The following is a 57,671-nucleotide window of genomic DNA, read 5'->3' on the forward strand; positions in this document are numbered from 1 at the left end:
CAGCAGTAGGGAATCTTCGGCAATGGACGGAAGTCTGACCGAGCAACGCCGCGTGAGTGAAGAAGGTTTTCGGATCGTAAAGCTCTGTTGTTAGAGAAGAACGGTAATGGGAGTGGAAAATCCATTACGTGACGGTAACTAACCAGAAAGGGACGGCTAACTACGTGCCAGCAGCCGCGGTAATACGTAGGTCCCGAGCGTTGTCCGGATTTATTGGGCGTAAAGCGAGCGCAGGCGGTTCTTTAAGTCTGAAGTTAAAGGCATTGGCTCAACCAATGTACGCTTTGGAAACTGGAGAACTTGAGTGCAGAAGGGGAGAGTGGAATTCCATGTGTAGCGGTGAAATGCGTAGATATATGGAGGAACACCGGTGGCGAAAGCGGCTCTCTGGTCTGTAACTGACGCTGAGGCTCGAAAGCGTGGGGAGCAAACAGGATTAGATACCCTGGTAGTCCACGCCGTAAACGATGAGTGCTAGGTGTTAGGCCCTTTCCGGGGCTTAGTGCCGCAGCTAACGCATTAAGCACTCCGCCTGGGGAGTACGACCGCAAGGTTGAAACTCAAAGGAATTGACGGGGGCCCGCACAAGCGGTGGAGCATGTGGTTTAATTCGAAGCAACGCGAAGAACCTTACCAGGTCTTGACATCCCGATGCCCGCTCTAGAGATAGAGTTTTACTTCGGTACATCGGTGACAGGTGGTGCATGGTTGTCGTCAGCTCGTGTCGTGAGATGTTGGGTTAAGTCCCGCAACGAGCGCAACCCCTATTGTTAGTTGCCATCATTCAGTTGGGCACTCTAGCGAGACTGCCGGTAATAAACCGGAGGAAGGTGGGGATGACGTCAAATCATCATGCCCCTTATGACCTGGGCTACACACGTGCTACAATGGTTGGTACAACGAGTCGCAAGCCGGTGACGGCAAGCTAATCTCTTAAAGCCAATCTCAGTTCGGATTGTAGGCTGCAACTCGCCTACATGAAGTCGGAATCGCTAGTAATCGCGGATCAGCACGCCGCGGTGAATACGTTCCCGGGCCTTGTACACACCGCCCGTCACACCACGAGAGTTTGTAACACCCGAAGTCGGTGAGGTAACCTTTTAGGAGCCAGCCGCCTAAGGTGGGATAGATGATTGGGGTGAAGTCGTAACAAGGTAGCCGTATCGGAAGGTGCGGCTGGATCACCTCCTTTCTAAGGAAATGGAATACGTTTATCGTCTTATTTAGTTTTGAGAGGTCTTGTGGGGCCTTAGCTCAGCTGGGAGAGCGCCTGCTTTGCACGCAGGAGGTCAGCGGTTCGATCCCGCTAGGCTCCATTAAAACAGGATACTAACAGACGGTTCGCTTGCGAAAACTTCTGTAGAAAATTAGGAAACTGACAAAGTGTGTTTACACACAAGGAAGTTTATCTATTTTCCTAAGAAGTTAGTCTGGAGTTCAACTCAAGTTTCTGTTTTATCTATAGTCCATTGAAAATTGAATATCTATATCAAATTCCACGATCAGAAATGATTGTAGAAAAGTAACAAGAAATAAACCGAAAACGCTGTAAGTATTTAATGAGTTTAGGTCGCAAGACCAAAAATAAGGTTAAGTTAATAAGGGCGCACGGTGGATGCCTTGGCACTAGAAGCCGAAGAAGGACGTGACAAACGACGAAATGCTTTGGGGAGCTGTAAGTAAGCGCTGATCCAGAGATGTCCGAATGGGGGAACCCGGCATGTAATGCATGTCATCCATGACTGTTAAGGTCATGAGAAGGAAGACGCAGTGAACTGAAACATCTAAGTAGCTGCAGGAAGAGAAAGCAAACGCGATTGCCTTAGTAGCGGCGAGCGAAACGGCAGGAGGGCAAACCGAGGAGTTTACTCCTCGGGGTTGTAGGACTGCGACGTGGGACTTTAAAATGATAGAAGAATTACCTGGGAAGGTAAGCCAAAGAGAGTAACAGCCTCGTATTTAAAATCGTTTTGAGCCCTAGCAGTATCCTGAGTACGGCGAGACACGCGAAATCTCGTCGGAATCTGGGAGGACCATCTCCAACCCTAAATACTCTCTAGTGACCGATAGTGAACCAGTACCGTGAGGGAAAGGTGAAAAGCACCCCGGGAGGGGAGTGAAATAGAACCTGAAACCGTGTGCCTACAACAAGTTCGAGCCCGTTAATGGGTGAGAGCGTGCCTTTTGTAGAATGAACCGGCGAGTTACGTTATGATGCGAGGTTAAGTTGAAGAGACGGAGCCGTAGGGAAACCGAGTCTTAATAGGGCGCTTTAGTATCATGATGTAGACCCGAAACCATGTGACCTACCCATGAGCAGGTTGAAGGTGCGGTAAGACGCACTGGAGGACCGAACCAGGGCACGTTGAAAAGTGCTTGGATGACTTGTGGGTAGCGGAGAAATTCCAAACGAACTTGGAGATAGCTGGTTCTCTCCGAAATAGCTTTAGGGCTAGCGTCGATGTTAAGTCTCTTGGAGGTAGAGCACTGTTTGGGTGAGGGGTCCATCTCGGATTACCAATCTCAGATAAACTCCGAATGCCAACGAGATATAATCGGCAGTCAGACTGCGAGTGCTAAGATCCGTAGTCGAAAGGGAAACAGCCCAGACCACCAGCTAAGGTCCCAAAATATATGTTAAGTGGAAAAGGATGTGGGGTTGCACAGACAACTAGGATGTTAGCTTAGAAGCAGCTATTCATTCAAAGAGTGCGTAATAGCTCACTAGTCGAGTGACCCTGCGCCGAAAATGTACCGGGGCTAAAACATATTACCGAAGCTGTGGATTACCTTTAGAGGTAATGGTAGGAGAGCGTTCTATGTGTGAAGAAGGTGTACCGTGAGGAGCGCTGGAACGCATAGAAGTGAGAATGCCGGTATGAGTAGCGAAAGACAGGTGAGAATCCTGTCCACCGTAAGACTAAGGTTTCCAGGGGAAGGCTCGTCCGCCCTGGGTTAGTCGGGACCTAAGGAGAGACCGAAAGGTGTATCCGATGGCCAACAGGTTGATATTCCTGTACTAGTGTATATAGTGATGGAGGGACGCAGAAGGCTAACTAAAGCGTGCGAATGGAAGAGCACGTCTAAGCAGTGAGGTGTGATATGAGTCAAATGCTTATATCTAATACATTGAGCTGTGATGGGGAGCGAAGTTAAGTAGCGAAGTTAGTGATGTCACACTGCCAAGAAAAGCTTCTAGCGTTTAACTATACACTACCCGTACCGCAAACCGACACAGGTAGTCGAGGCGAGTAGCCTCAGGTGATCGAGAGAACTCTCGTTAAGGAACTCGGCAAAATGACCCCGTAACTTCGGGAGAAGGGGTGCTGACTTAGGTCAGCCGCAGTGAATAGGCCCAAGCAACTGTTTATCAAAAACACAGCTCTCTGCTAAATCGTAAGATGATGTATAGGGGGTGACGCCTGCCCGGTGCTGGAAGGTTAAGAGGAGTGCTTAGCGTAAGCGAAGGTATGAATTGAAGCCCCAGTAAACGGCGGCCGTAACTATAACGGTCCTAAGGTAGCGAAATTCCTTGTCGGGTAAGTTCCGACCCGCACGAAAGGCGTAATGATTTGGGCACTGTCTCAACGAGAGACTCGGTGAAATTTTAGTACCTGTGAAGATGCAGGTTACCCGCGACAGGACGGAAAGACCCCATGGAGCTTTACTGCAGTTTGATATTGAGTATCTGTACCACATGTACAGGATAGGTAGGAGCCATTGAAGACGGGACGCCAGTTTCGTTTGAGGCGATGTTGGGATACTACCCTTGTGTTATGGCTACTCTAACCCAGATAGGTGATCCCTATCGGAGACAGTGTCTGACGGGCAGTTTGACTGGGGCGGTCGCCTCCTAAAGAGTAACGGAGGCGCCCAAAGGTTCCCTCAGACTGGTTGGAAATCAGTCGCAGAGTGTAAAGGTATAAGGGAGCTTGACTGCGAGAGCTACAACTCGAGCAGGGACGAAAGTCGGGCTTAGTGATCCGGTGGTACCGTATGGAAGGGCCATCGCTCAACGGATAAAAGCTACCCTGGGGATAACAGGCTTATCTCCCCCAAGAGTTCACATCGACGGGGAGGTTTGGCACCTCGATGTCGGCTCGTCGCATCCTGGGGCTGTAGTCGGTCCCAAGGGTTGGGCTGTTCGCCCATTAAAGCGGCACGCGAGCTGGGTTCAGAACGTCGTGAGACAGTTCGGTCCCTATCCGTCGCGGGCGTAGGAAATTTGAGAGGATCTGCTCCTAGTACGAGAGGACCAGAGTGGACTTACCGCTGGTGTACCAGTTGTCTTGCCAAAGGCATCGCTGGATAGCTATGTAGGGAAGGGATAAGCGCTGAAAGCATCTAAGTGCGAAGCCCCCCTCAAGATGAGATTTCCCATGATTTTATATCAGTAAGAGCCCTGAGAGATGATCAGGTAGATAGGTTAGAAGTGGAAGTGTGGTGACACATGTAGCGGACTAATACTAATAGCTCGAGGACTTATCCAAACCGAAGTCAATATTGACAGCGAGGCGGTTTCTTGATAGAATATAGATATTCAATTTTGAGTGGACTACACAAGTAGTGCCCAAAAGAGTTAAGTGACGATAGCCTAGGAGATACACCTGTACCCATGCCGAACACAGCAGTTAAGCCCTAGAACGCCTGAAGTAGTTGGGGGTTGCCCCCTGTTAGATATGGTAGTCGCTTAGCTTATACCACTCAATGGGAGTTTAGCTCAGCTGGGAGAGCATCTGCCTTACAAGCAGAGGGTCAGCGGTTCGATCCCGTTAACTCCCATAGTATTAAAAGATACAGGTCCCGTAGTGTAGCGGTTATCACGTCGCCCTGTCACGGCGAAGATCGCGGGTTCGATTCCCGTCGGGACCGTCAAAATAGTCCAATGGACTATTTTAAGTTGGAGATGAAGCAAGTAAAGTTGTAGCAGTTTCAACAAAAAGACTCGTTAGCTCAGTTGGTAGAGCAATTGACTTTTAATCAATGGGTCACTGGTTCGAGCCCAGTACGGGTCATATAGGCGGGTTTGGCGGAATTGGCAGACGCACCAGATTTAGGATCTGGCGCTTAACGGCGTGGGGGTTCAAGTCCCTTAACCCGCATAAAAGATTAGCCGGCTTAGCTCAGTTGGTAGAGCATCTGATTTGTAATCAGAGGGTCGCGTGTTCAAGTCATGTAGCCGGCATTGAAAAAAGTTGCGAACGTAGTTCAGTGGTAGAACACCACCTTGCCAAGGTGGGGGTCGCGGGTTCGAATCCCGTCGTTCGCTTTTGAGGAGCCGGGGTGGCGGAACTGGCAGACGCACAGGACTTAAAATCCTGCGATGGTTCACATCGTACCGGTTCGATTCCGGTCCTCGGCATTAATTTAATATAGAGCACCCTTAGCTCAACTGGATAGAGTACCTGACTACGAATCAGGCGGTTAGAGGTTCGACTCCTCTAGGGTGCATCAGTTCGGGAAGTAGCTCAGCTTGGTAGAGTACTTGGTTTGGGACCAAGGTGTCGCAGGTTCGAATCCTGTCTTCCCGATTGATGGCGGTGTAGCTCAGCTGGCTAGAGCGTCCGGTTCATACCCGGGAGGTCGGGGGTTCGATCCCCTTCGCCGCTATTTGTTTTTATGGATGACTTTGGACCTTTAGCTCAACTGGTTAGAGCACTCGGCTCATAACCGAGCGGTCGTAGGTTCGAGTCCTACAAGGTCCATATCATTTGGAGGATTACCCAAGTCCGGCTGAAGGGAACGGTCTTGAAAACCGTCAGGCGTGTAAAAGCGTGCGTGGGTTCGAATCCCACATCCTCCTTTAAAAATAACGCGGGATGGAGCAGTTAGGTAGCTCGTCGGGCTCATAACCCGAAGGTCGTAGGTTCAAATCCTGCTCCCGCAATACATAAGATTTATGTAGTTGGCTCGGTAGCTCAGTTGGTAGAGCAATGGATTGAAGCTCCATGTGTCGGCGGTTCGATTCCGTCTCGCGCCATATTATATTGCGGGTGTAGTTTAGTGGTAAAACTACAGCCTTCCAAGCTGTTGTCGCGAGTTCGATTCTCGTCACCCGCTTTATAGTTTTCCCAAGCTATATATTTAAGCTTGGGCGCGTAGCTCAGGTGGTTAGAGCGCACGCCTGATAAGCGTGAGGTCGGTGGTTCGAGTCCACTCGTGCCCATTTTGGAGAATTACTCAAGAGGTTGAAGAGGACGGTTTGCTAAATCGTTAGGTCGGGTAACTGGCGCAAGGGTTCGAATCCCTTATTCTCCGTATAATATGAAAAAAGATGATCTTGAATGGTCTTTTTTTAATGTTCTATTCTGATCATGTCTCATATAATATTATGCATATATTTCGGGGTTAGGTATTTTTATAACTAACTGATGTGTTTTAATTTAGTTTGATCTAAGCTGTCAAAAGACAATGACGTTTAAAAACTTCTGATATCATACGATAGGAATCTGTTTAATGTTTTTAAGTAATTAACCGCCAAGGGGATTTTACAATTTATCCACATGTTAATAAGTACTTTTTATTGAACTTGGGAAAGTTTAGCTTAATTCCCTTTTTTTATTATTTATTACACATAACTGTAACAATTGCGTAACATTACTTGCTTCTTTTTTTGGTAAAATATAAGATGTCTTATCGAAAAGGAGTAGTTTTTTTATTATGAAAAAAAGAATTTTATCAGCAGTTCTTGTAAGTGGTGTAACCCTTGGAGCAGCAACAACAGTAGGAGCTAATGAAATAGATTCTAAAATTGCAGCAGCAGAATCAACTATTTCATCTCTTAATGCCGAACAACAAGCGACTCGTAACCAAGTTGTGGCATTGCAAGCACAAGTTAGTTCACTACAATCAGAACAAGATAAATTGGCAGCAAGAAACACAGAACTTGAAGAACTTTCAAGACAATTTGAACAAGAAATTCAAGCTCTTACAAGCCAAATTATTGCTCGTAATGAAAAATTAAAGAATCAAGCGCGTAGTGCTTATAAAAACAATGAAACTTCAGGTTACATTAATGCACTTTTGAATTCTAAATCAATTTCTGATGTTGTCTCTCGTTTAGTAGCTATTAACAGAGCCGTTTCTGCTAATACCAAAATGTTAGAAAAACAAAAAGCTGATAAAGTTTCCCTTGAAGAAAAACAAGCAGCTAACCAAGATGCTATCAATACAATTGCAGCTAATGTTGCAATGATTGAAGAAAATCAAAATACTTTACGTACTCAACAAGCTAATTTAGAAGCAGCAACTGCTACTTTAGCTCTTCAATTAGCATCCGCTACTGAAGATAAGGCTAATTTGGTAGCTCAAAAAGAAGCGGCTGAAAAAGCAGCTGCTGAAGCTTTGGCACAAGAACAAGCAGCAAAAGCTAAGGCAAAAGAGCAAGCTGCTCAACAAGCGTCATCCGTTGAGGCAGCAAAAGCTACAGTGGTAGCTCCAGTTGCTACACCAGTTTCTGAAGCTGTAACAGCAGCACCAGTAGCTCAACAATCAGATCCATCTACACCTGCTCCAATTACTGCACCAGCGGCGAAAGTAGCACCAGCTCCTGTTATGGCGACACCAGTGGCTCGTCCACAAGTGACCTATAGTGCTAATAATACTTATCCTGTAGGACAATGTACTTGGGGTGCTAAATCATTAGCTCCTTGGGCAGGAAATAACTGGGGTAATGGTGGACAATGGGCTTATAGCGCTCAAGCAGCGGGCTTCTCAGTTGCTTCAACACCTATGGCGGGAGCAATTGCAGTTTGGAACGATGGAGGCTATGGTCACGTAGCTGTAGTTGTTGAAGTACAAAGTGCATCAAACATCCGCGTTATGGAATCAAACTTCAACGGATGTCAGTATGTTGCTGACCACCGTGGTTGGTTTAACCCATCTGGTGTTGTATTTATCTATCCACGCTAATAATATCTTAAACTAGAACATTTTTGTTCTAGTTTTTTTATTTATTTTTTTAAAAGAAGAAGAGTGTAATTGAGGTTCTTTCTAGTGTCATTTTTAATTTCATTTGATAATTTGTTTAAAAAACGTTAAAATGGTATAGGATTAAAACTTTGGAGGAAAAAATGTCTTATTCTGATTTAAAATTGTTTGCACTTTCGTCGAACAAAGAGTTAGCAGAAAAAGTTGCTTCTGCTATGGGTATTCAACTTGGTAAGTCTACTGTGCGCCAATTTTCAGATGGTGAAATTCAAGTCAATATCGAGGAATCGATTCGTGGGCATCATGTTTTTATTTTACAATCTACAAGCTCTCCAGTTAATGATAACTTGATGGAAATCTTGATTATGGTTGATGCTTTAAAACGTGCTAGCGCTGAAAAAATATCTGTCGTGATGCCTTATTACGGCTATGCTCGTCAAGACCGTAAGGCGCGTTCTCGTGAGCCAATTACATCTAAGCTAGTCGCTAATATGTTAGAAGTTGCTGGAGTTGATCGTCTCTTAACCGTTGATTTGCATGCTGCACAAATTCAAGGTTTCTTTGACATTCCAGTAGATCATTTAATGGGTGCTCCATTAATTGCTGATTACTTTGATCGTCATGGGCTTGTTGGTGAAGATGTTGTTGTGGTGAGTCCAGACCATGGTGGTGTCACTCGTGCTCGTAAGTTAGCGCAATGCCTCCAAACACCAATCGCAATTATTGATAAACGTCGTAGTGTTGATAAAATGAACACTAGCGAAGTGATGAACATTATTGGTAATGTAGAAGGTAAAAAATGTATCTTGATTGATGATATGATTGATACTGCTGGTACTATTTGCCATGCGGCAGATGCTTTGGCTGAAGCAGGTGCAACAGCTGTATATGCTTCATGTACACACCCAGTGCTTTCTGGTCCAGCTCTGGATAATATCCAAAATTCTGCTATTGAAAAATTAATTGTTTTAGATACAATTTATTTACCAGAAGAACGTTTAATTGATAAAATTGAACAAATTTCGATTGCTGATTTAATTGCTGAAGCTATTATTCGTATTCATGAAAAACGTCCACTATCTCCTTTATTTGAAATGGGAAAATAAGGAATTGACCTAAGGTCTAGGTAACTGTTGATAAGTGTTATTAACAGAGCCTAGATCCTAGGTTTTTCTTTTTTGTTTATCAACTATCTGCAAATTATGAGTAGTTTGTGTATAATAATAGTTGACTTGCTAAACTGTGGATAAGTTGTGGAAACTCATTTTTTCAGTGTGGAAATCTTAGTTAAAGAATGATGGAGAAATATGCAAACGAAAGAATCATTTGGTATTGTACTATATAATAAAAATTACCGTGAAGATGATAAATTAGTTAAACTATTTACAGAAGTTGCTGGTAAACGGATGTTTTTTGTCAAGCAGATTAGTCGTTCTAAATTAGCATCTGTTGTTCAACCCTTGAGGGCGGCAGAATTCATTCTTAAGCTGAGCGATACAGGTCTTTCCTATATTGAAGATTATAGTCAGGCAGAGACTTATCGTCATATCAATGAAGACATTTTTCGATTGGCTTATGCAACTTATCTTTTAGCACTTGTGGATGTCGCTATTGCTGATAACGAACCAGATCCTCATTTATTTGCTTTTTTAAAAAAGACACTTGATTTAATGGAAGAAGGCTTAGATTATGAAATCTTAACTAATATTTTTGAAATTCAACTTTTAGAGCGTTTTGGAGTCCAGTTAAACTTTCATAATTGTGTTTTTTGTCATCGGGCAGGTCTTCCTTTTGATTTTTCTCATCGCTATTCAGGTGTTCTTTGTCCACAACATTATCATGAAGATGAGCGTCGCTATCATTTAGATCCCAATGTTCTTTATCTTTTGGATCGTTTTCAAAATTTAGATTTTGATGACTTGAAACGCATTTCCTTAAAACCAGAAATGAAACAAAAACTTCGTCAGTTTATTGATGCTATTTATGATGATTATGTTGGTATAAGACTGAAAAGTAAAAAATTTATTGATGAACTAGAATCTTGGGGAAATATTATGAAAAAATCAGATAAATCAAAGGAGACTAGTCGAGATGGGAAATGATGTTAGAATATGCTATAATAGAGTCACTATTTTCAGTAGAGAAGAGTAGACGTAAAGGAGCAAAAATGAAGAAAATTGCAATAGATGCTATGGGTGGAGACAATGCCCCTCAGGCTATTATTGAAGGTGTCAATCAGGCGATCAAAGCTTTCTCAGATATCGAAATTCAACTTTATGGTGATCAAGAAAAGATCAAACCTTATCTGATTGCTTCTGATCGTGTTTCTATTAGTCATACGGATGAAAAAATCAATTCAGATGATGAACCTGCAAAAGCTATTCGTCGTAAAAAGAATGCTTCGATGGTCTTGGCAGCCAAAGCTGTTAAAGATGGACAAGCTCAAGCTGTTTTATCTGCCGGAAATACGGGTGCCCTTTTAGCAGCAGGACTTTTTGTAGTTGGTCGTATTAAAGAGATAGATCGGCCTGGTTTAATGTCAACTTTACCGACAATAGATGGTAAGGGTTTTGATATGTTGGATTTAGGTGCAAATGCTGAAAATACGGCTTCTCACCTTCATCAATATGCTATTTTAGGGTCTTTTTATGCTAAAAATGTAAGAGGTATCGAACGTCCTCGTGTGGGATTACTTAATAATGGTACCGAGTCTACTAAAGGAGACTCTCTTCGTAAGGAAACTTACGACTTGTTAGCAGCTGATGACAGTATTGACTTTGTAGGAAATGTGGAAGCGCGTGATTTGATGTCTGGAGTGGTGGATGTTTTGGTTGCGGATGGTTTCACAGGAAACGCGGTATTAAAAGCTATCGAAGGAACTGCTATTAGTATAATGGGACAATTAAAAGAGGCAGTGACTTCTGGTGGTATTAAAGCCAAAATTGGAGCTCTTTTCTTAAAAGATAGTTTATATCATTTGAAAGATTCTTTGGACTACTCAAGTGCAGGAGGAGCTGTTTTGTTTGGACTTAAAGCTCCTGTTGTGAAATCACATGGTTCGAGTGATGCTAAAGCTATTTTTCATACGATTAAACAAATACGTACTATGTTGGATACCAATGTTGTTGGACAATTAGTTGACGTATTTTCTAAGGAGGAAAAGGAAGATGACACGAAATGATATTTTAGAAAGAATCATTACCCTCATCAGTAAGCAAAAAGACACAATTGATTTTACGATTACTGAGGATACTAATTTAAAGGATGATCTAGGGGTTGATTCTATTGAATTGGTTGAGTTCGTGATTAATATCGAAGATGAATTTAATATCGAAATTCCAGATGAAGCGGTAGATCACATGGTTTCTATGGGTGATATGCTAGATTATTTGACTAATCGTTTAGAAAAACAATAAATCAATAAAGAGAGAGCGAAAGCTCTTTTTTTGTTACAAAAAACGAACTATAATATTTTTTTTAATAACAATGTAAACAAAAAGTTGAATAAAGAGCATTTATATGTTATTCTTTAATAAAAAAAGTCGAGAAAGGCGAACCTTAAAATGTCAAACAACCTTATTTATTCAGGGAAAGCAAAAGATATTTATCAGACAGAAGATGAAGGGGTTATTTTATCCGTTTATAAAGACCAAGCTACTATGTTAAATGGTGCTCGCAAGGAGTCTATTAGTGGAAAAGGAGCGTTAAATAATCAGATTTCATCACTTATTTTTGAAAAATTAAATAAGGTTGGTATTGCAACTCATTTTATTAAACAGGTATCAGATACCGAGCAATTAAATAAAAAAGTAAGCATCATTCCTTTAGAAGTCGTTTTACGTAACGTTGCGGCAGGTTCTTTCGCTAAAAGATTTGGAATAGCAGAAGGTGCTCTATTAGAAAAGCCAATTATTGAATTTTATTATAAAAATGATGACTTAGATGACCCTTTCATTAACGATGAACACGTGATTTATCTAAAAATCGCAACTGATGAACAAATTGCTGATATCAAAGAAGAAACACTAACGATTAATAAGCATTTAAAATCTTGGTTTGAACAGATTGGACTTCAATTAATTGATTTTAAGCTGGAGTTTGGTTTGGACGCAGAAGGCCATCTCATTTTAGCTGATGAATTTTCACCTGATAACTGTCGACTTTGGGATGAAAAAGGAAATCATATGGACAAAGATGTTTTTCGTCGTGACCTTGGTAGCTTGACGGATGTCTATAAGGTGGTACTTGAAAAACTGCAGGGATTAAAATAAGACAAGGAAGGAAATGAACCCGACTGGGAAGCTTGGGAAGCTCAAAGAATCTGATGAGACATTTTTTGAGATTTCCAATTGAAAACAAAAAATGGGAGTTGCTTCTACTGAAATCAAGATTTTAGTGGGTTATCTATTTTTTTGTTGCTTCCTTGTCGGATTTGGTATCTTAGAAATGGATAAACGTATTTTTGTTGAGAAAAAAGCTGATTTTCAGGTAAAAGCTCAATCATTACTTAAAGAATTAAGCCAAAATTTGCAACTAAAAACATTGAGTCATTTGCGTATGATTCAAGTTTATGATGTTTTCAATTTAGAAGAAGCTTTATTTGAGGCTGCTCAAGAACATATTTTTTCGGAACAAGTAACGGACGAGCTTTTAAGTGAAGAACGACTCTTTTCAGAACTAGAGGAGGCAGTGTTTTTTGCTATTGAAGCCTTACCTGGCCAGTTTGATCAGCGTGCAGCTAGCTCTCAAGAAGCCCTACTACTTCTTGGCAGTTCATCGGACGTATCTGTTTTGACGGCACAACTTTATTTGGTCAATAAAGACATCAATCAAAGTGAGCTAGAAGCCATTAAGGGCTATCTATTGAATCCTGTTGATTCACGTTTTAAAGATGTAACAGTCGGAATTGCTAGACATACTTTGTCAGAATCAGAGCGTAGAATTCCAACACTTGATATTTTCAATACTTATGTAGCAGAAGATTTTGCACGCTATAAGACCGAGCAAGGATTAGCTATGGAAGTCGAAAACTTATTGTTTATTCAAGGTTATTTCAAGTCAATTGGTCGCGTACCTACCGAGACGGAATTGAAGGTGCTAGATACTTACTGGTCTGATCACTGTCGTCACACGACTTTTGAAACGGAATTAAAGGCTATCGATTTTTCAGAATCTAAATTCCAAAAACAATTACAAGCGACTTATGATAAGTACATCGCTATGCGTAACGAATTAGGACGCTCTGACAAACCACAGACCCTTATGGATATGGCTACAATCTTTGGCCGTTATGAGCGTGCTAATGGGCGCCTAGATGATATGGAAGTATCAGATGAAATCAATGCTTGCTCTGTTGAAATTGAAGTGGATGTCAATGGTGTCAAAGAACCGTGGTTACTCATGTTCAAAAACGAAACTCATAACCACCCAACAGAGATTGAACCATTTGGTGGTGCAGCAACCTGTATTGGTGGTGCCATTCGTGACCCATTATCTGGTCGCTCATATGTTTATCAAGCTATGCGTATTTCAGGCGCAGGCGACATTACGATGCCAATTGCGGAAACTCGTAAAGGTAAATTACCGCAGCAAGTCATCTCAAAAACAGCGGCGCACGGCTATTCTTCATATGGAAACCAAATTGGTTTAGCAACAACTTATGTTAAAGAATACTTCCATCCAGGTTTTGTGGCTAAACGCATGGAGCTTGGTGCTGTTGTTGGGGCTGCTCCTAAGGAAAATGTTGTCCGTGAAAAACCAGTAGCTGGCGATGTGGTTATCCTACTAGGTGGGAAGACAGGTCGAGACGGAGTTGGTGGAGCAACTGGTTCTTCCAAAGTGCAAACTGTTGAATCAGTTGAAACAGCTGGTGCAGAAGTGCAAAAAGGGAATGCTATTGAAGAACGTAAAATTCAACGCCTCTTCCGCAATAGTCATGTTACGCGTTTAATCAAGAAATCCAACGACTTTGGTGCTGGTGGTGTTTGTGTTGCCATCGGTGAATTAGCTGACGGACTGGAAATTGATTTAGATGAAATTCCATTGAAGTACCAAGGATTAAATGGAACAGAAATTGCTATTTCAGAATCACAAGAACGGATGGCAGTAGTGGTACGTCCTGAAGATGCAGATCTCTTTATTGCAGAATGTGCTAAAGAAAATATAGAAGCAGTAACGGTTGCTCAAGTAACTGAGAAACCAAACTTGGTAATGACTTGGAATGGTCAAACCATTGTTGATATTGAACGTTTTTTCTTAGATACCAACGGTGTGCGCGTGGTAGTTGATGCTAAGGTTGTTGATAGTGCATTAGAAGCTTTTGAGCAAAAAACAACATCCATTGAGACTTTAGAAAAAGACACGATAGCTCTCTTATCAGATCTTAATCATACAAGTCAAAAAGGCTTGCAAACGATTTTTGATAGTTCTGTTGGTCGATCAACTGTTAATCATCCTATTGGAGGCCGTTATCAATTAACACCAACAGAAAGCTCTGTTCAAAAACTGCCTGTTCAAGATGGTGTAACAAATACAGCCTCTGTTATGGCACAAGGTTATCACCCTTATTTGGCAGAATGGTCTCCTTATCATGGGGCTGCTTATGCGGTCATTGAAGCAACAGCTCGTCTAGCGGCAACAGGATCGAAGTGGTCACAAGCTCGCTTTTCCTATCAGGAATATTTCCAACGTATGGATAAAATGGCAGAGCGTTTTGGACAACCAGTAGCAGCATTACTTGGTTCTATTGAGGCACAAGTGCAGCTTGGTTTACCATCTATTGGGGGTAAAGACTCCATGTCTGGTACCTTTGAAGAATTGACTGTACCACCGACTCTGGTAGCTTTTGGTGTGACGACAGCTGACGTGAACAAGGTTTTATCTCCAGAATTTAAAGAAGCTTGTGACTTTATTTATTACTTGCCAGGACAGTTGATTTCAGAAACGATTGATTTTGACTTAATAACATCAAATCTAAAAACACTTTCTCTGATTCAAGATAACTATCAAATTTCTTCTGCTTCTGCTTTGAAGTATGGTGGACTATTAGAAGGTCTTTCTTTAGCCACTTTTGGTAATCATATCGGAGCAGTCGTAGATATTCCAGAATTGTCGACGAGTTTGTCAGCTCAGTTAGGTGGCTTTTTAATCACTTCTAAAGAAGAGATTCCAGAAGCTATTAAGATTGGTCAAACTAGCTCTGATTTTAATTTAGTTGTAAATGGGATTAGTCTATCTGGTGATACATTATTGAAGGCGTTTGAGGGCACTTTAGAAGATATCTATCCTACTGTTTTTGAACAAACACAAACACTTGAAGAAGTTCCTTCTGTGATGTCAAACGACCTTATTAAATCGAATGAGACCATTGACAAACCTGTGGTTTACATTCCTGTTTTTCCGGGCACTAATTCTGAATACGATTCTGCTAAGGCCTTTGAGCAAGCTGGTGCCTTAGTTAATATGATTCCTTTTGTGACCTTAGATGAAAAAGCTATTGAAGAATCTGTTAGCACAATGGTTGCTAATATAGCCAAAGCAAATATTATTTTCTTTGCAGGTGGCTTCTCAGCAGCTGACGAACCAGATGGCTCGGCTAAATTTATCGTCAATATCTTACTCAATAATAAGGTTCGTGCAGCTATTGATGCCTTTATTGAAAAAGGTGGTTTGATCATTGGTATCTGTAATGGCTTCCAAGCTTTGGTTAAGTCCGGTCTGCTTCCTTATGGTAATTTTGCAGAAGCGGCTGCTACTAGCCCAACACTTTTCTACAACGATGCCAACCAACACGTGGCTAAAATGGTTGAAACACGTATTGCAAACACCAATTCACCATGGTTGGCAGGTGTTCAGGTAGGTGATATTCATGCCATTCCAGTATCACATGGTGAAGGGAAATTTGTAGTCACTGAAGCGGAATTTTGTCAATTACGTGATAATGGCCAAATTTTCAGTCAATATGTTGATTTCGATGGGAAACCTAGCATGGATTCTCGATTTAACCCCAATGGATCTCTTCATGCTATTGAAGGAATTATCAGTTCTAATGGTCAAATTATTGGTAAGATGGGACATTCTGAACGATTTGAAGCAGGTCTTTTCCAAAATATTCCTGGTCAAAAGGATCAAGGATTGTTTGCCTCAGCTGTGGCCTATTTTACAGGTAAGTAAGAAAGACTTTTAAAAAAGAATAAATTGAAAAAATGAGGTCAAATTAGCAGGTATGAAACTGTCTAAGTTTTCCCTTTTTAGATAAAGTAAAGGGTTTAACCCTTTTGTATAGAGGTAAAAATGACATATGAAGTAAAATCTCTTAATGAAGAGTGTGGTGTCTTTGGTATTTGGGGACATCCTCATGCCGCTCAAGTCACTTATTTTGGTTTACATAGTCTTCAGCATCGCGGTCAAGAAGGTGCGGGGATTATTTCAAATGATAATGGATTGCTTCATCAGCATCGTGATACAGGCTTATTATCTGAGGTTTTTAAGGATCAGAATAATCTGGATAAGTTGACAGGTCAAGCTGCTATTGGACATGTTCGATATGCAACAGCTGGAACAGCATCTATCAATAATATTCAACCTTTCTTATATCAGTTTACAGAGGCTCAATTTGGCCTTTGTCATAATGGTAATTTAACCAACGCCATTTCTTTAAAAAAAGAATTGGAACGTGATGGTGCTATCTTTAATGCGTCTTCGGATACGGAAATTTTGATGCATTTGATTCGTTGTAGTCATCATCCTGAATTCTTAGGTAAGGTAAAAGAGGCTTTGAACACAGTCAAAGGTGGTTTTGCTTATTTACTGATGACCGAAGATAAATTGATTGCTGCTTTAGATCCTAATGGTTTTAGACCCTTATCTTTGGGGCAGATGAAGAATGGTGCATGGGTAGTATCTAGTGAGACTTGTGCCTTTGAAGTGATTGGTGCGAAATGGGTTCGTGATGTGTTGCCAGGTGAGATGATTATTATTGATGATCAAGGAATTACTTATGATCACTATACACAGGACACACAACTGGCTATTTGTTCAATGGAATACGTTTATTTTGCGCGTCCTGATTCGACGATTTATGGTGTGAATGTTCACACAGCACGTAAACAAATGGGTAAACGCTTGGCACAAGAATTCAAGCATGAAGCTGATATTGTAGTTGGTGTTCCTAACTCCTCTCTTTCAGCAGCTATGGGCTTTGCAGAAGAATCGGGTTTACCTAATGAAATGGGACTTGTTAAAAACCAATACACCCAAAGAACCTTTATTCAACCAACACAAGAACTGCGAGAACAAGGTGTCCGCATGAAGTTATCTGCTGTATCAGGGGTGGTTAAAGACAAACGGGTGGTCATGGTTGATGATTCCATTGTTCGTGGGACAACTTCTAGACGTATTGTCAAATTACTTCGAGAAGCAGGAGCTAAAGAGGTCCATGTGGCTATAGGAAGTCCTGAACTCAAATACCCATGCTTCTATGGAATTGATATTCAGACCCGACGCGAGTTAATCTCGGCAAATCATAATGTAGATGAGGTCTGTGACATTATTGGAGCAGACAGCTTAACCTATTTGTCACTAGAAGGCATGATTGATGCTATTGGTTTACAAACAGATGTTCCAAATGGTGGTTTATGTGTGGCTTATTTTGATGGTAATTACCCAACACCTCTTTATGATTACGAAGAAGAGTACCTTCGTAGTCTCGAAGAAGAGACCAGTTTTTACATTGAAAAAGTCAAATAGGTGCTAGTTATTACGCAACCACAGGTTACAGGCTTTTGAGGGCGTGAAAATTAGCCCTTTGTGGAGAAGAAAGAGGAAAGATATGTCAAAAAATGCTTACGCACAGTCAGGTGTGGATGTGGAAGCAGGTTATGAAGTAGTTGAACGCATCAAAAAACATGTAGCACGTACAGAGCGTGCGGGTGTGATGGGTGCTATAGGTGGTTTTGGAGGAATGTTTGACCTTTCAGCAACTGGTGTCAAAGAACCAGTCCTTATCTCTGGAACAGATGGTGTTGGAACCAAACTTATGTTAGCCATCAAATATGATAAGCACGATACAATTGGTCAAGACTGTGTAGCCATGTGTGTCAATGATATCATTGCTGCAGGTGCAGAACCACTTTACTTCTTAGATTATATTGCGACTGGTAAAAATGAACCTGCTAAACTGGAAAAGGTTGTTGCAGGTGTCGCTGAAGGATGTGTTCAAGCAGGTACTGCCCTTATTGGTGGTGAAACGGCTGAAATGCCAGGTATGTATGGCGAAGATGACTATGACTTGGCAGGCTTTGCAGTCGGAGCTGCTGAGAAATCTCAAATTATAGATGGTTCAAAAGTTTCTGAAGGCGATGTACTTTTAGGCTTAGCATCAAGTGGGATTCATTCTAATGGTTATTCACTTGTACGTCGTGTTTTTGCGGAGTATAGTGGTGATGAAGTTCTTCCTGAGTTGGAAGGCAAAAAATTGAAAGACATTCTCTTAGAACCAACTCGCATTTACGTGAAAGCAGTACTGCCATTAGTTAAGGAAAACTTGGTTAACGGGATTGCACACATCACCGGTGGTGGCTTCATAGAAAACGTTCCACGTATGTTTGCAGATAACTTGGCTGCTGAAATTGAAGAAGACAAAGTGCCAGTTCTACCTATTTTCAAAGCCCTTGAAAAATATGGAGAAATCAAGCATGAAGAAATGTTTGAAATCTTTAATATGGGAATTGGTCTCATGATGACTGTCAAACCTGAAAATGTTGACCGCATTAAAGAACTTTTGGATGAACCTGTTTATGAAATTGGACGTATCGTTGCAAAAGAAGATAAGGGTGTTATCATCAAATGAGCAAAAAAATAGCGGTATTTGCCTCTGGAAATGGGTCAAATTTTCAGATCATTGCAGAGCAGTTTCCCGTAACTTTACTGTTTACGGATAAGAGACAGGCTTATGCTTTAGAACGAGCGGATAAGCTAGGCGTGGCAAATTATAGCTTTGAACTCAAAGAATTTACAAGCAAGGTCGCCTATGAAGAAGCTATTGTGGCCCTGCTAGATGAGCATGAGATTGATTTGGTTTGTCTAGCTGGCTATATGAAAATTGTTGGTCCAACTCTACTGGAAGCTTACGAGGGCAGGATAATCAATATTCATCCAGCTTATTTATCTGAGTTTCCAGGTGCTCATGGTATTGACGATGCCTGGCAAGCAGGCGTGACGCAATCTGGAGTGACTGTTCACTGGGTGGATAGTGGTGTTGATACCGGGCAAATCATCAAACAAGTGCGAGTGCCTCGTTTACCAGAGGATACCATTGAGACATTTGAAACCCGTATCCACGAAACTGAATACCAACTTTATCCAGAAGTTCTTCGTGAGCTTGGAGTAGAAGAAAAATAGTATCTAGAGTAAAGATTAGCTTATTAATCTTTAATGATAAAATCGAAGTGATTGTCATTTAGAGAAGTATCACAAAACATTTTCAAGAAAGAGAAAAGAGAGTATAATGACTAAACGTGCACTGATTAGTGTTTCTGATAAAAATGGTATTGTTGAGTTTGCCAAAGCATTAAAAGATTTAGGTTGGGACATCATCTCAACAGGTGGAACCAAGACAGCTCTTGATGCAGCTGGACTTGACACTATTGCTATTGATGATGTGACTGGTTTTCCTGAAATGATGGATGGGCGCGTGAAGACCCTTCATCCTAATATCCATGGTGGCTTATTAGCTCGTCGTGATCTTGACAGCCATCAAGATGCAGCTAAGGAAAATGCTATCGAGATGATAGACCTTGTTGTGGTTAACCTTTATCCTTTCAAAGAAACCATTTTACGTCCAGATGTGACTTATGATTTGGCAGTTGAAAACATTGATATTGGTGGCCCCTCTATGCTCCGTTCAGCAGCGAAAAATCACGCTAGTGTAACGGTTCTTGTTGACCCAGCTGATTATCAAGGCGTATTAGATGAATTGGCTAGTCAAGGAGAAACGACCTATGAGACACGTCAACGGTTAGCAGCTAAAGTCTTTCGTCACACAGCAGCTTATGATGCCTTGATTGCGGAGTACTTTACAGCACAAGTTGGTGAAGAAAAGCCAGAGAAGCTGACCTTAACTTATGATTTAAAACAAGCTATGCGTTATGGTGAAAATCCGCAACAAGATGCGGATTTCTACCAAAAAGCCATTCCAACAGACTACTCAATTGCATCTGCTAAACAATTGAACGGCAAAGAATTGTCTTTTAATAATATCCGTGACGCAGACGCAGCTATCCGTATCATCCGTGACTTTAAAGACCGTCCAACAGTGGTAGCTCTTAAGCATATGAATCCATGTGGTATTGGACAAGCAGATACTATTGAGACAGCATGGGATTATGCTTACGCAGCTGACCCAATTTCTATTTTTGGTGGTATTGTAGTGCTTAACAGTGAGGTTGATGCCGCTACTGCTGAAAAAATGCATGAGATTTTCTTAGAAATTATCATTGCTCCAAGTTATTCTGACGAAGCGCTAGCTATTCTAACAAATAAAAAGAAAAATCTTCGTCTCTTGGAATTGCCATTTGATGCTCAAGAAGCAAGCCAGGTGGAACCTGAATTCACTGGTGTTGTGGGTGGTATGTTAGTTCAAAACCAAGATGTTGTGGAAGAAAATCCCGATACTTGGGAAGTAGTGACTGAACGTCAACCAAACGATCAAGAAAAAGAAGCTTTGACGTTTGCTTGGAAGGCCATTAAGTATGTTAAATCTAATGGTATTATTGTGACAAATGATCACATGACCTTGGGTGTGGGATCAGGCCAAACTAATCGTGTAGCTTCGGTTCGTATCGCTATCGAACAAGCTAAAGACCAACTTGAGGGAGCAGTCCTTGCTTCTGATGCCTTTTTCCCATTTGCAGACAATATTGAAGAAATTGCCGCAGCTGGTATCCGGGCTATTATCCAGCCAGGTGGCTCGGTGCGTGATCAAGAGTCTATCGAGGCTGCAGACAAGCATGGTATTACCATGCTATTCACAGGACAAAGACATTTTAGACATTAAGAAAAAAAGACTGAATTCTTTCAAGAAATCAGTCTTTTTTAATAGGGGGATAGAATACTTTCTAACTTATACTTTTTTAGCTTTGTCCATGATGAACCATGTTCCACGTGAACCCATCTGAACATAAATGCCGTTGGATGGCTTATCTACTTTTAAGACTTTATAAGTACCTGGGACGGTAAAGTATTCTCCACTGTGGAGAATTTGATCGCCAATTGTGTTTCCTTTGGCATCTGTTTCTGTTAGAGGACCTGGATCAATCCAGTTGTAATGAGTAGGGTCACCTCCAGCTAGTTGGCTACTAGTGATGAGACCGTTAATAACTTGCGTGACTTTAAATACTCCAGGGAAAGTCACTTGATCTCCGACAACGATAGGGTTTTGAATGGCAGTGGTTGTGGTAGTTTTTGCATGTGTTACCTCAACAGTGTTAGACTTTTCAGTTATTTTTTTCAAAGGGATATAGCGACGGTTTCCAGAGAAACTTAAGTAACTAAGCCAGTCATAGCCATCCGAACTTAGTAATTGATCATAATTGACAGATTGTCCAGCATCATAATAACCTAAATCTGGACTGTCAATTTTAGCTTCTCCTTTGATAAGGTGTTTTTGAGTAAACTGATAAAGACCACTTTTGGGGAGTGTTTTATCCTTGTTGGAAAGCGGCTGGTTGATTTCTACAGAAGAAGATGAGGTGGTCGATGGTAGATCCTTAAAATGGATGAAGCCACTGACTTTACTTTTATGTATTTGACGTTTATGATACTTTTCAGGTCCTTGTCCAGCATTATAATTATATTCTTCAAGTGTGACATAATCATTTGATACCTCAGCAACCCAAGACACATGGCCATAGATAGCACTTGAGTTGTTTGCTCCCTTATCAAACCAAGCTACAGATCCAACTTTTGGCGTTTTATTCACAGCGTATCCTTGTGTTTTAGCAATATGTCCCCACGTATGGGCATTACCATACCCTCTTGGTAATTGAAAACCATTGGCTGAGCTAAGGCGAAAAGCTACAAATGATGTACATTGACGAACATACATATTCCAAGAATCAATACCACTCTCTTTTTTCCATTTACTTGGGTAGTTATCACCGAGAACTTCTGCCTGAACCTGTGACACACTATTTGGATTAAAGAGTGGTGCAGCAGTGCTGATTGCTCCGTTAACACTTAAAAGGATTGCTCCTGAAACTAACAATTGATGAAATTTTTTCATTAATAACCTCCTATAACCTATTATTCGCAAGTTAAGAGATAAAAATGGCAATAGCTACTAAAAAAAGTGAAGCTAAATAGCTCATCATATTTGACTTCCTATAAATGGTCACGAAACTTTTTTTAAAAAAGAACGGAGTTTTAGAGAAAAGACGAGATATGATATGATTCTTAAAATACGAACAAATATGTTATAATAACTTTATATTATTCGTTATTAAGAAAGGAAATCCCTACTGTTACTGGTTACAAAATAGGTTTCTTATGTGAAATTATTTCTTTTCAAAAGTTAAAACTTTGTAATTGGTTCTAGGGAGTGTAAGTTATGAAATTATTGGTTGTTGGTTCGGGTGGTCGTGAGCATGCTATTGCTAAGAAATTGTTAGCATCTAAGGATGTTGAGGCAGTCTTTGTTGCTCCAGGGAATGCTGGGATGACGCTTGATGGTCTGATTTGTGTGGATATAGCTATTTACGAACATTCAAAATTAATTGACTTTGCTCAGGAAAATACTATTAGTTGGAGCTTTATTGGCCCAGATGATGCATTAGCTGCGGGGATTGTTGATGATTTTAACAAGGTTGGTCTCAAAGCTTTTGGTCCGACGCGTTTGGCCGCAGAGCTGGAGTGGTCAAAAGACTTTGCCAAGGAAATGATGGTTAAGTACCAAGTTCCGACTGCTGCCTATGGCACATTCTCTGACTTCGAAGAAGCCAAGGCGTACATTGAAAAAGAAGGGGCGCCGATCGTTGTTAAGGCCGACGGTTTAGCTTTGGGCAAGGGCGTTGTGGTTGCGGAAACTGTTGAAGAAGCTGTTGAAGCGGTGCACGAGATGCTTTTGGATAACAAATTTGGTGATTCTGGGGCGCGCGTGGTTATTGAGGAATTCCTGGCTGGTGAGGAGTTCTCACTCTTTGCCTTTGTTAATGGGGACAAATTCTACATCATGCCAACAGCTCAAGACCATAAACGTGCCTACGATGGAGATAAGGGACCCAACACAGGTGGGATGGGGGCTTATGCATCAGTTCCCCATTTATCACAGGCTGTCATTGACCAGTCCGTTGAAACCATTATTAAGCCTGTTCTTGAAGGGATGATTAAAGAAGGTCGTCCTTATCTGGGTGTCCTTTATGCTGGCTTGATTTTGACGGAAGCTGGTCCGAAAGTGATTGAGTTCAACGCTCGCTTTGGTGATCCAGAGACACAAATTATCTTGCCTCGTCTAACATCTGACTTTGCTCAAAACATCAGTGATATTCTTGATGGTAAAGAACCTGAGATTACATGGATAGAGGGTGGTGTAACTCTTGGCGTTGTTGTTGCCTCAAATGGCTACCCACTGGCTTACGACAAAGGGGTGACACTCCCAACCAAAACAGAAGGCGACATTATCACCTATTATGCGGGGGCTAAATTTTCGGAAGATGGCCAAGCACTGCTCTCAAATGGCGGCCGTGTTTACATGCTAGTCACCACAGAGAACAACGTCCAAGCTGCGCAGAGTATCATCTACAAAGAACTGGCAAGCCAAAACACGGAAGGTCTCTTCTACCGAAATGACATTGGCAATAAAGCAATAAAATAGGAAGACAAGAAAAAAGACTCAAAAAGGAGACAAGTATGACACCTGACATTTCAATTATTATGGGCTCTAAATCAGATTGGGCGACCATGAAAAAAGCAGCTGATATCTTGGACCAATTTGGTGTGGCCTATGAGAAGAAAGTTGTTTCTGCTCACCGCACACCAGACCTCATGTTCAAACATGCCCAAGAAGCGCGTGGACGTGGTATCAAAATCATCATTGCTGGTGCAGGTGGGGCGGCTCACTTGCCAGGGATGGTAGCTGCTAAGACAAACTTGCCAGTTATTGGTGTGCCTGTCAAATCACGTACCCTTTCTGGAGTTGATTCTCTCTATTCCATCGTTCAAATGCCAGGTGGCGTGCCGGTGGCAACCATGGCTATTGGGGAGGCGGGAGCTACCAATGCTGCACTCTTTGCTCTTCGCATCTTGTCCATTGAAGATAGTAAGATTGCGGATGCGCTAGCTGATTACACAGAAAAACAAGGAAAAATGGCAGAGGAGTCGACTGATGAACTCATCTAAAACTATTGGAATTATTGGTGGTGGCCAGTTGGGTCAAATGATGGCTATTTCGGCTATTTATATGGGGCACAAGGTGGTGACTTTGGATCCGTCGGCAGATTGTCCGGCTTCGCGGGTTAGTGAGATGATTGTGGCAGCTTACGATGATGTGGCAGCACTGAAAGAACTGGCTGACCGTTGTGACGTCCTCACTTATGAATTTGAAAATGTCGATGCGGACGGTTTGGATGCCGTTATCAAGGAAGGGCAATTGCCACAAGGAACTGACCTGCTTCGCATTTCCCAAAACCGTATTACTGAGAAAGACTTTTTGGCTAACAAAGCTGGGGTCAAAGTGGCGCCTTACAAAGTGGTTAAATCGGCTGCTGATTTGGACGATATTGACTTGTCCAAAAATTATGTCCTCAAGACGGCGACCGGTGGTTATGATGGCCATGGGCAAATTGTCATTAAGTCTGAGGCTGACCTTGCTGCTGCAAGGGAATTGGCTGACGCTGCTAATTGTGTTCTGGAAGAATTTGTTGCTTTTGATTTGGAAGTGTCTGTCATCGTTTCAGGAAACCAGAAAGAATTCACGGTCTTCCCAGTCCAAGAAAATATCCACAGAAACAATATTTTGTCTAAGACAATTGTGCCAGCTCGTATTTCTGAAGAACTTGCTGAAAAAGCTAAAGCAATGGCTTTGGAAATTGCTAAGCATTTGGATTTGGCTGGAACGCTTTGCGTCGAAATGTTTGCCACACCAGATGATATCTTGGTCAATGAAATTGCACCACGCCCGCATAATTCTGGGCACTACTCCATTGAAGCCTGTGATTTCTCACAGTTCGACACACACATTCTGGGTGTGCTTGGTCAGCCGCTACCAGCTATCCACTTGCACGCTCCAGCAGTTATGCTCAATGTCTTAGGCCAACATACGGATGCTGCGCAGCAATTTGTTGCCAACAACCCTAGCGCCCACCTACACCTTTATGGTAAACTAGAAGCTAAGCAGAACCGCAAGATGGGACATGTGACTTTGTTTAGTGATGTGCCAGACGAGGTTGAGGAGTTTGGTAAAGGGATAGATTTTTAATCCTATTATTGCTTAAATTAAATGTAAAATTATTTAGAGAAATGAAGAGGGTGTTTCCGAGTAATTGAACTCGGGCTCTCTACTCTTTGGAAATAAAGAAAAGAAAGGAACAAGGGCATCGTATTTATTGAGCTGAATACGGGCTACGGACTTCCATTCAAAAATTAAGATAAAGAAATGAGAGAGGGTGTTTCCGAGTATTTAAACTCGGGCTACTCTACTCTTTGAAAATAAAGAAAAGAAAGGAACAAGGGCACTGTATTCTTTAAACTGAATACGGGCTACGGACTTTGCAAAAAAAGATAGTTTCTCCTAGAACTTAATGTTCTTCGTCAAAACTACTATTTTTGCGGTGTCCGCTTAACGCCCTTAATATCTTAAATTATGCTAGAACGTTATTCACGCCCTGAGATGGCGGAAATTTGGAGTGAAGAAAATAAGTACCGTGCTTGGTTAGAGGTTGAGATTTTGGCCGATGAAGCTTGGGCTAAGTTGGGTGAGATTCCTAAGGAGGATGTGGCTAAGATTCGTGCTAATGCCGATTTTGATGTGGACCGCATTCTTGAGATTGAAAAAGAAACACGTCATGATGTGGTGGCTTTCACGCGTGCGGTTTCAGAAACGCTTGGTGAAGAGCGTAAGTGGGTTCACTATGGTTTGACATCAACTGACGTTGTGGATACGGCCTACGGTTACCTTTACAAGCAAGCCAACGACATTATCCGTCGTGACCTTGAAAACTTCACTAACATTGTGGCTGAAAAAGCTAAAGAGCACAAAATGACCATCATGATGGGCCGTACCCACGGTGTGCATGCAGAACCGACAACTTTTGGGATTAAGCTGGCAACTTGGTATAGCGAAATGAAACGTAACCAAGAGCGTTTTGAACATGCGGCGGTTGGTGTTGAGGCTGGGAAAATCTCTGGCGCGGTAGGCAATTTTGCTAATATTCCTCCATTTGTGGAAGAGTATGTTTGTGGCAAACTTGGCATTCGCCCTCAAGAAATTTCAACACAGGTCCTACCTCGTGACCTACATGCAGAATACTTTGCGGTACTAGCCAGCATAGCAACATCTATTGAACGCATGGCAACTGAGATCCGTGGGCTACAAAAATCAGAACAACGTGAAGTAGAAGAGTTCTTTGCCAAAGGGCAAAAAGGTAGCTCTGCTATGCCTCATAAACGTAACCCAATTGGTTCAGAAAATATGACTGGTCTTGCGCGCGTAGTTCGTGGTCACATGGTTACAGCCTATGAAAATGTGCCACTATGGCATGAACGTGATATCTCACATTCATCTGCAGAACGGATCATCACACCTGATACAACTATCCTTATCAACTACATGCTTAACCGTTTTGGTAACATTGTTAAGAACTTGACGGTCTTCCCAGAAAACATGATCCGCAACATGGGCTCAACCTTTGGTTTAATCTTTAGCCAACGTGTTATGCTTAAATTGATTGAAAAAGGCATGACACGTGAGCAAGCTTACGACTTAGTGCAACCTAAGACAGCTTACTCATGGGATAACCAAGTGGACTTTAAGCCATTACTGGAAGCTGATGAAGAAGTAACATCTCGTCTTAACCAAGATGAAATTGATGAACTCTTCAACCCTGTCTACTACACACAACGTGTTGATGACATCTTTAACCGTTTAGGATTATAAGCATTTCAAAAAGACCTTAGGGTCTTTTTCTTTTTATAAGAAAAACCGAATATTTATCACAAAATTCTTATATTTCTTAATTTTCTATTAATCCTTATGCTATAATAAAGAAAGGGAGGGTGGAGATAAGGTATGTTAGCTAATTTTGGGGAAAAGGTAAGAACACTTCGGTTTGAAAAGAAACTGACACGAGAAGAACTTTGTGGAGATGAATCAGAACTTTCGGTTCGTCAGCTTGCAAGAATTGAGTTAGGACAGTCGATTCCCAGTTTATCCAAAGTAGCTTTTATTGCAAAAAAACTTGACGTTAGTGTAGGTTTTTTAACGGATGGTGAAGATTTGGAATTGCCTAAGCGTTTCAAAGAGTTGAAGTACTTGATATTACGAACGCCAACTTATATGGATGGAGATAAACTCAAGACACGTGAGGCCCAATTTGATGAAATATTTGAAGATTACTATGACCAATTGCCAGAAGTAGAACAATTGGTTATTGATTGTTTGCAGTCAAAATTTGATGTTTATCAGAGCGGGGATATCAATTTTGGTTCACCGCTGATTCAAGAATATATTAATCAAATTAGTAAAAATACAAAATATCAGTTAAATGATTTATTGATTATAGATTTATACTTAACTTGTGCTGTAGTATCAAATTTTAGTAAATATCATTTTGATCTAAGTTTATATCAGGAATTTGTAAATACTATTTTAAAAAGTGAAGAAGAATTACTGCTAGAAGATTTGTTCATGCTAAACAATATTTTGCATACTTGTTTGGATGTTTCCATAAGATTAAAAGATTACTTGAAGGTAGAACAAATGCTTCTGTTAAGTCAAAAAATCATGTCTAGAATTCAAGACTTTCAAAAAATACCTATGTATTGCATGTATTATTGGAAATATGCTTTATATCATTTAAATGATTTTGCAAAAGCAAAACATTTTTATGAGCAATCAGTGATGTTTACGAGTTTGACAAATGATAATTATTTAGTGAAAAAGTTAGAGAAAGAATGGTTAAAAGATAATTTTTAAACAGGACATTGGTGTCATGTTACTATAGCAATATAAGGGTTATAATATTTTTTGTAAAAAATTAATAAGAGATAGAGGTACAAAAAATGTTTAAATCTTATAAGTATTATTTCATTCTTGCAGCTATTTTTATGATGAAATCTGCAGCGTTTTTATCAGATAAAGACTGGTGGAATTTAGGCTAAGAATCATCAGTCTTGTGCTATAATAGTCCTATGACTAGAATTTTAGATAATGAGGTAATGGGTGATGAGGAGTTTGTTGAGCGAACTCTTAGGCCACAGTATTTACGAGAATACATTGGACAAGATAAGGTCAAAGATCAATTAAAGATTTTCATCGAGGCAGCTAAAATGCGAGATGAGTCGCTTGATCATGTCTTGTTATTTGGTCCTCCTGGTTTGGGGAAAACCACGATGGCTTTTGTCATTGCTAATGAGTTGGGAGTTAATTTAAAGCAAACGTCAGGTCCAGCTATTGAAAAGGCAGGGGATTTGGTAGCCATTTTAAATGATTTAGAACCTGGCGACGTTTTATTTATTGATGAAATCCATCGCATGCCTATGGCGGTTGAAGAAGTTCTCTATAGTGCTATGGAAGATTTCTATATTGATATCATGATTGGGTCAGGAGACTCCAGTCGTAGTGTTCATTTGGATTTACCGCCTTTCACACTGATTGGGGCGACGACGCGTGCGGGTATGCTTTCGAATCCCTTGCGGGCTCGTTTTGGGATTACAGGCCACATGGAATATTACCAAGTAGACGATTTAACAGAAATTGTTGAGCGGACAGCTACTATTTTTGACATGGCTATTGTGCATGAAGCCGCCTTTGAGTTGGCTCGCAGAAGTCGAGGGACACCTCGTATTGCCAATCGCTTGCTCAAGCGTGTTCGTGATTATGCTCAAATTATGGGTGACGGAACGGTAACGGCTCAAATCACTGATAAGGCATTAGAAATGCTTGATGTAGACCGAGAAGGCTTGGACTATGTCGATCAAAAGATTCTGCGTACCATGATTGACATGTATAGCGGTGGGCCGGTTGGACTGGGAACTTTATCGGTTAACATTGCCGAAGAAAGAGAAACAGTTGAGGACATGTATGAGCCTTACTTAATTCAAAAAGGCTTTATTATGCGGACTCGAACCGGGCGCGTGGCTACTGATAAAGCCTATCAGCATCTGGGTTACCCTCTACCAAGTGATACCCCTTAGGAAAGTTTCATATGATAACAAAAACATGCCATCTGATGACGGTGTGTTTTTGAGTATTTCTTTTTGTGACCAATCTTAACCTTACTTAATTGTGATCGGATAAACCTTAGCGTCAGGTTGGTAGGCTAAGTTAAAAATATTAAATTCATTTCAGCTTTCTAACCTGGAAATTTGCTATAATAGGTGAAAGGAGTTTTTCATGAAAAAAGTATGTTTTGTTTGTCTTGGAAATATCTGTCGCAGTCCGATGGCTGAATTTGTGATGAAAGCATTGGCTAAGCAGGACCAGTTGGTTATTGAAAGTCGTGCAACTTCAACTTGGGAACAGGGAAATCCGATTCATCAAGGCACGCAGAAAATCCTAAAGAAATACGATATTGATTATGATGGGCAAAAAAGCTCCCAACAGATAAGTCCTCATGATTTTGAAGCTTTTGATTACATCATCGGTATGGATTGTGATAATGTTAAGGATTTAAAAAAGATGTCAGCTAAGAATCAGGCGTCAAAAATTCATCTCTTTATTGAGGGTGGCGTTCCAGATCCGTGGTATACTGGTGATTTTGAAGAAACCTACCGTTTGGTGACCAAAGGGTGTCATAGCTGGCTTGACCAACTGAAAGATGACTTCTAAAGCTAGTATTAGGAAAAATGATAGATGAGTATAAGCGATGAACTATTTAGATAAAGTGAAAAAACAATTGCATATTACTAGAGCAAAGATGGAAATCTTGTCAGTAATCATTATTTTGGTTTGTGGGTTGTCTGTTTTGTCGGTAACCGTGACCTCCAAAACGAGCCTGACTTATGATAAGGGGCAAATCAAGTACACTGGTTATGTGCTTAATCATAAAATGAATGGACAGGGGAAATTGGTCTATTCTAATGGAGATACCTATGATGGACAGTTTAAAAATGGGGTCTTTGAGGGGAAAGGAACCTTTACGGCTAGTAATGGTTGGTCTTATAGTGGTCAATTTAAAGCAGGACAAGCAGATGGTAAAGGTGTTTTAAAGGCAAAAAATGCAAAGGTCTATAAAGGGACCTTTAAACAGGGGATATTTCAAAAATGAGAATAAAATGGTTTTCGTTTGTTAGGGTAACAGGGTTATTGCTTGTTTTACTCTACCACTTTTTTCAACATCATTTTTCAGGAGGATTTATAGGTGTCGATGTTTTCTTCACCTTTTCAGGTTATCTGATTACAGCCTTACTTATTGATGAGTACACAAGTAGAGAAACGATAGATATTATTAGCTTTTTAAGACGACGTTTCTATCGTGTTGTGCCACCGCTTGTTCTCATGATTTTGGTAACGATTCCCTTTACCTTTTTGGTTAAAAGTGATTTTATTGCAGGTTTAGGCAATCAAATCGCAGCAGTCTTGGGATTTACTACCAATTTTTATGAAATCTTAACCGGTAGTAGCTATGAAAGTCAATTTATCCCTCATCTTTTTGTGCACACGTGGAGTTTAGCCATTGAGGTTCACTTCTATTTAATCTGGGGACTTTTGATTTGGTTATTAGCTAAGAAAAATTACACTCATAAGCAATTCAGAGGTATTATTTTTCTCATTTCTTCTGGTATTTTTGCGGTTAGTTTTTTAAGTATGTTCATTAGAGCATTCTTTGTTTCAAACTTTTCTTTGATTTACTTTTCGACTTTCTCACATAGTTTTCCATTTTTCTTAGGAGCTATGTTTGCCACTATGACAGGCATAAAAGATACCACTATCCGCTTTCAAAAGAATGTTCGCCTATGGCCAAGAAAACATGTTATTGCTGTTTTAGTAGGCTCATTTGCACTACTTTTCTTGTTGACGCTAAGTTTAGATTTCAATAATATTGTTACTTATTTGTTTGGTTTTGTATTGTCAAGTTTGTTTACTTCAATTATGATTTATTCAGCTAGAGTTTTAAATGATCAAACACCAGAGTGGCAAGAACCTCTTGTGGTAACTTATCTTGCTGATATTAGTTATGGTATTTATCTCTTCCATTGGCCTTTTTACATCATCTTTACTCAATTGATGCCAAACTGGTTAGCTGTGTTGTTAACGACCTTCTTTTCAGTTCTGTTTGCGACGCTTTCTTATTATGTGATTGAGCCAATGATACAAGCTAAACAACCTAAGTTACTTGGGTTAGAGATTGACTTGTCGCCCTATATGAAGTGGTTTGCGGCTCTTGCATTGGCCTTGTCTGTCTTGACAATTACGACTTGCTTTGTGGCACCTACCGTTGGAAAATTTGAGAAAGAGCTTTTAGTAGGATCGCTACAACAAGCTCAGTCTAATATCAATCGTACCCATACTTTAGCGGCAGGGGATGCTAATGCTTTAAGTGATGTTAGTGTTATTGGTGACTCGGTGGCACTTCGCTCTAGTGCTTCCTTTTCAGCTTTGATGCCAGCAACGCAAGTTGATGCTGCGGTAAGTCGTAACTTTAGTGATGCTTATGAACTATTTAACAACCATATTCAATCACAGACTCTTTCTAAGACCGTAGTACTAGCAGTTGGGGTAAACTCTTTAGATAATTATGGGCAACGTGTACAAGATTTTATTGATGCCTTGCCAAAAGGCCATCGCTTAGTTCTTGTGACACCTTATAATGCTAAAAATGCTGCTCAAGTAGCAGAGGCACGTGATTATGCAGTGACTTTACCGAAAAAATACTCTTATGTGACTATCGCTGACTGGTATAAGGTTGCTATTGAGAATCCAGATATCTGGTATGGTACGGACGGTGTCCATTATAGTGACACGGATACTAAGGGAGCTGATTTATATGTCTCAACTATTCAAGCAGCTGTAGAAAGAGCAGCTAAAAAATCTGCTAAATAAGACCGAGAGGTCTTATTTTTTTGCAATGTTCTAATCTGAGTAAGGACTAAAAAAGTTTGAAAAAAAGTTCACAATTTTATTGTGAAACTATTTACAAACTCCAAAAAATGATATAATAATCTTGTAAATAATTTTGCGAAACATTTAACAAACAGTTTCTAGAGGAGAATCATATGGCTGAACAAAACCTAACACCAGAACAAAGGATGCAAGCAGCACAAGTACATGTTGATGGACTTGTTCAAAAAGGCTTGGTGGCTTTAGACGAATTCCGTCAATTAAACCAAGAACAAGTGGACTACATTGTGGCAAAAGCTTCTGTTGCAGCACTTGATGCCCACGGTATCTTGGCTATGCATGCTTTTGAAGAAACTGGTCGTGGTGTGTTTGAAGATAAAGCTACTAAAAATCTTTTTGCTTGTGAGCACGTAGTTAATAACATGCGCGGTGTAAAAACTGTTGGTGTTATCGAAGATGATCCTATCACAGGACTTACTAAAATTGCTGAACCAGTCGGTGTTATCTGTGGAGTTACACCAACAACTAACCCAACTTCTACAGCAATCTTTAAATCATTGATTGCCCTTAAAACACGTAATCCAATCGTATTTGGTTTCCATCCATCAGCTCAAGAATCATCAGCTCATGCGGCACAAATTGTTCGTGATGCGGCTATTGCTGCCGGTGCTCCTGAAAACTGTATCCAATGGATTTCAGAGCCATCTATGGAAGCAACTGGTGCTTTGATGAATCATGATGGTATTGCAACAATCCTTGCTACAGGTGGTAATGCCATGGTTCGTGCGGCTTACTCATGTGGTAAACCTGCTCTTGGTGTGGGTGCTGGTAACGTCCCTGCCTACATTGAAAAATCAGCTGATATCCGTCAAGCTGCTCATGATATTGTTATGTCTAAATCATTTGACAATGGTATGGTTTGTGCGTCAGAACAAGCAGTTATCGTTGACAAAGAAATCTACAACGACTTTATCGAAGAATTCAAATCTTACAAAACTTACTTTGTTAATAAAAAAGAAAAAGCTCTTCTTGAAGAATTCTGTTTTGGTTCAAAAGCAAACAGTGAAAACTGTGCTGGTGCTAAACTAAACGCAGATATCGTTGGTAAACCAGCAACTTGGATTGCAGAACAAGCAGGCTTTAAAGTTCCAGAAGGAACTAATATTCTTGCAGCAGAATGTGCTGAAGTTGGTGTTAATGAACCATTAACACGTGAAAAATTATCTCCAGTTATTGCAGTTCTTAAAGCTGATGATGTTGAAGATGGTCTTAAAAAAGCTCGCCAAATGGTTGAATTTAACGGACTTGGGCACTCAGCTGCTATCCATACTAAAGATGAAGAGCTTGCTAAACGTTTCGGTACTGAAATGAAAGCAATGCGTATCATCTGGAATTCTCCATCTACGTTTGGTGGTATCGGTGACGTTTACAATGCCTTCATTCCATCATTAACACTTGGTTGTGGTTCATATGGACGTAACTCAGTTGGTGATAACGTTAGTGCTATCAACCTTCTTAACATCAAGAAAGTAGGGAAACGTAGAAATAATATGCAATGGTTTAAAGTTCCTTCAAAAATTTACTTCGAGCGCAATTCAATTCAATACCTTCAAACATGTGAAGGTATGGAACGTGTTATGATCGTTACTGACAAATCCATCGAAAAACTTGGTTTTGTTCAACGTGTTATCGACCAATTGAACCTTCGTAACAATAAAGTTGCGATTCAAATCTTCTCAGATGTTGAGCCAGATCCAGATATCACAACTGTTCAACGTGGTGCACAAGTGATGCGTGCTTTTGAACCAGATACAATTATTGCTCTTGGTGGTGGTTCTCCAATGGATGCGGCTAAAATCATGTGGCTCTTCTACGAACAACCAGAAGTTGACTTCCGTGACCTTGTCCAAAAATTCATGGATATCCGTAAACGTGCCTTCAAATTCCCTGCACTTGGTAAAAAAGCGAAATACATCGGTATTCCAACAACTTCAGGTACTGGTTCAGAAGTAACACCATTTGCCGTTGTTTCTGATAAAGCAAACAACCGTAAATACCCACTTGCTGACTACTCATTGACACCAACACTTGCAATTGTTGACCCTGCATTGGTTGAATCTGTTCCAGGTTTCATTGCAGCAGATACAGGTATGGACGTCCTTACTCATGCTACTGAAGCTTATACGTCTAACTTTGCTAATGACTATACTGATGGACTTGCGCTTCAAGCAATCAAACTTGTCTTTGATTACCTTAAAAAATCAGTGCTTGACAATGATGTGGAAGCTCGTGAAAAAATGCATAACGCTTCTACAATGGCAGGTATGGCCTTTGCCAACGCCTTCCTTGGTATGAGCCACTCTATGGCTCACAAAATTGGTGGGGCTCACCACACTGTTCACGGTCGTACAAATGCTATCTTGCTTCCATATGTTATCCGTTACAATGGTACTCGTCCAAGCAAAACAACTACTTGGCCAAAATACAACTACTGGAAAGCTGATGAAAAATTCCAAGACATCGCTCGTATGTTAGGATTACCAGCATCTACTCCAGAAGAAGCTGTACAATCATATGCTAAAGCCGTTTATGATCTTGGTGTTGCTGTTGGAATCAAGATGAACTTCAAAGATCAAGGGATCGATGAAAAAGTTTGGATGGATAGCTTACATGAAGTTGCTCTTCTTGCTTACGAAGACCAATGCTCACCAGCTAACCCACGCTTACCAATGGTAGCTGACATGGAAGAAATCATGGCTGATGCTTACTATGGTTATGCAGAACGTCCAGGACGCTTAAAATAAGATGTGATGTAAAGGAGTAGGATTTCCTACTCCTTTTTTGTGGATTTCAAAAAGTTAACTGATTAATTAAATTGCAAATTTTTTTTGAGAAAAGTAAGAAATTTGTTTGACAAACATGATAGTGAATTGTACAATATTGCGTAGAAAACGGTTACAATTCTAATATTTGATCCTTTTGGAGGTATATATGAAAGCTGTTGTTGTCAATGAGACCAGTTCTGGTGTTGAGGTGATTGATTGTCAAAAACCAAAACCAGCTTATGGTCAAGCTCTTGTAAAAGTAGAGTATTGTGGTGTTTGTCATACGGATTTGCACGTTGCTCATGGCGATTTTGGGGAGGTTCCTGGTCGTATTCTTGGGCATGAGGGTATTGGAATCGTCGAGGAATTAGGTGAGGGAGTCACTTCTCTTAAGATTGGAGATCGGGTTTCTATCGCTTGGTTTTTTGAAGGATGTGGTTACTGTGAGTATTGCACAACTGGTCGCGAGACCCTCTGCCGTTCGGTGAAAAATGCAGGCTATTCTGTTGATGGCGGAATGAGTGAGTATGCTCTTGTTACTGCTGACTATGCTGTCAAAGTTCTTGATAGTTTAGATTCGGCTCAAGCTTCTTCCATAACATGTGCGGGAGTGACTACCTATAAAGCGATTAAAGAATCAGATGCTGCACCTGGTCAATGGATTGTTGTCTTCGGAGCAGGAGGGTTAGGAAACCTAGCTGTACAATATGCTAAAAAAGTCTTCAATGCTCATGTAGTAGCGGTTGATATTAATAATGATAAATTAGAGTTAGCTAAAAAACTTGGCGCTGATATTGTTGTTAATGGGAAAGAAGTTGAAGATGTCGCTGCCTTTATTCAAGAAAAAACGGGTGGTTGTCATGGGGCAGTGGTCACAGCCGTTTCTAAGGTAGCTTTTAATCAAGCTATCGACAGTGTTAGGGCTGGTGGTACTGTTGTAGCTGTTGGACTTCCATCTGAGTATATGGAATTATCTATTGTTAAAACAGTTTTAGATGGTATTCGAGTAGTCGGATCTCTAGTGGGAACGCGTAAAGATCTGGCGGAGGCTTTTGCTTTTGGGGCAGAAGGCTTAGTGGTGCCAGTAGTTGAAAAAGTTCCAGTTGATACGGCGCCTCAAGTCTTTGACGAAATGGAAAAAGGATTGATTCAAGGGCGTAAGGTCTTATATTTCACCTTAGCCTAAAAAAGCAAAGGAGCTAGGTTATAACTTAGCTCTTTTTGATTTGTCTTTTTGTGATACAATAATTTGAAGACTAGAAATGTGAGAGAGGCAGTTTTCTAGTGATTTCTAAAAGATTGGCAGTGTAAATGATAAGAAAAAAGAAAGATATCCTGAGATTAGCCTTACCAGCAATGGTAGAAAACATGTTACAAATGCTTATGGGAATGGTAGATAATTACTTAGTGGCCCAGATTAGTCTTGTAGCGGTCTCGGGAGTTTCTATTGCAAATAATATTATTACTATTTATCAAGCTATTTTCATTGCTTTAGGCGTAGCAGTCTCTAGCTTAATTGCTAGGAGTTTGGGAGAAAATAATCAGCTTAAGCCAGTCAAGTATATGGCTGATGCTATTATGGTTACTCTGGGATTTTCAGTGGTGTTAGGACTAATCTCACTTTTTGGTCAAGAAGCCATGCTTAGCTTTCTAGGTGCTGATGCAGCAGTTACGGCTATGGGTGGGAGCTATTTAGCTGTTGTAGGTGGTATGATTGTCAGTCTTGGATTATTGACTAGTTTAGGAGCTATTATTCGAGCACAAGGCTTAGCTCGGATTCCTATGCGAGTTAGTTTCTTCATTAATCTGCTCAATGCTCTATTATCAGCTCTATCAATTTATGTGTTCAATCTGGGAATTCTAGGAGTAGCTTGGTCAACAGTTATCTCACGATTTGTTGGGGTTTTACTGTTAGCTTCGTTTCTGCCCTTAAAAGCTATTTGGCAAGAAATGGGTAAGGGACCAATCGATAAAGCGGTCTTTAGCTTGTCACTTCCCGCAGCTGGTGAACGATTGATGATGCGAGCTGGTGATGTGCTGATTATTGCAATCATTGTCCAATTTGGAACAAAGGTGTTAGCAGGAAATGCTATTGGAGAAACCTTGACTCAATTTAACTACATGCCTGGGATTGCTATGTCGACAGCAACAGTGATTTTAGTCGCGGGACAATTAGGGAGTCGGCAACTGCAAGATATGCGAGAAACGATTAGAGAAACCTTCTTTTTGGCGACACTTATGATGTTTGTTATGGCAATAGCAAGCTACCTCGTGGGCCCAACCTTGATTCCTTTGTTTACAAGAGATTTTCAAGCTCATAGGGCTAGTATGATTGTTCTCCTTTTTTCATTAATTGGAGTTCCTGCAACGGCAGGAACCTTGATTTATACGGCTGTCTGGCAGGGCATGGGGAAGGCTCAGTTTCCTTTTTATGCCACTACTGTTGGCATGTGGTTCATTCGTATCATTTTTGGTTATATTATTGGTATTGTTTTAGGTTATGGATTAGCAGGAGTTTGGCTAGCTACAGTTTTAGATAATTCGATTCGTTGGTTTTACTTGGCTTATCGTTTTAAAAAGGAGTATAACTCTCCTTTGAAGAGCATAAGTGACAAGTGATTAAGGTCTTATTTTTAGGAGAGAAGAAAAAACGCAAGTTGTCAAGTCAAGTGCAACCAGTTCATAGATAACTAGAGTTCCAGATGTTAAGCTGTTCGGGATAGCTCAAACAGGAATTTTGAGGATTGATATTGAAGAAGTCGTCTTGGGCGCTCATTGATGGCAGTAATATAATTGTCAAGTTCTTCAGAGGTTAGTGGATTAAGTGAGACTCCTTTAGGGACATATTCTCTGAGGAGGCCATTGAAGTTCTCGTTTTTTCCTCTCTCATGTGAAGAATAGGGATGTGCAAAGTAAACTTCAACAGCTTCTAAGTTTGAGAGTAAACTAAACTCAGAACCATTATCCGCTGTGATGGATGCAATAGGATACTGACTGATGAGATGCGTGACAGCACGGTTAATGGTTTGGGACTGCTTGTCTTCTAGCTTAACTCCTAGTGCATAGCGTGTCTGGCGCTCTACCAAAGTCAACATAACAGCTTCACCTTTGGTTTCTTGCCGAGAACCAAATCAATCTCCCAATGCCCAAATTCAGAACGATCATTAATATATTCTGGACGTTCTTCGATAGATTTACCTAAAGTCTTCTTATTCGTCTTCATGACTTTCTTAGAACGTTTTCTGATACTAACCATCTTAGGCAAATCGATTGGTTTAATAGCTAATACCCCCTCTTTGATATAACGATAAATCGTTTTGGTAGAGGGGACGACTTCTTCAGGATGGTTCACTTTGTAAGTCTGAACAAAACTATCCACACTATGGAGACGAATGTTAGCCGTCAAGGCAGATTCTAATTGTTCAATGAACCTAGCGGAGCAGTCATTCAACTTGAGATAAGAACTCTTTTGACGATTGGTTTCATAGACACGTTGCCCACTATCAGCGAAATAGGCGTTGAAGAAGGTTTGTTTTCCATTCTTATCCTTTACCTGTTCTACTGAACCACGTTTTATTTCTCGGCAGATTGTAGAACGGTGACGACCCAAGAGTCGAGCAATCTCAGCGGGTTTCTTTCCCATTTTAAGATAAGCAGCAATTTCACCCCGTTCTGTGGCTGAAAGATGAGAATAGGATGATTTTCTGGTAGAATTAATGTTGGACATGTTCATCTGCTTTCCATACTGAATTGGGGAATTCTAGTATATCAGACGAACATGTCTTTTTTGTTGCACTTCATTTTACAACGCGGGGAGAAGAAAAAAATAAATTTTTTTTGAGAAATAACTTGCATCTCTCTATCAAGTATGATAATATATTATCAAGTCTGTTTCAGAAAACAGAAACCCAGGTCAAGTAAGTGTTCTCACTTACAATAACACAGTTAATGATGGGGCAACTCAAAGTTAAGAAAAAGAAAAAGCCTTGCAAGTATTCTTGTAAGGCTTTTTTTGTGTTTATTTTGCTTATTTTGCTTATTTTGCTTATTTTGCTTATTTGGGTTGGCGTCTGGCAAAGTCTAAGAATTTGAATTTTTCCAGTTTATGACGACTTTCGGTAAATTGGAATTGGTCGTTATTAGATAAGTAAACTTTTGATTTGACTGAAACCACATGTTGGTCAGAACCTAAATCTAGCAGGATTTTATCACGATCAGTCACTTGGTCAATAGTAACCTCTTTTAAGGCAAAATCAATAGCCAAATGCAAGTCCTTTTCTAAATAATGGTAGATGGAGTGTTCGGCAATCTCTCTGGTCATCAGAGGAACTTTTTCTTTATAGAGATAATCAATATCTAAAACAGAAGCAACTCCTTCTACTACGCGTTGTCTTGTGATTCGCCAAACTAGACTATTGACGCTAAATCCTGTTAGTTTAGAGAGCTTTTGATCAACAATCAGTTTGTCAATGGCGATGACATTGGTTTTAGAATCCATATTAAAATAAGTTACTAATTCTTGGTAGCTGGTCAATTCTGATATGGGAAATAGGATTTGATGATGTTTAATGACTTGTATGCCCCGACCTTGTTTTTTTGTTATTAAACCAGCTTTATTTAGCAGAGATAGTGCCTTTCGGACAGTGTTACGGCTAGCCTCGTAAGCTGTGGCTAACTCCATTTCGGTGGGAAGGAAATCACCTTCTTGGTAATAGTCCTTGCTAATCCTTTCTTCCAAATCTTTATAAATGGCTTGGTATTTTTTCATATGATTATGCATTCTTTCTGACTTGTCTATTTTTTTACATACAACACACCTTATTTTACCAAAATAAAGCCTTTTTGTGTGCAAACAACTTGCCTACAAATTTGTAATCGATTACAATAAAAGTGTCAGAATCCTTCTTATTTGGAATGGGTTGATACAGGTCACATTGCTTAAGCTTTTAGGCTAGCAATAGAAAAATTAGGGGAAATCAAATGGGAAAATTTGAACACGATGCTAGGAGTCTTCTTACCGCTGTGGGTGGAAAAGAAAACATCAAGGCTGTCACACACTGTGCTACACGCATGCGCTTTGTTTTGGATGATAACAGCAAAGCCAAGGTAAAAGAGATTGAACGCATTCCTTCGGTCAAAGGAACCTTTACGAATGCCGGACAATTCCAAGTCATCATCGGGAATGATGTGCCTGTTTTTTACAATGATTTTACGGCTGTTTCAGGCATTGAGGGTGTGTCAAAAGAAGCGGCTAAATCAGCTGCAAAGAGTAATCAAAACCCTCTTCAGCGGGTCATGACGATGCTGGCAGAAATCTTTACACCTATTATTCCAGCTATTATTGTAGGTGGTTTGATTTTAGGCTTTCGAAATATTCTTGAAGGGGTTCATTTTCAGTTTTTAGGCCAACAAATGGAGAATGGGAAGCTTGTCTTTGATGCAGCTAAGAATCCTGTTTGGAATACCATTGTCAATGTCTCGCCATTTTGGAGCGGCGTTAATAGTTTCTTATGGTTACCGGGTGAGGCTATTTTTCACTTCTTGCCAGTTGGGATTACTTGGTCCGTAACCCGTAAAATGGGAACAACTCAAATTTTAGGGATTGTTTTAGGGATCTGTTTGGTATCACCACAACTACTGAATGCCTATGCTGTAGCAGGAACACCGGCAGCTTAAATCGCTAAGAACTGGGTTTGGGATTTTGGATTCTTTACCATTAATAGAATTGGGTATCAATCACAGGTCATTCCCGCTTTACTAGCTGGGTTATCCCTTGCTTATCTTGAAATTTTCTGGCGTAAACGTATTCCAGAAGTCATTTCGATGATTTTTGTGCCTTTCTTATCTCTAGTACCAGCTCTTATTTTAGCGCATACTATTTTAGGACCTCTAGGGTGGACTATTGGTAAAGGTATTTCCTTTGTGGTTCTTGCTGGTTTAACTGGTCCCGTTAAGTGGCTCTTTGGTGCCATCTTTGGTGCCCTTTATGCGCCTTTAGTTATTACCGGACTTCACCACATGACTAATGCCATTGATACACAATTGATTACGGATACGGCAAGTCGTACAACAGGACTTTGGCCAATGATTGCCCTGTCTAATATTGCTCAAGGATCTGCCGTTTTGGCTTACTATATCATGAATCGCCATGATGAGCGAGAAGCAGAAGTTTCGCTTGCAGCGACTATTTCTGCCTACTTAGGCGTAACAGAGCCTGCCCTTTTTGGGGTCAACCTTAAGTATATCTATCCTTTTGTAGCTGGTATGATTGGTTCTGGAATTGCTGGCTTACTGTCAACATCGATGAACGTTCAGGCCAATGCCATCGGAGTGGGTGGCTTGCCAGGTTTCATGTCTATTAATGCGAAGTACATGCTTCCTTTCTTCATCTGTATGGCGGTGGCTATTCTTGTGCCAATGCTTCTCACCATTTTTTTCCGAAAATCAGGAATCATGACGAAAACAGAAGATGAGGCTAAAGCTCCTGAAGAACAGGTAAAATCAACTTCTCAAGCAACTGTGGTTGCTAACGCCGTGAGTCAGGAAAAAAGTATCCACTTAAAAAGCCCTTTAACTGGTCAGCTTAAACCCCTATCTGAAGCTCAAGATTCAGTATTTGCTCAAGGTGTTATGGGTAAAGGTGTTTTGATTCAACCGAGTGAGGGACTCTTAGTGTCACCTGTTGATGGTCAAGTAACGGTTCTATTATCGTCAAAACACGCTATTGGTTTAGTAACAGATAATGGTATCGAACTCTTAATGCATATCGGCATGGATACTGTTAACCTTTCAGGTAAAGGATTTGAAACGCACGTTAAGCAAGGCGATATGGTTAAAGCTGGTGATAAACTCATAAGCTTTGATATAGCTAGTATTGAAGCAGCTGGTTACGCTACAGAAACGCCAGTTATCATTACTAATCAAGAAGACTTGACTGTGGAGATTGAAGGCCCACTACCAGGTCAGATTCAACGTCAAGAAGACTTGATGAGTGTTCATAAGGCCTAAAGGTAAGGCTAATAATGGCATGAGGGAACTGGAAGCAGTTCCCCCTAGTCATTTTTAAAAGAGGATAAGAGATGACAATAGACAAAAGAAAAGTAGTTTATCAAATTTACCCAAAATCTTACAAAGATACCACAGGAAATGGGGTTGGAGATTTAAGAGGAATTATAGAGAAACTCCCTTATTTGAGTGAGCTTGGTATTGACATGATATGGTTAAACCCTTTTTACCCAAGTCCTCAACGAGACAATGGCTATGACGTGTCTGACTATAAGGCGGTTAATCCAGAGTTTGGAACCATGGCTGATTTTGAAGCATTGGTGGCAGCTGGGAGAGATTATGAGATTGATTTCATGTTAGATATGGTCTTGAATCACTGTTCGACAGACCATGTTTGGTTCCAAAAAGCCTTAGCTGGGGATTCTTATTACCAAGATTTCTTTATTTTAAGAGATGAACCGACAGATTGGGTATCCAAATTCGGAGGCTCTGCCTGGGCACCTTTTGGGGATACTGGCAAATATTATTTGCATCTCTTTGACATCAGTCAAGCAGACCTCAATTGGCGTAATCCTAATGTGCGTCAGGAGCTCTTTGAAGTGGTCAATTTTTGGCGAGACAAAGGCGTCAAAGGTTTTCGATTTGATGTCATTAATCTCATTGGTAAAGATGAGGTCCTAAAAGATTGCCCAATCAATGATGGAAAGCCAGCCTATACTGATAGACCCATCACCCATGACTACCTTCACATGATGAATCAGGCTAGCTTTGGTCAAGATGAGACTTTTATGACGGTTGGGGAGATGTCTGCGACTACAATTGAGCATTGTCTTTTATATACGGCACCAGAGCGTGAAGAGTTATCGATGGCCTTTAATTTCCATCATTTGAAGGTCGATTATGACAAGGGTCAGAAGTGGACACTGATGGCCTTCGATTTTATCGCTTTACGTGACTTGTTTCACGCTTGGGGTGAAGGCATGAGTCAGGGAAATGGCTGGAATGCCCTTTTCTATAACAACCATGACCAGCCAAGGGCCCTTAATCGCTTTGTAGATGTGGCCAATTTCCGTGAGGAAGGAGCAACCATGCTAGCGGCTTCTATACACCTATCACGTGGAACGCCTTATATCTATATGGGAGAAGAAATCGGCATGCTTGATCCAGACTATGAGTCAATGGTAGACTACGTTGATATTGAGAGTCTCAACGCCCATCAAATGCTCTTAGAAGAAGGAAAAACAGCACAAGAAGCCTTCCAAATCATTAAGGCCAAGTCTCGCGATAATGCAAGGACGCCTATGCAATGGGATGCTAGTGACAATGCCGGTTTTTCACAAGTGACACCTTGTTTGAAGGCTGGCAAATCTTATCAGACCATTAATGTGGCCAACGAAAAAAGTGGCAAGATTTTTCCTTTTTACCAAATCTTAATCCGTCTTCGTAAGGAATTGCCAATCATTGCAGAGGGAGATTATACAGCAGCTTACAAGGACAGTGACAAGGTTTATGCCTTTGAACATCAATTAGATGGTCAAAGCCTATTAGTCTTAAATCATTTTTACCCTGATAAGCTTGAATTAGAACTGCCTAAGGCTTACCAAAATGGCCAAGTCCTCATCAGTAATTATCCCCTAGCGCAGCTAACAGATAAGATCAGGTTAGCCCCTTACCAAACAGTAGCTATTCTAGCCAATTAAGCCCTTCCTAGGTTGAAAAACCTAGGTTTTTTCATTTCCCCAAAATAGTTCTAAACCACTGACTAGCTTCTCTTATGCTAAACTGGAAATAGTTTGTGGCTGATTGGGGCTTTCTTTGAGCCCAAATGAGCCCAAGTGTGATGAGAGAGAAATTGTGCCCAATAGGGTCTAGTTTATTGTAACCGTTTTCGATAGAATAAATTCAGAAAGGAAAGTAAATGGTTGATAACAAAGCAGTGGTCATTTTGATGACCTTGATGTCTTATCGCGAGTTAACGCGGTATGAATTGAGTGTTAAAACCAAATTTTCAATCAAAGAGATTGAGGAGCGTATTGGTGATCTTAATCACTTTTTAAAGGAGCATCATTTCCCACTTATAGGAATCAGTCAATCGCATTACCAGATCAGTCAGGAATTAAAAGAGGCTTCTGAGCAGATTTTTGAGCCCTTAAATGCTGAGCAAATCTACTTGTCACAGGCTGAGCGGATTAATCTGATTTACCTTTATACCTTTTGTCGGAAAGAGTTTGTGTCCAATACGCACTATCAAGATTTTCTAAAAGTCAGTAAAAACACAACTTTGACGGATATCAAAGCCTTGAGGGCAAAAATGGCTAATTTTGGTTTGGCTTTAAACTATAGTTGCTCGACAGGCTATATCTTGGTCGGACCAGAAAGGCAAAAGCATCAGTTGGCAATGGCAACTATTAGTCAGCCGTTGACCTCCTCGATTGGCTTGTGGGCTTTGGACTATGTTTTAGCCTCATGGAACTATCCAGTATCTTTTGAGAGGGTTAGTCAAAGCGTCAAAGATTATTATCAAACTTTTCAGATGTCTCCTATCTTGGACCGTTTGCAAGAAGGGCTTTATGCCATTCTTTTTATGGCTTGTCGCTATCAGCGAGTCAAGGAGTCGGTCAAGGTAGAGCCTTTATTGGTCTCTGAGCAATTGCAGCAGTTAACGACCTTGCTGTTGTCTACCATTTTGACGGACTTTGAACAGCCTGAGTCTTACCAGAAAGAGGACCATCACTACTTTAGCCTTCTCTTAGCCGGCTGTTTTGAGGGGGAAGGTGATGTTAGTGATCAATTCTTTGACAATCTGACCGTGGCTATTATTAATCAGATACAGACGGTAGCTCTTCTCAATTTTCAACAAATAGATCAACTAAAGACTGACTTAAAGAGACATCTAGTGCCTGCTTATTACCGCTTGCGTTATGGCTTACCTAGTCATAATGACTACACCTTACGCATCAAAGAAAGCTACGCAGACCTCTTTGATTTGGTTCAGCAGGCCTTACAACCGCTAGCTCAAGAACTCAATTGTCCTATTCCAGATAGTGAGATTTCTTATTTTGTCTTGCATTTTGGTGGCTATTTGAAAACCGTTAAGGAAGCATCAGACAAGCCCTATAAGGCCGTTATTATTTGTCCCAATGGTGTCAGCTCCTCTTTGATTATCAAAGAAAATTTGAAAGTCTTATTTCCTGAGATTGCTTTTCAAGGCATTTCAAGGATTGATCAATTGGATCAGATGGATAAGTCCTGTTATGACTTGATTTTTTCAACCCTTCCTTTAGAAACAACTAAGCCTTCTTATTTGGTTCCTATGGTGATGACGGATGAGCAAAGCCTTCAATTAGTGAAGCTAGTCAGTCAGGATTTTCCAGAAATCGGTAGAGATATCGAAACAGATCGTTTGCTTGATGTGATCAGCCCCTTTGTGACCGTTAACCAAGAAGATGAACTACGCATCGCTTTAAAAACTTATTTAAGGCAAGATTTTAAACGAAAGGATTATAGACCCGTGCTAAATGAATTAATAACCCCAAAAACCTATCAGTTTACGACTGATTCCCTAGATTGGAAAGAGGCCATCCGCTTGGCTGCGAAACCTTTGTTAGATGGTGGTCAGATAGAAGCAAGCTATCCAGAAGCTATGATCCAAAAGGTAGAAGATTTCGGCCCTTTTATCAATTTGGGTAAAGGCATTGCTATTCCGCATGCCCGACCTGAAGATGGGGTCAAAGAAGTAGGCATGTCCATGTTGGTTTTGGATAACCCCATTTTTTTGCTAGATGACACCAAACAAGAAATTCACTTGTTGATTTGTATTGCAGCTATCGATAATGAGACACACTTAAAAGCACTGTCTCAACTGACAACGATTTTACGCGACAATGGGAAGGTCGCTCAATTACTTAGGTCAACATCCTATCAGGATATTACAACTATTATTTCAGAGGAGGTATAAGGAATGTTAAGAATTGGTACAGCTTGTGGTTCAGGATTAGGATCTAGTTTCATGGTTCAGATGAACATCGAATCGGTATTGCGCGATTTAGGAGTGACAGGTGTCGAAGTGGAGCACTATGACTTAGGTGGTGCTGATCCCAATGCAGCAGATATCTGGATTGTGGGGCGTGATTTAGAGGATTCTGCAGGTCATTTAGGAGACGTGCGCATCTTAAATAGTATTATTGATATGGATGAATTAAGTGCCTTGGTCAAAGACATTTGCCAAGAAAAAGGCCTTATCTAGAAGGAGATAAGCATGACATTTTTAGTAGATATTGCCAGTACACCAGCTATTTTAGTAGCCTTGATTGCCATTGTTGGCTTGTTACTTCAGAAAAAAGCTGTTCCTGATATTGTAAAAGGTGGCATTAAAACTTTTGTTGGTTTCTTAGTGGTTTCAGGTGGTGCGGGTATTATTCAAAGTTCTCTGAACCCTTTTGGTAAGCTGTTTGAGCATGCCTTTCACTTATCTGGGGTTGTGCCAAATAATGAAGCTATCGTTGCGGTTGCCTTAACCACTTATGGTTCTGCCACTGCTTTAATCATGTTTGCAGGGATGATTTTTAATATCCTGATTGCGCGCTTCACTAAATTTAAGTATATTTTCTTGACTGGCCACCATACTCTTTACATGGCTTGTATGATTGCCGTTATTATGTCTGTAGCAGGCTTTAAATCCCTTCCTCTTATTTTATTTGGTGGTTTGGCTTTAGGGATTATCATGAGTGTGTCCCCTGCTTTTGTTCAAAAATTCATGATTCAGCTAACTGGTAATGACAAGGTTGCCTTGGGGCACTTTAGTTCTTTAGGTTATTGGCTTAGTGGAACTGTTGGTCAATTATTTGGGGATAAGTCTAAGTCAACAGAAGACATTAATTTTCCAAAGAGTTTGTCCTTCTTGCGTGATAGTACAGTCAGCATTACCATCTCTATGACCATTATCTACTTGATTGTAGCTATTTTTGTGGGTCCAGTTTGGATTGCTAAGGAGCTTTCTAATGGTACCCACGGTTTGGTTTATGCCCTACAATTAGCGGGTCAATTCGCAGCAGGTGTCTTTGTCATTTTAGCCGGAGTACGTTTGATATTAGGTGAAATTGTCCCAGCCTTCAAAGGGATTTCTGAAAAATTAGTGCCTCATTCTAAACCAGCCTTGGATTGTCCTATCGTTTATCCATATGCACCAAATGCGGTTTTAATTGGTTTTGTTTCTAGTTTTATTGGTGGACTTGTCAGCATGGTACTTATGATTGTGACGGGAACGACTGTTATCTTGCCAGGAGTTGTGCCACATTTCTTCTGTGGAGCTACGGCCGGTGTTATTGGTAATGCTTCGGGCGGTGTTCGCGGGGCAACCTTGGGAGCTTTCTTACAAGGGATTCTGATCAGTTACCTTCCGATTTTCTTGATGCCTGTTTTAGGTGGTCTTGGCTTTGAAGGTTCTACTTTCTCAGATGCTGACTTTGGCTTATCAGGTATTCTTCTTGGAACGCTCAATAATATGGGTGGTACAACAGCTATTGCAATCGGTATTTTAGTGATTTTAGGTCTTCTAGTAGGTGTATCAGTAGTAGGAAAAGCCAAAACAAAGGAGGGGTAAGCCATGGCTCTTACAAGAAAAGCTCTAACTGATTTACAGCGGTTTGCTGATCAGATTCGGCTTAATACTCTTGAAACGCTCAATCATTTAGGCTTTGGGCACTATGGTGGTCTCTCTATTGTAGAAGTCCTAGCGACGCTTTATGGGGATATCATGCCTATGACGCCAGAGCTCTTTAGCCAAAAAGATCGAGACTACTTTGTTTTATCTAAAGGCCATGCGGGTCCAGCTCTCTATAGCACCTTGTATTTGAAGGGATTTTTTGATAAAACCTTTTTGCACTCCTTAAATAGCAATGGGACAAGGCTGCCTTCTCATCCAGACCGTAACCTAACGCCTGGCGTTGATATGACAACGGGATCTCTAGGACAAGGGGTGAGTGTGGCTACAGGAATCGCTTACGCTCAACAGATAGAAGAATCAGAACATTATACCTATGCCATTGTTGGCGATGGTGAATTAAATGAAGGCCAGTGCTGGGAAGCTTTTCAATTTGCTTCTCATCATCAGCTGAGTCATTTTATGGTTTCTGTTGATGACAATAAAAAGCAACTAGATGGAAGAACTCAAAATATTTGTTGTCCGGGTGACTTTGTGGCTAAGTTTGAGGCCTTTGGCTTTGAGAGTGTGCGTGTCAATGGTTCAGATATTGAGGCTATTCATGAAACCATTACTAATTTTAAAGTCTCATCAAGTCCAAAACCCAAATGCATCGTTTCAGATACCGTTAAGGGTCAAGGTGTGCCTGATTTGGAGAAAATGGAGGCTAATCACCACTTAAGACCGACACCAGAAGAAAAGAGGATGCTTGAAAATGCTGTTCAAGTGTTACATGAAAAATTGGAGGTCAGCCAATGAGTCATCAGAGTAAAGAAATGCGTCATGTTTACCGTGATTTTCTTATCGAAGCCAGTCAAAAAGAGCCTAAGATAGCTGTCTTAGAGGCTGACCTATCAAGCTCGATGGCGACTAATCAATTAGCCCAAGTCTTGGGCAAGCGTTACATTAATCTTGGGATAATGGAAGCTGAAATGGTTGGTGTGGCTGCTGGTTTAGCGGTCAAAGGCTATAAGCCCTACCTGCACACCTTTGGCCCCTTTGCCTCAAGACGGGTTTTTGATCAACTCTTCATTTCACTAGCTTATGCTCAGTTGAGTGCTACCATTATTGGGTCAGACGCAGGTGTCAGTGCTGAGATGAACGGTGGGACGCATAAGCCTTTTGAAGAAATTGGCTTGCTACGCTTAGTTCCCAAAGCAAACGTTTATGAGGTTAGTGATGATGTCCAATTTAAAGCCGTTTTAGAAGAAACCTTAACTCAAGATGGCCTTAACTATATTCGAACCATTCGTAAGGCACCGGTAGCCCTTTATGAGGAAGGTGATGATTTTTCAAAAGGCTATATGATCCTTCGTCAGGGTCAAGACCTAACGATTGTTACTTCTGGCCTCATGGTCAGCAATTGCTTAGAAGTAGCTGATGCTCTGGCAGAAGATGGTTACGCTATTGGGGTGATTGACCTCTTTAGAATCAAACCTCTGCCACAAGATTTGGCCCAAGAATTGAAAGGAAAACCAGTCTTGACCGTGGAAAACCATAATCAAATTGGTGGCCTTGGAAGTGCTATTTGTGAATTACTCAGCCAAGAGCCAGAGACGCCAGTTTCTAGAATGGGCATTGATGAAAGCTTTGGGCAGGTGGGCAAAATGGATTACCTACTAGAACAGTACCAGCTCAATCCTGATGCCATCAAAAAGCGTATCAAAAGCTTATTAGCTTAAGAAAAGATAGCAATACATTTCTGTTTAAAAACCTCTAGCAGCTAGCTTGGCTGAGAGGTTTTTTGTTTTAGTTTAGGCTTAACCCATCTCTTGTCACTCATTCTTTGGTATGGCATCAGGTCTTGGCAACAGAAGTCCTTGCTTTTTGTCAGGTCAATTTAAGGAGAATTTAATAACAAAAGGTATTTTTCTTAATTAAGATTGGTTTGGATTGCCCATTTCTACTTATTTTTTGCTACAATGGGAGGTAATACACTAGAAAAGATTTTTTCTAAATGAAGTGAGAGAAGGAGCTTTTAATGACAAAAACCTACCAAGAAGATTTTTACCAAGCTGTCAATGGTGCCTGGGCACAAACAGCTGTCATTCCAGATGATAAACCCCGTACAGGTGGCTTTTCAGATTTAGCTGATGAGATTGAAACGTTGATGTTAAGCACAACAGATGCTTGGTTAGCCGGTCAAGACCTACCACAGGATGCTATTTTAGAAAACTTTATTAAGTTCCACCATTTAGTGGCAGATTATGATAAGCGTGATCAAGTAGGAGTAGCACCAGTTCTTCCCTTGATTGAGCGTTATCAAGAGTTAGGCTCATTCGCTGAGTTTGCAGAGCATATTGCTGAGTTTGAGATGGCTGGTCTACCGAATGACTTTCCATTTGGTGTAGATCCTGATTTTATGAATGCCCAGATAAATGTTCTTTGGTCCTATGCCCCAAGCATTCTTTTGCTAGATACGAGTTATTATGAAGAAGGGCATGAAAAGGCAGAAGAACTCCGTCAGATTTGGCGCCAATCTCAGGAAAAACTCTTACCACAATTTGGCTTTTCTCCTGAAACTATTCAAGACCTATTGGACAAGGTGATCCAGCTTGATAAGCAAGTGGCAAAATACGTTTTATCTCGTGAAGAATCTTCTGAATATGTGAAGCTTTATCATCCCTACACTTGGGAAGCATTTACCAAGTTAGCACCAGAAATGCCTTTTGAAGCTATTTTTGAAGCTATTTTAGGTCAAGTTCCTGATAAGGTTATTGTTCCAGAAGAGCGTTTTTGGACAGACTTTGCAGCTCACTACTATTCAGAAGAAAACTGGGAGCTGTTAAAGGCTAATCTGATTTTGGATGCAGCTAATGCCTACAATGCTTATTTGACTGATGCTATTCGTGTGGAATCAGGCGCTTATTCGCGGGCTCTTTCAGGAACGCCCCAAGCAATGGACAAGAAAAAAACAGCCTTTTACTTAGCTCAAGGACCATTTAATCAAGCTCTTGGACTTTGGTACGCTAGTCAGCGCTTTTCTCCAGAAGCTAAGGCAGATGTAGAGCATAAAGTTGCTAAGATGATTGAGGTGTACAAGTCACGTCTTGAAACAGCTGACTGGTTAGCCCCTGCGACACGTGAAAAAGCTATTGTGAAACTCAATGTCATTACACCACACATTGGTTATCCTGAAAAATTACCAGAAACTTATGCTAAAAAAATCATTGATAGCGAGCTTTCTTTGGTTGAGAATGCCCAAAATTTGGCGAAAATTGCGATCGCCCATAGCTGGAGCAAATGGAATAAGCCGGTCGATCGTAGTGAATGGCATATGCCTGCTCATATGGTCAATGCTTATTATGATCCGCAACAAAACCAGATTGTCTTCCCAGCAGCCATTTTACAAGCGCCATTCTATGCTTTAGAACAGTCTTCGTCAGCTAATTATGGTGGAATTGGAGCTGTTATTGCGCATGAAATTTCCCACGCTTTTGATACTAATGGGGCTTCCTTTGATGATAATGGTAGCTTAAATGATTGGTGGACAGAGGCTGATTACGAAGCCTTTAAAGAGCGTACAGACAAAGTAGTAGCTCAGTTTGATGGGCTTGATTCTTATGGTGCTAAGGTCAATGGCAAGTTAACCGTCTCAGAAAATGTCGCTGACTTGGGTGGTGTGGCTTGTGCTTTAGAAGCAGCTCAATCAGAAGCTGATTTTTCAGCGCGTGATTTCTTTATCAATTTTGCTACCATTTGGCGCATGAAGGCGCGTGATGAATTCATGCAAATGATGGCAAGTATTGATGTCCATGCGCCGGGTGAATGGCGCACTAACGTGACCTTGACAAACTTTGACGAGTTCCACAAAACCTTTGATATCAAAGAAGGTGATCCTATGTGGAGAGCACCAGAAGATCGGGTGATCATTTGGTAAATCCGTCATTAAAAAAGAAAAGCTAGGAAAAAATTCCTAGCTTTTTTATTTGCATGTTTTAAAAAAACTACCCTTGTAAAGAAGGGTAGTTGTCATAGAAATTAGTTGTTGAGAGCAGCAGCCATAGTAGCAGCAACTTCTGATTCAAAATCGTTAGATTTTTTCTCGATACCTTCACCAACTTCAAAGCGAGCAAATGTGATTGCTTTAGCATTTACTGAGTCAAGGTAAGCTTCAACTGTTTTGCTGTCGTCCATGATGTAGACTTGTGCAAGAAGTGTGTAAGCTTGGTCAACTTTAGTGTTGTCAAGCATGAAGCGATCCATTTTACCTGGGATGATTTTGTCCCAGATTTTTTCTGGTTTGCCTTCAGCAGCTAGTTCATCTTTGATAGCTTCTTCAGCTTTGGCAATTGTTTCTTCAGTCAATTCAGCTTTTGAACCGTATGCTAAGAATGGAAGTGCTGGTTTGTCAACCATTGCACGTGACTCGTTGTCAAGTTCGATAGCGTGGTTCAATTGTGCCAACTCATCTTTGATGAATTGTGGGGCAAGCTCAGTGTATGAAAGAACAGTTGGTTTCATCGCAGCAACGTGCATTGATACTTGTTTAGCAAGTGTGTCGTCGCCACCTTCGATAACAGTGATAACACCGATACGGCCACCGTTATGTTGGTAAGCACCGAAGTGTTGCTCATCTGTTTTTTCAATCAAAGCAAAACGACGGAATGAGATTTTCTCACCGATAGTAGCAGTTGCGTTAACGTAAGCTTCAGCAAGAGTTTCACCTGAAGGCATTACAAGTGCAAGAGCTTCATCGTTGTTAGCTGGTTTGCCTTCAGCGATAACTTTAGCTGTTTCGTTAACCAATTCAACGAATTGAGCGTTTTTAGCAACGAAGTCTGTTTCAGCGTTAACTTCAACAACAGCAGCAACGTTACCGTTAACATAAACACCTGTTAAACCTTCAGCGGCAACACGGTCAGCTTTCTTAGCTGCTTTAGCCATACCTTTTTCACGAAGTAATTCAACGGCTTTGTCCATGTCTCCGTCAGTTTCAACAAGTGCTTTTTTAGCGTCCATAACGCCGGCACCAGATTTTTCACGTAATTCTTTAACAAGTTTAGCTGTAATTTCTGCCATTTTTATATCTCCTTGATTTTTGATAATAAAAACGAGACAGAGCGGTTTGCATTCTGCCCCGTTTAGAGTTTAATTGTCAAAGGGTTTTCTTAGTCGTTTGAACCTTCTACAACTTCAACGATTTCTTCGATTGAATCAGCTTTAGCTTCTGATGCGAAATCAACGTCTGCATCTTCACCTTGACGGCCTTCGATAACAGCATCAGCTAATTTAGCAGTGATCAATTTAACGGCGCGGATAGCGTCATCGTTAGCTGGGATGATAACATCGATATCATCTGGATCAGCATTTGTATCAACCATAGCTACAACTGGAATACCAAGTTTTTTAGCTTCTTTAACAGCGATTTGTTCTTTATGTGGGTCAACAACGTACATTACGTCTGGGATACGAGGCATATCTTCGATACCGCCTAAGAATTTTTCAAGACGTGCACGTTGTTTGTTAAGAAGTGCAACTTCTTTCTTAGGAAGAACTTCAAAAGTTCCTTCTTCTTCCATACGTTTGATTTCTTTCAAACGAGCGATACGTTTTTGGATTGTTCCCCAGTTAGTAAGAGTTCCACCCAACCAACGGTGGTTGATGAAGTATTGACCAGCACGAGTTGCTTCGTCTGCAACAGCTTCAGCAGCTTGTTTTTTAGTACCAACGAACAAGATAACAGCGTCATTTGCTGCAGCGTCACGAACGAATTCGTAAGCTTGGTCAGCTAATTTAACAGTTTGTTGTAAGTCGATAACGTGGATACCGTTACGTTCTGTAAAGATGTATTTAGCCATCTTAGGGTTCCAGCGACGAGTTTGGTGACCAAAGTGAACACCAGCCTCAAGAAGTTGTTTCATTGAAATTACTGCCATGAGTAGTTTCTCCTTTATAAAATGTTTTTTCCTCTCCTAGACGTTGACTCGCAGTTCAACCTTGCGGCAACAGAACCACAATCGGCCTGGGATGAGTATTTGCCGTCTACACGACTTTAACATTCTATCAAAAAAAAGTCACAAAAGCAAGGAGAAATGCTATGGATTACCTTATTTTTGAGGGAAATCACGTGCATTACGTATTTCTTTGTTTATTGGGAAGTGTGAAGACAAGCTTTTGGTCATTTTGGGTGGCACTTGCCAAATCGTTTTATTTAAGATATAGTGAACTTGACTAAGTTTTGGAGGCGTTTTCATAATGAAAGATATTAGATTTCAATTGCTTGGCATACCCCGGATTTTTCTTAATGGAGAAGAACAATTTTTTTCTTTTGCTAAAGTAAACGCCCTCCTCTATTATCTTGCTGTTAATGGAACTGTTGATCGTGAAACAGCCGCTAGCTTGTTGTGGGAAAATAAAAAAACACAGGTTGCTAAGAAAAACCTGCGTAATACCATTTATCAAGTCAATAAAGCACTGGATGCGGATCTCATTATTTGTCCTAATCGTAACCTATTAACCTTAAATCCTGAGATAGCTATCAGTAGTGATATCTTGAGTTTTTTAGCTTCACCAAAGACTCATCTTTCCTTATATCAAGGAGAATTCTTACAAGGCTTTTATTTAAAGAGTGGTGAGGCTTTTGAGTTGTGGCTAGCTAAGGTTCGCTTGCAGTGCGAACAACTTTACCTGAAGACCTCTTACCAAAAAATTGAAGAGGGCATGGCTGCCGATGCGGTTGAAGACACTGAAGAACACTTAAAGCAGCTTATTGAACGAGATGAGTTTGAGGAAAAAACTATCAGCTCCTGATGAGGTTATACCAAGAAAGCAACCGTTCTAGTAAGGTCATTGAAACCTATTATCAACTGTCCAACCTTTTTGATAAGGAATTAGGGATTCAGCCCAGCCCTAAGAGCCAACAAATCTATCAAGAGGTGGTTGCCAAAGACCGTAATGACCGAAAACTGAAACAGTTTTTACACAATAGAACGCATTTTTTAGGGCGAATCGATGAAATTAAACAATTAGAAACCTACTTTGCCAATTGTCTGGCTTACCGGCAAGTGGGTGCCTTGGTCTTGATTGGAGACACAGGTGTTGGGAAGCGTACACTAGCCAGACAAGTTTTAGCCAATCAAACCCAAAAATGCCACATCATAACGGCTAATTGTTTTCGAGAAGAAGCCATGGATTCTCTCTTGCCTTGGCGAAGCATTTTAGATGAGCTAGGTGCCTTGGTTATTGAGCATCGCTTATTGACTACAGAGGATTGGAAAGCTGCCTTGCGCCAATGTTTTCCACGTTTAACAGCTTTTCATCAAAAACCTAATCACCCCTTTGTGAAAGATCAAATGAGTTTGTTGGTTTCCTTTATTGTTGATATTTTCCAACACTTGGCAGATATTAAAGGGTTAGTGATTTTAATTGAAGATTGTCATTGGATGGACGAAGATAGTTTAACCCTTTTGCAACGGGTGATGAATCAGTTGACTCATTATCCCATTGCCTTTGTGTTGACCAAACATTTGGGAACTACCCCTCAATTGGCTGTTTTTTTAAATGGATTACAAAACCAAGAACGACTAGAAACCATTCATCTAGAACCTTTCAGCCAAGAAGAGAGTTTTGCCTTTATTCAGACTCAACTGGGACAAAGAACCATCAGTCAAGAGGAAAAAGGGCACCTTTATCAGGCAAGTCAAGGGATACCTTTTTTCTTATCAGAATACACACAGGCTTTGTTGAGAAATGAAAAATTTGAGCCTTTGACGCCAGCAATCAAGGCAAAATTAGGCTTGAAATTGGCCAATTTGAGTAGCCGAGATGACGAACTTCTCAATTATTTGTCTTGTTGCAGAGAAGCTGTGGCGTTAAACACTCTCGCCCAAATCATGCAATTACCTTTGGAAGAAGTGATTGATATTGTTGATGGCTTGTCTCATTTCTATATTTTAGTGGAGAAAAGCCAAGGAGATGAGGTCATGGTATCTTTTCACCAAAGGATTATTCAGCTTTACAGTTATGACCGTTTGTCCTTGGCTAAACGACGGCTCCTACATGGGCAAATTGCTAAGCGATTGGAAGAATTATTACCTCTATTGACCAATTCTCCACAGCTGTTAGAAGAAATTGCCTATCACTATCAGCGCTCCCGTCAGGTGATTAAGGCATTAGAGTACCGCTTAAATTACTTAGATGCTACGTTACAGTTTCAGCACGAACTCTTCCCGATATACTCTAAGAGACTAGGTTTGGTAGAAAAAACGGAGTGTGAGAATCATCTGCTCTTGGAAAAACAATTTAAGACAATTCGTAAAAGCATTCAAGACTTGGAAGCTAATTATGAGAATAGTCGTGATTTTCAGCAGCTTATGATTCGCTTTTCTTATTTAGAGGGGCGCTATGATATCCGATCAGGACGTTACCAAGATGGGATAAAACATATTCAAAAAGTCATTTCCTTAGCTAGGGAACTCAATTTAACTTCTTTTCTCTTGGAGGGATATCGCCAGCTCATTCATTACTGTATTCAGGTTGAAAACAAGCCTGAGATGCACTATTACACGGAACTGTCTTTAGATGCTGCTGTAGAGGCTAATAATTTTGAAGCCATTACCATTAATTTACGATTAAAAGGCCTCTACCATCTGATTGACGGTGACTTAGAAGAAGCAGAGCGATTGATTCATCAGTCAATTCAATTCTTCAGGGTTAGACCAGCTTTGCAAAATAAGTATGCTATTCAAATTGCGGCGGCTTTAGATTATTTAGCTGAAATGGAGCAGATGAAAGGACGATTTCAAGAAGCTATTCTTCTTCAAAAAGAAGCTATTTCTCTGACAGCTAATAAGCCAGCAGAATTATCGGTAAGTGTCTTTTATATTGGGCTAGGGATTTCTTATTATTACTTAGGCGACACTAAAAAGTCAGAGCGGTTCTTAAAACTAGCTAAAGAGGCCTTGAAAAATCACGTTCATCCTTGGAAAGAAACCCAGTTAGAGATGTATCTAGGACTTATTGATTGGGGGAATGGCCGTTATCAAGCTATTATTGATTTGTTAACTCATCAGGAAAGTTTTATTAATCGTTATAGTAATCCGAGAGATAAGGGGATGGTGTTTTATGTTATGGCTAAGGTTAAGTCTCACTTAATCTTAGAAAATCATTTTCTAACAAAGGAAGAGTTATCATCTTTAAGCCAACTGCTTGATAAGCGTTTTGATTATTATTATGAAAGAGCTAAAACTTATCTCAATCCTTATCGGGACAAATTACTTATCAAAGAACTAGACAGGTTAGCCCAAAAACTTTTATCGTCATAAATCTATCAAAAAGGCCCTTCTGTTTACTAACAGAAGGGCCTTTTTTTATGGGTGCTGTGCCATAATTTGCACCAAATAGAAAATAAAAGTTGCGGCAAGATTTGCGGTGTGATGATCGATATCGTGAGGAGGAGACACTTCCACAATGTCAAATCCCAAGAGTTTGCCACTGGCTGCAATATGTTGTAAAACCAAAACAGCTAGGTTAGGATCAACCCCTAGAGACTGAATGGCGCTGACACCAGGAGCAGCTCCCACCGCAAAGCAATCCATGTCAATGGTTAAGTAGACCTGCTTTTGCCCTTCTAAAAAATGATCAATGATTTGACAGACTTTTTGATAGCCCAATTTGTAGATATCTTGGCCAGTTAAAAAGGCGATGCCTTTAGATTTGGCAACAAAATCAAAGAGAAAGAGATTATTATTATGCTCTTGAATCCCTAAGACCAAGTATTTAAAGAGTCTGTCACTCGCAACCGCATCGTCAAACATTTGCCTAAATCCTGTGCCGGAGTTGGGGCCATTTTGATCATAAGGACGTAAATCAAAATGAGCGTCCAGATTGATAACAGCTAACTCTTTATCTTCTTCTGGCAATGAAGCTAGCAGTCCAGAGTAATGGCCATAGGCGGTTTCGTGTCCACCTCCAAGTACGATGGGACGCAGGTTTAGCT

At 40.7% G+C, this 57,671-nt stretch carries 36 protein-coding genes, 18 tRNA genes, 3 rRNA genes and 3 pseudogenes (2 of these 60 only partly in view); 54 read left to right on the forward strand and 6 right to left on the reverse strand.

The window, feature by feature from the left end:
- The 32 genes from STRIC_RS09750 to purH form a co-directional block, all read left to right on the forward strand.
- A 16S ribosomal RNA gene (locus STRIC_RS09750) occupies positions 1 to 1,192 on the forward strand (it extends 357 nt beyond the left edge of the window).
- Between the two features lie 51 nt (positions 1,193 to 1,243).
- Positions 1,244 to 1,316: transfer RNA gene (locus STRIC_RS09755), tRNA-Ala, on the forward strand.
- A 272-nt stretch (positions 1,317 to 1,588) separates the two neighbouring features.
- Positions 1,589 to 4,490: ribosomal RNA gene (locus STRIC_RS09760) — 23S ribosomal RNA — on the forward strand.
- An 89-nt stretch (positions 4,491 to 4,579) separates the two neighbouring features.
- Positions 4,580 to 4,695: ribosomal RNA gene (rrf, locus tag STRIC_RS09765) — 5S ribosomal RNA — on the forward strand.
- Together the 16S, 23S and 5S rRNA genes with 18 tRNA genes alongside form the textbook arrangement of a ribosomal RNA operon.
- Before the next feature lie 14 nt (positions 4,696 to 4,709).
- Positions 4,710 to 4,782: transfer RNA gene (locus tag STRIC_RS09770), tRNA-Val, on the forward strand.
- 17 nt (positions 4,783 to 4,799) lie between these two features.
- Positions 4,800 to 4,872, forward strand: a tRNA-Asp gene (locus STRIC_RS09775).
- 70 nt (positions 4,873 to 4,942) lie between these two features.
- Positions 4,943 to 5,015, forward strand: a tRNA-Lys gene (locus tag STRIC_RS09780).
- Between the two features lie 5 nt (positions 5,016 to 5,020).
- Positions 5,021 to 5,102, forward strand: a tRNA-Leu gene (locus STRIC_RS09785).
- A 10-nt stretch (positions 5,103 to 5,112) separates the two neighbouring features.
- Positions 5,113 to 5,185, forward strand: a tRNA-Thr gene (locus STRIC_RS09790).
- A 12-nt stretch (positions 5,186 to 5,197) separates the two neighbouring features.
- Positions 5,198 to 5,269: transfer RNA gene (locus STRIC_RS09795), tRNA-Gly, on the forward strand.
- Positions 5,270 to 5,277: 8 nt separating this feature from the next.
- Positions 5,278 to 5,362, forward strand: a tRNA-Leu gene (locus STRIC_RS09800).
- A gap of 15 nt (positions 5,363 to 5,377) precedes the next feature.
- Positions 5,378 to 5,451: transfer RNA gene (locus STRIC_RS09805), tRNA-Arg, on the forward strand.
- 6 nt (positions 5,452 to 5,457) lie between these two features.
- Positions 5,458 to 5,531: transfer RNA gene (locus STRIC_RS09810), tRNA-Pro, on the forward strand.
- Between the two features lie 5 nt (positions 5,532 to 5,536).
- Positions 5,537 to 5,610, forward strand: a tRNA-Met gene (locus STRIC_RS09815).
- Between the two features lie 21 nt (positions 5,611 to 5,631).
- Positions 5,632 to 5,705, forward strand: a tRNA-Ile gene (locus STRIC_RS09820).
- Between the two features lie 8 nt (positions 5,706 to 5,713).
- Positions 5,714 to 5,803 (forward strand) — tRNA-Ser (locus STRIC_RS09825).
- Between the two features lie 10 nt (positions 5,804 to 5,813).
- Positions 5,814 to 5,887, forward strand: a tRNA-Met gene (locus STRIC_RS09830).
- 20 nt (positions 5,888 to 5,907) lie between these two features.
- Positions 5,908 to 5,980 (forward strand) — tRNA-Phe (locus STRIC_RS09835).
- Positions 5,981 to 5,989: 9 nt separating this feature from the next.
- A tRNA-Gly gene (locus STRIC_RS09840) sits at positions 5,990 to 6,060 on the forward strand.
- 32 nt (positions 6,061 to 6,092) lie between these two features.
- Positions 6,093 to 6,166: transfer RNA gene (locus STRIC_RS09845), tRNA-Ile, on the forward strand.
- Between the two features lie 4 nt (positions 6,167 to 6,170).
- Positions 6,171 to 6,258 (forward strand) — tRNA-Ser (locus tag STRIC_RS09850).
- 402 nt (positions 6,259 to 6,660) lie between these two features.
- Positions 6,661 to 7,911 (forward strand): peptidoglycan hydrolase PcsB, encoded by a 1,251-nt coding sequence (gene pcsB / locus STRIC_RS09855; protein ID WP_008090374.1) that lies wholly within the window; start codon positions 6,661 to 6,663, stop codon positions 7,909 to 7,911.
- 161 nt (positions 7,912 to 8,072) lie between these two features.
- Positions 8,073 to 9,035 (forward strand): ribose-phosphate diphosphokinase, encoded by a 963-nt coding sequence (locus STRIC_RS09860; RefSeq protein ID WP_008090013.1) that lies wholly within the window; start codon positions 8,073 to 8,075, stop codon positions 9,033 to 9,035.
- Between the two features lie 201 nt (positions 9,036 to 9,236).
- Positions 9,237 to 10,031: a DNA repair protein RecO gene (recO, locus tag STRIC_RS09865; protein ID WP_008090137.1), complete on the forward strand. Its 795-nt coding sequence runs from the start codon at positions 9,237 to 9,239 to the stop codon at positions 10,029 to 10,031.
- Between the two features lie 65 nt (positions 10,032 to 10,096).
- On the forward strand, positions 10,097 to 11,110 hold the full coding sequence (plsX, locus tag STRIC_RS09870) for a phosphate acyltransferase PlsX (RefSeq protein WP_008089775.1): 1,014 nt from the start codon (positions 10,097 to 10,099) through the stop codon (positions 11,108 to 11,110).
- A complete protein-coding gene (locus STRIC_RS09875) occupies positions 11,097 to 11,345 on the forward strand; it encodes a phosphopantetheine-binding protein (RefSeq protein ID WP_008089928.1) in 249 nt (82 codons plus the stop codon). The genes plsX and STRIC_RS09875 overlap by 14 nt, the downstream gene beginning before the upstream one ends.
- Before the next feature lie 147 nt (positions 11,346 to 11,492).
- The gene (gene purC / locus STRIC_RS09880; protein WP_008089619.1) at positions 11,493 to 12,200 is read left to right on the forward strand and encodes a phosphoribosylaminoimidazolesuccinocarboxamide synthase; all 708 of its coding nucleotides are present in this window, start codon (positions 11,493 to 11,495) and stop codon (positions 12,198 to 12,200) included.
- Between the two features lie 175 nt (positions 12,201 to 12,375).
- Positions 12,376 to 16,101, forward strand: coding sequence for a phosphoribosylformylglycinamidine synthase (locus STRIC_RS09885; protein ID WP_040832449.1), 3,726 nt, complete (start codon positions 12,376 to 12,378; stop codon positions 16,099 to 16,101).
- A 120-nt stretch (positions 16,102 to 16,221) separates the two neighbouring features.
- Complete coding sequence (gene purF / locus STRIC_RS09890; RefSeq protein WP_008090386.1) at positions 16,222 to 17,676, forward strand: amidophosphoribosyltransferase; 1,455 nt, start codon at positions 16,222 to 16,224, stop codon at positions 17,674 to 17,676.
- Positions 17,677 to 17,758: 82 nt separating this feature from the next.
- Positions 17,759 to 18,778, forward strand: a complete 1,020-nt coding sequence (gene purM, locus STRIC_RS09895) for a phosphoribosylformylglycinamidine cyclo-ligase (protein WP_008089979.1) — start codon at positions 17,759 to 17,761, stop codon at positions 18,776 to 18,778.
- Positions 18,775 to 19,329, forward strand: a complete 555-nt coding sequence (gene purN, locus STRIC_RS09900) for a phosphoribosylglycinamide formyltransferase (protein WP_008090165.1) — start codon at positions 18,775 to 18,777, stop codon at positions 19,327 to 19,329. Before purM ends, purN begins: the two co-directional genes overlap by 4 nt.
- A gap of 106 nt (positions 19,330 to 19,435) precedes the next feature.
- Positions 19,436 to 20,983 carry a bifunctional phosphoribosylaminoimidazolecarboxamide formyltransferase/IMP cyclohydrolase gene (purH, locus tag STRIC_RS09905; RefSeq protein ID WP_008089752.1) on the forward strand — a complete coding sequence of 516 codons (1,548 nt, stop codon included), beginning with the start codon at positions 19,436 to 19,438 and terminating at the stop codon, positions 20,981 to 20,983.
- A gap of 66 nt (positions 20,984 to 21,049) precedes the next feature.
- Here the strand turns inward: purH and STRIC_RS09910 are convergent, their stop codons facing one another.
- Positions 21,050 to 22,210, reverse strand: coding sequence for an SH3 domain-containing protein (locus STRIC_RS09910; RefSeq protein ID WP_008089638.1), 1,161 nt, complete (start codon positions 22,208 to 22,210; stop codon positions 21,050 to 21,052).
- 324 nt (positions 22,211 to 22,534) lie between these two features.
- Between STRIC_RS09910 and purD the strand changes: the two genes are divergently transcribed.
- The 13 genes from purD to STRIC_RS09970 all read left to right on the forward strand — a co-directional run bounded on the left by purD (position 22,535) and on the right by STRIC_RS09970 (position 37,644).
- Entirely contained in the window at positions 22,535 to 23,797 is a 1,263-nt protein-coding gene (purD, locus tag STRIC_RS09915; RefSeq protein WP_008089900.1) for a phosphoribosylamine--glycine ligase, read from the forward strand.
- Between the two features lie 35 nt (positions 23,798 to 23,832).
- The gene (gene purE, locus STRIC_RS09920; RefSeq protein WP_008089954.1) at positions 23,833 to 24,321 is read left to right on the forward strand and encodes a 5-(carboxyamino)imidazole ribonucleotide mutase; all 489 of its coding nucleotides are present in this window, start codon (positions 23,833 to 23,835) and stop codon (positions 24,319 to 24,321) included.
- The gene (gene purK / locus STRIC_RS09925; protein WP_008089612.1) at positions 24,308 to 25,399 is read left to right on the forward strand and encodes a 5-(carboxyamino)imidazole ribonucleotide synthase; all 1,092 of its coding nucleotides are present in this window, start codon (positions 24,308 to 24,310) and stop codon (positions 25,397 to 25,399) included. Before purE ends, purK begins: the two co-directional genes overlap by 14 nt.
- Before the next feature lie 384 nt (positions 25,400 to 25,783).
- On the forward strand, positions 25,784 to 27,076 hold the full coding sequence (purB, locus tag STRIC_RS09930) for an adenylosuccinate lyase (RefSeq protein ID WP_008089717.1): 1,293 nt from the start codon (positions 25,784 to 25,786) through the stop codon (positions 27,074 to 27,076).
- 132 nt (positions 27,077 to 27,208) lie between these two features.
- On the forward strand, positions 27,209 to 28,114 hold the full coding sequence (locus STRIC_RS09935; RefSeq protein WP_008090260.1) for a helix-turn-helix domain-containing protein: 906 nt from the start codon (positions 27,209 to 27,211) through the stop codon (positions 28,112 to 28,114).
- Between the two features lie 86 nt (positions 28,115 to 28,200).
- The gene (locus STRIC_RS12465; RefSeq protein WP_200857386.1) at positions 28,201 to 28,299 is read left to right on the forward strand and encodes a quorum-sensing system DWW-type pheromone; all 99 of its coding nucleotides are present in this window, start codon (positions 28,201 to 28,203) and stop codon (positions 28,297 to 28,299) included.
- A 30-nt stretch (positions 28,300 to 28,329) separates the two neighbouring features.
- A complete protein-coding gene (ruvB, locus tag STRIC_RS09940; RefSeq protein ID WP_083835444.1) occupies positions 28,330 to 29,334 on the forward strand; it encodes a Holliday junction branch migration DNA helicase RuvB in 1,005 nt (334 codons plus the stop codon).
- Positions 29,335 to 29,533: 199 nt separating this feature from the next.
- Positions 29,534 to 29,968: a low molecular weight protein-tyrosine-phosphatase gene (locus tag STRIC_RS09945; protein ID WP_008090238.1), complete on the forward strand. Its 435-nt coding sequence runs from the start codon at positions 29,534 to 29,536 to the stop codon at positions 29,966 to 29,968.
- A 37-nt stretch (positions 29,969 to 30,005) separates the two neighbouring features.
- Positions 30,006 to 30,407, forward strand: coding sequence for an MORN repeat-containing protein (locus STRIC_RS09950; RefSeq protein WP_008090358.1), 402 nt, complete (start codon positions 30,006 to 30,008; stop codon positions 30,405 to 30,407).
- Positions 30,404 to 32,182 (forward strand): acyltransferase family protein, encoded by a 1,779-nt coding sequence (locus tag STRIC_RS09955; protein WP_008090122.1) that lies wholly within the window; start codon positions 30,404 to 30,406, stop codon positions 32,180 to 32,182. Before STRIC_RS09950 ends, STRIC_RS09955 begins: the two co-directional genes overlap by 4 nt.
- Positions 32,183 to 32,355: 173 nt before the next feature.
- Positions 32,356 to 35,004 (forward strand): bifunctional acetaldehyde-CoA/alcohol dehydrogenase, encoded by a 2,649-nt coding sequence (gene adhE / locus STRIC_RS09960; RefSeq protein WP_008090101.1) that lies wholly within the window; start codon positions 32,356 to 32,358, stop codon positions 35,002 to 35,004.
- 187 nt (positions 35,005 to 35,191) lie between these two features.
- Positions 35,192 to 36,211 (forward strand): alcohol dehydrogenase AdhP, encoded by a 1,020-nt coding sequence (adhP, locus tag STRIC_RS09965; RefSeq protein ID WP_008089920.1) that lies wholly within the window; start codon positions 35,192 to 35,194, stop codon positions 36,209 to 36,211.
- 125 nt (positions 36,212 to 36,336) lie between these two features.
- On the forward strand, positions 36,337 to 37,644 hold the full coding sequence (locus STRIC_RS09970; protein ID WP_040832382.1) for an MATE family efflux transporter: 1,308 nt from the start codon (positions 36,337 to 36,339) through the stop codon (positions 37,642 to 37,644).
- Between the two features lie 86 nt (positions 37,645 to 37,730).
- Here the strand turns inward: STRIC_RS09970 and STRIC_RS09975 are convergent.
- A pseudogene (locus STRIC_RS09975) lies at positions 37,731 to 38,752 on the reverse strand (IS30 family transposase).
- 327 nt (positions 38,753 to 39,079) lie between these two features.
- Positions 39,080 to 39,793, reverse strand: a complete 714-nt coding sequence (treR, locus tag STRIC_RS09980; protein WP_040832383.1) for a trehalose operon repressor — start codon at positions 39,791 to 39,793, stop codon at positions 39,080 to 39,082.
- Positions 39,794 to 40,005: 212 nt separating this feature from the next.
- Here treR and treP point away from each other — a divergent pair.
- From treP to STRIC_RS10020, 8 genes and pseudogenes are all read left to right on the forward strand, one after another.
- Positions 40,006 to 42,033 (forward strand): annotated as a pseudogene (treP, locus tag STRIC_RS09985) (PTS system trehalose-specific EIIBC component).
- Between the two features lie 71 nt (positions 42,034 to 42,104).
- Entirely contained in the window at positions 42,105 to 43,730 is a 1,626-nt protein-coding gene (gene treC, locus STRIC_RS09990) for an alpha,alpha-phosphotrehalase (protein ID WP_008089702.1), read from the forward strand.
- 218 nt (positions 43,731 to 43,948) lie between these two features.
- Positions 43,949 to 45,988: a BglG family transcription antiterminator gene (locus tag STRIC_RS09995; RefSeq protein ID WP_008089678.1), complete on the forward strand. Its 2,040-nt coding sequence runs from the start codon at positions 43,949 to 43,951 to the stop codon at positions 45,986 to 45,988.
- Positions 45,989 to 45,991: 3 nt separating this feature from the next.
- Positions 45,992 to 46,276 carry a PTS sugar transporter subunit IIB gene (locus tag STRIC_RS10000; protein WP_008089859.1) on the forward strand — a complete coding sequence of 95 codons (285 nt, stop codon included), beginning with the start codon at positions 45,992 to 45,994 and terminating at the stop codon, positions 46,274 to 46,276.
- Positions 46,277 to 46,288: 12 nt separating this feature from the next.
- On the forward strand, positions 46,289 to 47,632 hold the full coding sequence (locus STRIC_RS10005) for a PTS ascorbate transporter subunit IIC (protein WP_008089629.1): 1,344 nt from the start codon (positions 46,289 to 46,291) through the stop codon (positions 47,630 to 47,632).
- 3 nt (positions 47,633 to 47,635) lie between these two features.
- Positions 47,636 to 48,490 carry a transketolase gene (locus tag STRIC_RS10010; protein ID WP_008089725.1) on the forward strand — a complete coding sequence of 285 codons (855 nt, stop codon included), beginning with the start codon at positions 47,636 to 47,638 and terminating at the stop codon, positions 48,488 to 48,490.
- Complete coding sequence (locus tag STRIC_RS10015; RefSeq protein ID WP_008090269.1) at positions 48,487 to 49,413, forward strand: transketolase family protein; 927 nt, start codon at positions 48,487 to 48,489, stop codon at positions 49,411 to 49,413. The genes STRIC_RS10010 and STRIC_RS10015 overlap by 4 nt, the downstream gene beginning before the upstream one ends.
- 299 nt (positions 49,414 to 49,712) lie before the next feature.
- Positions 49,713 to 51,611 carry a M13 family metallopeptidase gene (locus tag STRIC_RS10020; protein ID WP_008090352.1) on the forward strand — a complete coding sequence of 633 codons (1,899 nt, stop codon included), beginning with the start codon at positions 49,713 to 49,715 and terminating at the stop codon, positions 51,609 to 51,611.
- A gap of 101 nt (positions 51,612 to 51,712) precedes the next feature.
- Here the strand turns inward: STRIC_RS10020 and tsf are convergent, their stop codons facing one another.
- Positions 51,713 to 52,753, reverse strand: coding sequence for a translation elongation factor Ts (tsf, locus tag STRIC_RS10025; RefSeq protein ID WP_008089861.1), 1,041 nt, complete (start codon positions 52,751 to 52,753; stop codon positions 51,713 to 51,715).
- An 89-nt stretch (positions 52,754 to 52,842) separates the two neighbouring features.
- Positions 52,843 to 53,610 carry a 30S ribosomal protein S2 gene (rpsB, locus tag STRIC_RS10030; protein WP_008089754.1) on the reverse strand — a complete coding sequence of 256 codons (768 nt, stop codon included), beginning with the start codon at positions 53,608 to 53,610 and terminating at the stop codon, positions 52,843 to 52,845.
- A gap of 316 nt (positions 53,611 to 53,926) precedes the next feature.
- On the opposite strand from rpsB, the pseudogene STRIC_RS10035 reads away from it, so the two are divergent.
- A pseudogene (locus STRIC_RS10035) lies at positions 53,927 to 56,997 on the forward strand (AAA family ATPase).
- A 45-nt stretch (positions 56,998 to 57,042) separates the two neighbouring features.
- On the opposite strand, the gene hutG reads toward STRIC_RS10035, so the two are convergent.
- Positions 57,043 to 57,671, reverse strand: partial view of a formimidoylglutamase gene (hutG, locus tag STRIC_RS10040; protein ID WP_008090179.1) — the 3' portion only. The gene runs 361 nt beyond the window's last position; only the last 629 of its 990 coding nucleotides appear in the window; the start codon falls outside the window, past its right edge — the gene reads right to left on this strand; the stop codon is at positions 57,043 to 57,045.

This window comes from Streptococcus ictaluri 707-05 (genome assembly GCF_000188015.2).
GTDB classification, from domain to species: domain Bacteria; phylum Bacillota; class Bacilli; order Lactobacillales; family Streptococcaceae; genus Streptococcus; species Streptococcus ictaluri.

Bases quoted from the DNA above. Each gene is read 5' to 3' on its own strand.
- pcsB (WP_008090374.1), top strand. From the start codon at position 6,661: ATGAAAAAAAGAATTTTATCAGCAGTTCTTGTAAGTGGTGTAACCCTT.
- STRIC_RS09860 (WP_008090013.1), top strand. From the start codon at position 8,073: ATGTCTTATTCTGATTTAAAATTGTTTGCACTTTCGTCGAACAAAGAG.
- recO (WP_008090137.1), top strand. From the start codon at position 9,237: ATGCAAACGAAAGAATCATTTGGTATTGTACTATATAATAAAAATTAC.
- plsX (WP_008089775.1), top strand. From the start codon at position 10,097: ATGAAGAAAATTGCAATAGATGCTATGGGTGGAGACAATGCCCCTCAG.
- STRIC_RS09875 (WP_008089928.1), top strand. From the start codon at position 11,097: ATGACACGAAATGATATTTTAGAAAGAATCATTACCCTCATCAGTAAG.
- purC (WP_008089619.1), top strand. From the start codon at position 11,493: ATGTCAAACAACCTTATTTATTCAGGGAAAGCAAAAGATATTTATCAG.
- STRIC_RS09885 (WP_040832449.1), top strand. From the start codon at position 12,376: ATGGATAAACGTATTTTTGTTGAGAAAAAAGCTGATTTTCAGGTAAAA.
- purF (WP_008090386.1), top strand. From the start codon at position 16,222: ATGACATATGAAGTAAAATCTCTTAATGAAGAGTGTGGTGTCTTTGGT.
- purM (WP_008089979.1), top strand. From the start codon at position 17,759: ATGTCAAAAAATGCTTACGCACAGTCAGGTGTGGATGTGGAAGCAGGT.
- purN (WP_008090165.1), top strand. From the start codon at position 18,775: ATGAGCAAAAAAATAGCGGTATTTGCCTCTGGAAATGGGTCAAATTTT.
- purH (WP_008089752.1), top strand. From the start codon at position 19,436: ATGACTAAACGTGCACTGATTAGTGTTTCTGATAAAAATGGTATTGTT.
- STRIC_RS09910 (WP_008089638.1), bottom strand. From the start codon at position 22,210: ATGAAAAAATTTCATCAATTGTTAGTTTCAGGAGCAATCCTTTTAAGT.
- purD (WP_008089900.1), top strand. From the start codon at position 22,535: ATGAAATTATTGGTTGTTGGTTCGGGTGGTCGTGAGCATGCTATTGCT.
- purE (WP_008089954.1), top strand. From the start codon at position 23,833: ATGACACCTGACATTTCAATTATTATGGGCTCTAAATCAGATTGGGCG.
- purK (WP_008089612.1), top strand. From the start codon at position 24,308: ATGAACTCATCTAAAACTATTGGAATTATTGGTGGTGGCCAGTTGGGT.
- purB (WP_008089717.1), top strand. From the start codon at position 25,784: ATGCTAGAACGTTATTCACGCCCTGAGATGGCGGAAATTTGGAGTGAA.
- STRIC_RS09935 (WP_008090260.1), top strand. From the start codon at position 27,209: ATGTTAGCTAATTTTGGGGAAAAGGTAAGAACACTTCGGTTTGAAAAG.
- STRIC_RS12465 (WP_200857386.1), top strand. From the start codon at position 28,201: ATGTTTAAATCTTATAAGTATTATTTCATTCTTGCAGCTATTTTTATG.
- ruvB (WP_083835444.1), top strand. From the start codon at position 28,330: ATGACTAGAATTTTAGATAATGAGGTAATGGGTGATGAGGAGTTTGTT.
- STRIC_RS09945 (WP_008090238.1), top strand. From the start codon at position 29,534: ATGAAAAAAGTATGTTTTGTTTGTCTTGGAAATATCTGTCGCAGTCCG.
- STRIC_RS09950 (WP_008090358.1), top strand. From the start codon at position 30,006: ATGAACTATTTAGATAAAGTGAAAAAACAATTGCATATTACTAGAGCA.
- STRIC_RS09955 (WP_008090122.1), top strand. From the start codon at position 30,404: ATGAGAATAAAATGGTTTTCGTTTGTTAGGGTAACAGGGTTATTGCTT.
- adhE (WP_008090101.1), top strand. From the start codon at position 32,356: ATGGCTGAACAAAACCTAACACCAGAACAAAGGATGCAAGCAGCACAA.
- adhP (WP_008089920.1), top strand. From the start codon at position 35,192: ATGAAAGCTGTTGTTGTCAATGAGACCAGTTCTGGTGTTGAGGTGATT.
- STRIC_RS09970 (WP_040832382.1), top strand. From the start codon at position 36,337: ATGATAAGAAAAAAGAAAGATATCCTGAGATTAGCCTTACCAGCAATG.
- treR (WP_040832383.1), bottom strand. From the start codon at position 39,793: ATGAAAAAATACCAAGCCATTTATAAAGATTTGGAAGAAAGGATTAGC.
- treC (WP_008089702.1), top strand. From the start codon at position 42,105: ATGACAATAGACAAAAGAAAAGTAGTTTATCAAATTTACCCAAAATCT.
- STRIC_RS09995 (WP_008089678.1), top strand. From the start codon at position 43,949: ATGGTTGATAACAAAGCAGTGGTCATTTTGATGACCTTGATGTCTTAT.
- STRIC_RS10000 (WP_008089859.1), top strand. From the start codon at position 45,992: ATGTTAAGAATTGGTACAGCTTGTGGTTCAGGATTAGGATCTAGTTTC.
- STRIC_RS10005 (WP_008089629.1), top strand. From the start codon at position 46,289: ATGACATTTTTAGTAGATATTGCCAGTACACCAGCTATTTTAGTAGCC.
- STRIC_RS10010 (WP_008089725.1), top strand. From the start codon at position 47,636: ATGGCTCTTACAAGAAAAGCTCTAACTGATTTACAGCGGTTTGCTGAT.
- STRIC_RS10015 (WP_008090269.1), top strand. From the start codon at position 48,487: ATGAGTCATCAGAGTAAAGAAATGCGTCATGTTTACCGTGATTTTCTT.
- STRIC_RS10020 (WP_008090352.1), top strand. From the start codon at position 49,713: ATGACAAAAACCTACCAAGAAGATTTTTACCAAGCTGTCAATGGTGCC.
- tsf (WP_008089861.1), bottom strand. From the start codon at position 52,753: ATGGCAGAAATTACAGCTAAACTTGTTAAAGAATTACGTGAAAAATCT.
- rpsB (WP_008089754.1), bottom strand. From the start codon at position 53,610: ATGGCAGTAATTTCAATGAAACAACTTCTTGAGGCTGGTGTTCACTTT.